Source organism: Fundidesulfovibrio agrisoli (genome assembly GCF_022808715.1).
GTDB classification, from domain to species: domain Bacteria; phylum Desulfobacterota; class Desulfovibrionia; order Desulfovibrionales; family Desulfovibrionaceae; genus Fundidesulfovibrio; species Fundidesulfovibrio agrisoli.
This window is the reverse complement of sequence record NZ_JAKZKX010000031.1, coordinates 1-42,690: the sequence shown is the minus strand read 5'-3', so window position 1 is coordinate 42,690 and position 42,690 is coordinate 1. Positions and strand designations below refer to the sequence as shown.

General features: G+C 66.3%; 35 protein-coding genes. 13 read left to right on the top strand and 22 right to left on the bottom strand.

The window, feature by feature from the left end; all coding sequences use genetic code 11:
* Nucleotides 1-151 precede the first annotated feature (151 nt).
* From MLE27_RS16420 to MLE27_RS16405, 4 genes are all read right to left on the bottom strand, one after another.
* The gene (locus MLE27_RS16420) at nucleotides 152-589 is read right to left on the bottom strand and encodes an NUDIX hydrolase (RefSeq protein WP_243313473.1); all 438 of its coding nucleotides are present in this window, start codon (nucleotides 587-589) and stop codon (nucleotides 152-154) included.
* 6 nt (nucleotides 590-595) lie between these two features.
* Nucleotides 596-1,786 carry a patatin-like phospholipase family protein gene (locus MLE27_RS16415; protein ID WP_243313471.1) on the bottom strand — a complete coding sequence of 397 codons (1,191 nt, stop codon included), beginning with the start codon at nucleotides 1,784-1,786 and terminating at the stop codon, nucleotides 596-598.
* Nucleotides 1,787-2,038: 252 nt separating this feature from the next.
* Entirely contained in the window at nucleotides 2,039-3,115 is a 1,077-nt protein-coding gene (locus tag MLE27_RS16410; RefSeq protein ID WP_243313469.1) for a tartrate dehydrogenase, read from the bottom strand.
* Nucleotides 3,116-3,172: 57 nt separating this feature from the next.
* Complete coding sequence (locus MLE27_RS16405; protein WP_243313467.1) at nucleotides 3,173-4,606, bottom strand: anion permease; 1,434 nt, start codon at nucleotides 4,604-4,606, stop codon at nucleotides 3,173-3,175.
* Nucleotides 4,607-5,098: 492 nt separating this feature from the next.
* Between MLE27_RS16405 and MLE27_RS16400 the strand changes: the two genes are divergently transcribed.
* Entirely contained in the window at nucleotides 5,099-5,992 is an 894-nt protein-coding gene (locus MLE27_RS16400) for a LysR family transcriptional regulator (RefSeq protein ID WP_243313465.1), read from the top strand.
* Between the two features lie 78 nt (nucleotides 5,993-6,070).
* On the opposite strand, the gene MLE27_RS16395 is transcribed toward MLE27_RS16400, so the two are convergent.
* Both MLE27_RS16395 and MLE27_RS16390 read right to left on the bottom strand, forming a co-directional pair.
* Nucleotides 6,071-6,628 (bottom strand): putative zinc-binding protein, encoded by a 558-nt coding sequence (locus MLE27_RS16395; RefSeq protein ID WP_243313463.1) that lies wholly within the window; start codon nucleotides 6,626-6,628, stop codon nucleotides 6,071-6,073.
* A gap of 34 nt (nucleotides 6,629-6,662) precedes the next feature.
* Nucleotides 6,663-7,121 (bottom strand): C-GCAxxG-C-C family protein, encoded by a 459-nt coding sequence (locus MLE27_RS16390; protein ID WP_243313461.1) that lies wholly within the window; start codon nucleotides 7,119-7,121, stop codon nucleotides 6,663-6,665.
* Between the two features lie 147 nt (nucleotides 7,122-7,268).
* On the opposite strand from MLE27_RS16390, the gene MLE27_RS16385 reads away from it, so the two are divergent.
* Nucleotides 7,269-8,318 (top strand): LysR family transcriptional regulator, encoded by a 1,050-nt coding sequence (locus MLE27_RS16385; RefSeq protein WP_243313460.1) that lies wholly within the window; start codon nucleotides 7,269-7,271, stop codon nucleotides 8,316-8,318.
* Here MLE27_RS16385 and MLE27_RS16380 read toward each other — a convergent pair.
* The 14 genes from MLE27_RS16380 to MLE27_RS16315 all read right to left on the bottom strand — a co-directional run bounded on the left by MLE27_RS16380 (nucleotide 8,315) and on the right by MLE27_RS16315 (nucleotide 21,540).
* The gene (locus tag MLE27_RS16380; protein ID WP_243313458.1) at nucleotides 8,315-8,749 is read right to left on the bottom strand and encodes an arsenate reductase ArsC; all 435 of its coding nucleotides are present in this window, start codon (nucleotides 8,747-8,749) and stop codon (nucleotides 8,315-8,317) included. The two genes, MLE27_RS16385 and MLE27_RS16380, sit on opposite strands and share 4 nt — an antisense overlap.
* A gap of 162 nt (nucleotides 8,750-8,911) precedes the next feature.
* The gene (gene arsB / locus MLE27_RS16375) at nucleotides 8,912-10,003 is read right to left on the bottom strand and encodes an ACR3 family arsenite efflux transporter (protein WP_243313456.1); all 1,092 of its coding nucleotides are present in this window, start codon (nucleotides 10,001-10,003) and stop codon (nucleotides 8,912-8,914) included.
* Between the two features lie 60 nt (nucleotides 10,004-10,063).
* The gene (locus MLE27_RS16370; RefSeq protein WP_243313454.1) at nucleotides 10,064-10,771 is read right to left on the bottom strand and encodes a cytochrome c biogenesis CcdA family protein; all 708 of its coding nucleotides are present in this window, start codon (nucleotides 10,769-10,771) and stop codon (nucleotides 10,064-10,066) included.
* A 10-nt stretch (nucleotides 10,772-10,781) separates the two neighbouring features.
* Nucleotides 10,782-11,090, bottom strand: coding sequence for a thioredoxin family protein (locus MLE27_RS16365; RefSeq protein ID WP_243313453.1), 309 nt, complete (start codon nucleotides 11,088-11,090; stop codon nucleotides 10,782-10,784).
* Between the two features lie 77 nt (nucleotides 11,091-11,167).
* The gene (locus MLE27_RS16360) at nucleotides 11,168-11,560 is read right to left on the bottom strand and encodes a putative zinc-binding protein (RefSeq protein WP_243313451.1); all 393 of its coding nucleotides are present in this window, start codon (nucleotides 11,558-11,560) and stop codon (nucleotides 11,168-11,170) included.
* 17 nt (nucleotides 11,561-11,577) lie between these two features.
* A complete protein-coding gene (locus tag MLE27_RS16355) occupies nucleotides 11,578-11,811 on the bottom strand; it encodes a thioredoxin family protein (protein WP_243313448.1) in 234 nt (77 codons plus the stop codon).
* Between the two features lie 15 nt (nucleotides 11,812-11,826).
* A complete protein-coding gene (locus MLE27_RS16350; protein WP_243313477.1) occupies nucleotides 11,827-12,837 on the bottom strand; it encodes a permease in 1,011 nt (336 codons plus the stop codon).
* 139 nt (nucleotides 12,838-12,976) lie between these two features.
* Complete coding sequence (locus MLE27_RS16345; protein WP_243313446.1) at nucleotides 12,977-13,330, bottom strand: ArsR/SmtB family transcription factor; 354 nt, start codon at nucleotides 13,328-13,330, stop codon at nucleotides 12,977-12,979.
* Nucleotides 13,331-13,650: 320 nt separating this feature from the next.
* Nucleotides 13,651-14,406 carry a nickel pincer cofactor biosynthesis protein LarB gene (larB, locus tag MLE27_RS16340; RefSeq protein WP_243313443.1) on the bottom strand — a complete coding sequence of 252 codons (756 nt, stop codon included), beginning with the start codon at nucleotides 14,404-14,406 and terminating at the stop codon, nucleotides 13,651-13,653.
* Between the two features lie 18 nt (nucleotides 14,407-14,424).
* On the bottom strand, nucleotides 14,425-15,237 hold the full coding sequence (gene larE, locus MLE27_RS16335; RefSeq protein WP_243313440.1) for an ATP-dependent sacrificial sulfur transferase LarE: 813 nt from the start codon (nucleotides 15,235-15,237) through the stop codon (nucleotides 14,425-14,427).
* An 11-nt stretch (nucleotides 15,238-15,248) separates the two neighbouring features.
* Nucleotides 15,249-16,613 carry a nickel pincer cofactor biosynthesis protein LarC gene (gene larC / locus MLE27_RS16330; protein WP_243313438.1) on the bottom strand — a complete coding sequence of 455 codons (1,365 nt, stop codon included), beginning with the start codon at nucleotides 16,611-16,613 and terminating at the stop codon, nucleotides 15,249-15,251.
* Between the two features lie 225 nt (nucleotides 16,614-16,838).
* A complete protein-coding gene (locus MLE27_RS16325; RefSeq protein ID WP_243313436.1) occupies nucleotides 16,839-18,041 on the bottom strand; it encodes an aldo/keto reductase in 1,203 nt (400 codons plus the stop codon).
* Between the two features lie 214 nt (nucleotides 18,042-18,255).
* Nucleotides 18,256-19,191 (bottom strand): AraC family transcriptional regulator, encoded by a 936-nt coding sequence (locus MLE27_RS16320; RefSeq protein ID WP_243313433.1) that lies wholly within the window; start codon nucleotides 19,189-19,191, stop codon nucleotides 18,256-18,258.
* A gap of 126 nt (nucleotides 19,192-19,317) precedes the next feature.
* Nucleotides 19,318-21,540, bottom strand: a complete 2,223-nt coding sequence (locus MLE27_RS16315; protein WP_243313432.1) for a hypothetical protein — start codon at nucleotides 21,538-21,540, stop codon at nucleotides 19,318-19,320.
* 951 nt (nucleotides 21,541-22,491) lie between these two features.
* Here MLE27_RS16315 and MLE27_RS16310 point away from each other — a divergent pair.
* Nucleotides 22,492-26,052, top strand: a complete 3,561-nt coding sequence (locus MLE27_RS16310; protein WP_243313430.1) for a cupredoxin domain-containing protein — start codon at nucleotides 22,492-22,494, stop codon at nucleotides 26,050-26,052.
* A 141-nt stretch (nucleotides 26,053-26,193) separates the two neighbouring features.
* On the opposite strand, the gene MLE27_RS16305 is transcribed toward MLE27_RS16310, so the two are convergent.
* The gene (locus MLE27_RS16305) at nucleotides 26,194-26,940 is read right to left on the bottom strand and encodes a 3-oxoacyl-ACP reductase family protein (RefSeq protein WP_243313427.1); all 747 of its coding nucleotides are present in this window, start codon (nucleotides 26,938-26,940) and stop codon (nucleotides 26,194-26,196) included.
* A gap of 245 nt (nucleotides 26,941-27,185) precedes the next feature.
* On the opposite strand from MLE27_RS16305, the gene MLE27_RS16300 reads away from it, so the two are divergent.
* The 10 genes from MLE27_RS16300 to MLE27_RS18065 all read left to right on the top strand — a co-directional run bounded on the left by MLE27_RS16300 (nucleotide 27,186) and on the right by MLE27_RS18065 (nucleotide 41,664).
* Nucleotides 27,186-28,157 (top strand): AraC family transcriptional regulator, encoded by a 972-nt coding sequence (locus MLE27_RS16300; protein WP_243313424.1) that lies wholly within the window; start codon nucleotides 27,186-27,188, stop codon nucleotides 28,155-28,157.
* 288 nt (nucleotides 28,158-28,445) lie between these two features.
* Nucleotides 28,446-30,947 carry an arylsulfatase gene (locus MLE27_RS16295; RefSeq protein WP_243313422.1) on the top strand — a complete coding sequence of 834 codons (2,502 nt, stop codon included), beginning with the start codon at nucleotides 28,446-28,448 and terminating at the stop codon, nucleotides 30,945-30,947.
* Between the two features lie 89 nt (nucleotides 30,948-31,036).
* The gene (locus tag MLE27_RS16290; protein WP_243313421.1) at nucleotides 31,037-31,918 is read left to right on the top strand and encodes a DUF2092 domain-containing protein; all 882 of its coding nucleotides are present in this window, start codon (nucleotides 31,037-31,039) and stop codon (nucleotides 31,916-31,918) included.
* Complete coding sequence (locus tag MLE27_RS16285) at nucleotides 31,915-32,523, top strand: hypothetical protein (protein WP_243313419.1); 609 nt, start codon at nucleotides 31,915-31,917, stop codon at nucleotides 32,521-32,523. Before MLE27_RS16290 ends, MLE27_RS16285 begins: the two co-directional genes overlap by 4 nt.
* A 41-nt stretch (nucleotides 32,524-32,564) precedes the next feature.
* Nucleotides 32,565-33,353, top strand: a complete 789-nt coding sequence (locus MLE27_RS16280) for a hypothetical protein (protein WP_243313417.1) — start codon at nucleotides 32,565-32,567, stop codon at nucleotides 33,351-33,353.
* 174 nt (nucleotides 33,354-33,527) lie between these two features.
* A complete protein-coding gene (locus MLE27_RS16275) occupies nucleotides 33,528-35,138 on the top strand; it encodes a sensor histidine kinase (protein ID WP_243313415.1) in 1,611 nt (536 codons plus the stop codon).
* A gap of 60 nt (nucleotides 35,139-35,198) precedes the next feature.
* Nucleotides 35,199-35,648 (top strand): response regulator, encoded by a 450-nt coding sequence (locus tag MLE27_RS16270; protein WP_243313412.1) that lies wholly within the window; start codon nucleotides 35,199-35,201, stop codon nucleotides 35,646-35,648.
* Between the two features lie 116 nt (nucleotides 35,649-35,764).
* Nucleotides 35,765-37,549, top strand: coding sequence for a sensor histidine kinase (locus tag MLE27_RS16265; protein ID WP_243313410.1), 1,785 nt, complete (start codon nucleotides 35,765-35,767; stop codon nucleotides 37,547-37,549).
* A gap of 10 nt (nucleotides 37,550-37,559) precedes the next feature.
* A complete protein-coding gene (locus tag MLE27_RS16260; RefSeq protein ID WP_243313408.1) occupies nucleotides 37,560-39,200 on the top strand; it encodes a response regulator in 1,641 nt (546 codons plus the stop codon).
* A gap of 106 nt (nucleotides 39,201-39,306) precedes the next feature.
* The gene (locus MLE27_RS18065; protein WP_279355889.1) at nucleotides 39,307-41,664 is read left to right on the top strand and encodes a tetratricopeptide repeat protein; all 2,358 of its coding nucleotides are present in this window, start codon (nucleotides 39,307-39,309) and stop codon (nucleotides 41,662-41,664) included.
* Nucleotides 41,665-41,709: 45 nt separating this feature from the next.
* On the opposite strand, the gene MLE27_RS16245 is transcribed toward MLE27_RS18065, so the two are convergent.
* Nucleotides 41,710-42,249 carry a metal-dependent hydrolase gene (locus MLE27_RS16245; protein ID WP_243313406.1) on the bottom strand — a complete coding sequence of 180 codons (540 nt, stop codon included), beginning with the start codon at nucleotides 42,247-42,249 and terminating at the stop codon, nucleotides 41,710-41,712.
* Nucleotides 42,250-42,690: the final 441 nt, after the last annotated feature.

Sequence of the window (42,690 nt, the reverse complement as noted above, 5' to 3'; positions counted from 1 at the left end):
ACGGCCGTACTGCGGCCGCCAGAAATCACCCAGGCCTATCGCCTCGCCCATGGGGGGTTTTACGGAAGTTTGGCGCTTGAGGGTTCCTTGCTTTCCGGCCTGCCGACCTCGGCGCGACCGTGCGGATGCGGGCGCACGCCCGGCGGCCAAGCTACCGGCCGTGACCGTTCAGCTCGGAAAAAAGCCTGGCAACGGCCTCGCCGTTTCGAAACACGATGTGAAAGCGAGGCAGATCGCCCTCTCCGATCCAGGCGTACTCGGATGATTCTTCATTCAGCCTTGGTTTGCCGATGGCCTGGCAGACGAAATAGAAGTTGATGCAGTGCATGCCGTCCGGGTCCTCGGGCAGGCTGTCCTGGTAGAAAAAGAAGCGTGAAGCGGTCACCTCCAGCGCGGTTTCCTCCAGGACCTCGCGCACCACGGCTTGCTCCACAGTCTGGCCATAGTCCACCTTGCCCCCCGGAAGACACCACGCCCCGGCCCCGCTGCCCGTGTTCGCCCGCTTGAGCAACAGGACCCTGCCCGCGCTGTCGAGCACGAGGGCCCGGACGGCCGGCACAGGGCGTTGAGGGTATTGTTCCATGCTCATTCGACGCTAATCCTCCACTGGAAAATCCTCAAAGAGCCGCGGGGCTACATCGGCTTGCCGCACCCTTTCGCCGATGCGCTTCAGCTCGGCGACGTGGCGGATGGAGTCGAGCTGGCAAAGACGGTTCACGTCCAGGCCAGGTAGACCCAGGCGCTGCAAAGACTTGGCCGACAACTCGACATCCAGCCGACAGTACGTAAACAGCTTCGAAACATTTTCGAGGGAGGGCTCGCCGGAATTCAGGCTCCCGAGTTCCAGGTCGATGGGATCCCCAAACAGGCAGTCGCCAAACACCCTGCACAGCATGTCCTGCTGTTCCTTGATGGCCTGCAACAAGGCCGCCGGCACCTCCCGGGCATGGTCCAGCAGATTCATGCGGTTGACGCGCCGTGAATCGATCTCGCAGGCTTTGCTCCCTGTTCCCACGGACACGAGCAGGAGATTCTTCGCGCCGGTCTTCCAGTTGACGCGGTAGGCCGGATGGGTGGCGGTCAGGAAAGTCTGGAAGGAAGGGTTGTTGTAGGGGGTCAAGCCGCCATCGACAAAGGAGAAGTCGCGCCCTCCGAGGCTGATCGTCTCGGGGCGGAAATAGCCCGGCGCGGCGGTGCTCGCCCGGATCAGCATCCACAACGGGATGTCCAGATTGCACATCTCGTTGGGGGTGCCGTCCTCGTTCACGCGCAGGTTGAACATTGCCCGGGGATTGTTGGTGAGCGGCCAGGGCGACCCCGTGTTGGCGTTGCGGGCGACAACCATGAGGAGGGTCTTGAGGAGCGGATCGCCCAGGGTGGTGTGTTCCCCGAAAATCTCCTTGAGCACCTCCGCAAGGCGCCGTTCGGAGTATTTGGCCCCCAACCGCCTGTACCAGGGGTTCCGGGTGAACATCGCCTCGCCATGGGCGTCGTAAAGGGCGCGGACGTCGCTCGCGCGCATGCCCGTGGCCAGAGCGGCGGCTATTATCGCGCCTGTGCTCGTGCCCGAAAAGAAATCGAAGTAGTCGGCCAAGACGAACGCGTCAGGTCGCGAGCTCCTGCCGCGCAGGACATCCTCGATCCCCGCGATCAGCTCAATGGCGATGTGCCCGCGGATACCCCCGCCATCGATGCACAGCATCTTCTTGGGGCCCGGCCGGTCGATCCGGCCGAGCAACGCGGTGGCCCCCGCATCATCCGGCGTCTGCCGCGCGTGCTCATCCATGAAGCCATTCCGTGATGATAAGTGAACCCGATCGAATCAGCCGGAAGCAGCTTCCACGAGAATCACCTCCGAGGCAAGCGGGCAAGAGCGCCATCTTGCACTTTTCACCCGAGATGCGCGTTTGCAAAGGCGCTTGCGCCGTGCCGCGAACCTCCTTTCCCAGTGCCGATCGGGGTTGAGGCCCGGTGGGGCGTGGCGCGCCGCGCGGCCGCGGGAGGGGCTCCCCCCGCACGGGAGAGCCCCTGTTTTCCGCTAGCGGGCGGCGGCCCTGATTTTGGCGATGATTTCGTCCGTGACCTCGGTGGTCCTGGCTTTTCCGCCCAGGTCCGGCGTGAGCACCCGCCCTTCGGCGGTGACGCCCTTGATGGCCTCCACGATCATGGCCGCCTCCGCCTTGTGGCCCAGGAATTCCAGCATCAGGGCGCCCGTCCAGATCATGGCGATGGGGTCGGCGATGCCCTTGCCGATGATGTCCGGGGCCGAGCCGTGCACCGGCTCGAACATGGAGGGGAACATCCTCTCGGGGTTGATGTTCACGCTGGGGGAGAGGCCCAGGCTGCCGCTGATGGCCCCGCCGATGTCCGTGAGGATGTCGCCGAACATGTTCGAGGCCACGGCCACGTCAACGGACTCGGGCTGGAGCACGAGCCGGGCGGCCATGGCGTCCACGAGCATGCGCTCGGTGCGCACCTCGGGGAATTCCGCCGCCAGGCGCTCGAAGCATTCGTCCCACAGGGTCAGGGTGTGCCGCTGCGCGTTGGACTTGGTCACGCAGATGAGGTGCTTGCGCCGGGTCATGGCCAGCTCGAAGGCGTAGCGGATGATGCGCTCCACCCCGACCCTGGTGAAGACCGAGGTCTCCAGGGCCACCTCGAAGGGCATGCCCGGGTGTGAGCGGCCGCCCGCCCCGGAATACTCGCCCTCGGTGTTCTCGCGGACCACCACCAGGTCGATGTCGCCATGCTTCTTGCCCGCCAGGGGGCTTTTGATGCCAGGCAGCAGCAGGCTCGGCCGGGTGCAGACGTACTGGTCGAAGCCGAGGCGGATCTTGATGAGCAGACCGTGCAGCGAGACGTGGTCCGGCACCTGCTTGGGCAGGCCAACCGCGCCGAAGTAGATGGCGTCGAAGGGCCGCAGGATGTCCAGACCGTCCTCGGGCATCATCGAGCCGTGCTGGAGATAGTAGTCGCACCCCCAGGGGAAATACTCGTAGCTCAGTTTGTAGGCGCCGGTGACCTCGCCCACCGCGTCCAGGACGCGCACGCCCTCGGGCGTCACCTCCTGTCCGATGCCGTCGCCGGGGATGACCGCGATCTTGAATTCCTTCATGGCTTGCCTCTCGCTTGGTGTTTCCGGCCTGCGCCGGGTTGTTTGATGCGCCGCGCTCTAGAATTCGATCATGAGCAGATACGGGTAGCTCACGCCCAACAGCACCGCGATGAAGATCGTGCCGAAGACCAGGCCCAGAACCCAGAACGCCGTCCGGCTGATGTAGCCGCTGCCGTAATAGATGGGGCTCGGCCCGGTGGCGTAGGGAGTGAGGATGCCCATGAGGCCCAGGGTGGCGCACAACAGCAGAGCTATGGTGCGCATGGGCATGCCCGGGATGCCCGAGGCCGTGGCCAGGATCACCGGCAGCAGCGCCGTGGTGTGGGCCGTGAGGCTGGCGAACATGTAGTGCACGTAGAAGAACATGGCGACCAGGGCCAGGATGAGCACCGTTATGGACAGCCCGGACATGGACGTGGCGGCCAGGGTGGCGAACCACTTGAGAAAGCCGACCTTGGCCAGGCCGTCGGCCAGGGCCACCAGGGTGCCGAACCACACCAGCACGTTCCAGGCGTTCTTGTTGCTCGTGACGTCCGTCCAGTTGACCACGTCGAGGATGAGCATCAGGGAAAGGGCCATCAGGGCGACGGTGGTGGCGTTGAAATACTTGCCGCCGAAGATCCACAGAACCAGGGCGAACACCGCCAGCCCGGCCATGGACCACTCCTTGCGCGTCACCGGCCCCATCTTTGCCAATTCGTCGGAGGCCCACTTGGGTGCGTCGTCGCTGCGCTTGGTGGTCGGCGGATAGAGCACGTAGGTCAGCCAGGGCACGGCCAGGAACAGGATGATGCAGGCCGGGGCCAGGGCGGTGAACCACTCTGCCCACTCGAACTTCAGTTTGACCGTCTTCTCCAGCAGGGACATGGCCAGCAGGTTCGGAGCCAGGCCCGTGAGGAACATGGTCGAGGTGACGCAGGTGGTGGCCAGCGCCACCCACATGAGATAGCCGCCGATCTTGCGGGGTTCGTTCTCGGGGGTGGAGCCGTACAGGGGCGGAATGTTCTTGATGATCGGGAAGATCGTGCCGCCGCTGCGGGCGGTGTTGGACGGGGTGAACGGCGCCAGCACCAGGTCGGCCAGAGCGACCGCATAGCCAAGGCCCAGGGTGGAGCGGCCGAGCTTCTTGATGAGCACAAGGGAGATGCGCCGGCCGAGCCCGCTCTTTTCGTAGCCCATGGCGAACATGAAGGCCACGAAGATCAGCCAGACCGTGCCGTCGGAGAAGCCCGAAAGGGCCCAACGCACGGCGTCCGCCGGGACCGGGGCCTTGTCCGGCGCGGCCGGGACGAGGTTCAGGGCCGCGCCGAAGCTGATGCCCATCACGCCGACCGCGGCGGCCGGAAATGGCTCGATGATGAGCGCCGTGATGATGGCGACGAACAGGGCGAAATACTGCCAGGCGTGCGGTGCGAGGCCGTTAGGTGTGGGGAGGAGGAAAATCAGGGCACCCACCGCCAGCGGCAGGATCGCTTTCCAGACGTTCTTCATGGTCGCCTCCTTGGCGTGCTTCGCATCCGCGTATCGTGGCTGGTTGCGCGAACAACTCTGTACGGCTCTTCCGGCACCGTACCGCGCCGCCATTCACCTTTGGCGATGCGGCGATGCTCCATAAAAATACATGGGCATGCCCCCTCCACTGAGAGGGATTTGCGTGAGTTTAAGACATGCGCCCGATTCGGGACAAATTTAAAAATCGCATATTCCGAATAAGCTATCGCGAGTCGGGGGGGCTCACGCCGCCAGGCCGACGCCCATGCTGTGCCCGGAATGCATGAGGGTGGGCGTTCAATCCATGGTGCTGATGCCCCCCCGCGGGCATGCGTGCTCCGTCCGTGTGAAGCGGAAGCCGTCACCGAAAGCGGCAGGAAGCGGGGATTGAAAATTGTGGCGGGGATAAACGCGATGACCTACAATGATTCAACTTTACTGAAAAGCATCCGCCTGAACTGCGCAGAACGATGAAGATCACATGGGACATCCATGAAACTTTCCCACCTCAAAACATTCCTCAAGGTCGCTGAAACCGGAAGCTTCACGAAGGCGGCCCAGGAACTCTACACCACGCAGCCGACGGTGACGCATCACATCCAGGCGCTTGAACAGGCATTGGGATATCAGCTGATCGTGCGCTCAAGCTCCAACACGCGCCTGACCGCGAGCGGGAAACAGCTCCTGCTGAAAGCCGGCGAACTCTTCCGGTTGATCGACGACATCAAGGGCGCGAGCGCGACCCAGGAGCAGGGCGTACAAGGCGCCCTGAACATCGCCGCCTCGTCCGTCATGGGGGCGCATTACCTGCCGCCCGTGCTGAAAGTCATTCTGGACACATACCCCCATATCGACATCCATCTTCACTTCGGCACGGCCTACTCCATCGCGACCTGGGTCCAGGACGGCTTTGTCGACCTGGGGTTCGCGCCCAAGGCCCCCGGGTTTTCCAGGCTCCAATTCACGCCCCTGCTTGCCGAACCGTGCATCCTCGCCATCAGCTCATCCCGTTACGCCGAGCACAGCGCGGCGCTGGAGGGCGGCGACTGTGCGAACCAGCCTTTCATCCTCCGCGAGAAGGGAACCATCGCGCACGAGTACGCCATGCGCTGGCTCAAGAAGCAGCCCTGGTTCATGGACATGCGCGCGCCGACGATCCTCTCCGACATGGAATCCATCAAGAACCTGGTGATGGAACACGCCGGAATGACGATCATCCCGCGTTGCTGCGTGCAGCAGCCCATGGACCAGGGGCTCATACGGGAAGTGAAGTCGGACATCAGCCCCGGCAAGATAAACTACTTCATGATCGAGCGCGCCAACGAACCGGAATGCCGCACCGTCTCCATTCTCAAGCGCTTGTTGACGGAGATCAAAGGCGTGTGACGTGTCCCTCAGGGATGGGGCGGGATGGCGGCGGCCCCGCCGGAACGCGCTGCTCCGGCAGGGCCTCATGAGGAGCCGCTAGCCCGAGCAGGCGCAGCCGGACCCGGCGGGCGCGGCGGCGCGGCTCGGCCCGCCCAGCTTGGCGGCCATCTGCTCGGCGATGTCGAGGGCGTGGCCCATGATCTCGACTTCGGGCATCTCGTCCACGCTGAAGAGGTCCCTGTCGAACTCGATGAGCGAGTCCGCGATGACCACGTCGGGCTCCAGCCCCTCCAGCACGCCCTGCATCATGCGCGTGGCGCACTTGAGGAAGCAGCCCTCCATGGCTACCACCAGGGGGGCGTTGCGCACCAGGGCGCGCTGGCCCGTGTTCTTGGTGAAGGCCCCGCCCAGGCAGACGCGCACGGTCCTCTCCGGCAGGAGCGAATGGCAGAGAATGTTCGAGGCCTGCCGCGCGATCTCGCCCCGCAGGCACGAGCCTTCGCAGCACATGACGGCCACGGGCTTGATGGACTGCCTCTGCGAAAAATCCTCGCAGAGCTGGCACACCCCGGTGGGCTTGCGGATGCTGACGGTTTCGAACTGGCCCCCGTTATCGGGCGCGCAATCGACGGCGGCGTTCTTTTCGCAACTCATGGCGTATTCCTCCGTGTTCCGGTTTTCCGGGCGGTTATCGGCGGCAGCCGCAGGCGGCAGCCGGGGCGCAGGCGGCGGGCTTTTCCAGCAATTCGTGCAGGATGCCCGCCGAGCTGGCCGTCAGGCGCTTGCACTTCTCCATGTTCTCCTGGGGGCCGAGGGCTTCGAGCACCTCCCGGCATTTGGTGTGCCCGGTGATGGCGCGCACCTTCTCGCGGAATTCGGCGGCCCTGGAGGCGATGCCGTCCCAGCACTGGGCTGGGCTGGTGCGCCCCTGCAGCAGGCCCAGCGCCAGGATGCCGCCCGTGATGGCCCCGCAGGTCTCCTCCTTGCAGCGGCCCATGCCGCCGCCGAACCCCGTCGCGGCCTTGAGCGGGATGCCGCCCTCTTCCGCACCGGAGGCTTCGAGCACCGCCGCCAGCACAGATTCCGCACAGTGGAATCCGCCCTGGAACAGCTCGTATGTCCTTTGCTCCACCTGATTCTTGTTCATCTCCGTTCTCCTTGTGTTTCCGGCCGGGATGCTGGCCGGTTGACAACGCCGTTTGATCTGAATAGCTGTTTACAAGCTATCAACGATCAATTCTAACGATTATATTTGATCTGGTTGATCGGAGACACCGAACAATGCGGGGCTGACATGGAACTTCGTGATTTGAGAACATTCATGACCGTGGCCGGGCTGCTCAGCTTCAACCGCGCGGGCGAGGCCCTGCACGCCGCGCAATCGACGGTTTCGGCGCGCATCGCGGCCATCGAGGCCGACCTGGGGGTCAAGCTGTTCGAGCGCCTGGGCAGGCGCGTGGCCCTGACCGAGGCTGGCGAGCGCCTGCTGGACTACGCACGCAAGATCCTCGACCTGGAGGACGAGGCCCGGGCCTGGGTCTCCGGCGAGGCCGAGGCCCGGGGCGCCCTCACGGTGCGGGTGCCCGAATCACTGTGCGCGTACAGGATGGGCGGGGTGATCCGGCCGTTCAGGGAGCGCTTCCCCAACGTGCGCCTGAGCTTCACGGCCTGCACCCTGGAGGGCCTGGAGAAGGACCTGCGCCAGGGCGTGACGGACCTGGCCTTTCTCATGGCGGATTCGGTGCGCGGGGGCGACCTGGTGGTGGAATTGCTGGGGATCGAGCGCCTGGTGCTGGTGGCCGCGCCCGGTCACCGGCTCGCGGGGCGCGGGCCAATCGGGCCGGACGACCTCAAGGGCGAGACCCTGGTGCTCTCCACGGCGGACTGCTCCTACCGCAAGATGTTCGAGGGCCTGCTATCAGGCAGGGGGGTGGAGACTGCGGCCGGGGTGGCCTTCTCCAGCGCCGCGGCACTGCGCGGCTGCGTGATGGACGGGGTGGGCGTGAGCATCCTGCCGGAGCTGGCCGTGCGCGGCGACGTGGCCTCCGGGCGGCTGGCCGTGCTGGACTGGGCCGAGGGGGAGATGGAGACGGCCGTGCTCATGGTGCGCCACAAGGACAAATGGCTCTCCCCGCCTTTGGCCGCGTTCATGGACATGGTGCGCGCCAGGCTCATGGAGGGGGCCAAGGCTCATACCATGGGCGGGACGCGCACCATTCTGGAGAACCTTTTCGCCCCCCCTGACCATGAACCGGGGCCTGGGTCTGGGCCTGGGTCTGGGCCTGGGTCTGGGCCTGGGTCTGGGCCTGGGTCTGGAGCTGGAGCGGGGGGGCGCTGCTGCTAGCTTGCGGCGTTCACGTCGAAGCCTTCCACGAAGGCCTTGATCTCGTCGCGCACCCGCCGGTAGTGGGCCAGGGCTTCCTCTTCGCTGGCGGCGTCCTTGGCCAGGGCCGGGGGGTCGTCGAAGCCCGCGTGGATGCGCCTCGCCTTGCCTGGGAAGTAGGGGCAGTTCTCGTTGGCGTGGCCGCAGAGGGTGACGATCCAGTCGAACTCTTTCCTGGGCAGGTCATCCACGGTCTTGGAGCTCTGGCCGGAGATGTCCACCCCGGCCTCGGCCATGGCCTTCACGGCCAGCGGGTTCATCCCGTGCCGGACCACCCCCGCCGACCAGGCCTCCATGTCGCCGGAGCGCAACGCCCGGGCGAAACCTTCCGCCATCTGGCTGCGGCAGGAGTTGCCCGTGCACAGGAACAGTATCTTCGTCTTGGAAGGCATGACGCACCTCTAACAGTCCGTTGAGAAAATCGTTTATTGTAGCCTGTTCAAAATACCTGCCGGCAAGGCGCGAGAAAAAGCCGAGCCCGATGCGTAGTTATCCTGCGCGAGGGTTCGGCTTTTTCGAAGCGACGCCGCCAGCGGGGATTTTTCAACAGGCTGCTAGGGTTTGCAGGAGACGTGGCACACGCCCAGCGGCGTCTCGACCGCGTGGGGGAACCACCTGCGCCTGATCCACAGGGCCACGTTCACCAGGGCGATGAGCACGGGCACCTCCACCAGGGGCCCGATCACCGCGGCGAAGGCCTGGCCGGAGTCGATGCCGAACACGGCCACGGCCACGGCGATGGCCAGCTCGAAGTTGTTGGAGGCCGCCGTGAAGGAGAGCGTGGCCGACTGCTCGTAGGTGGCCCCGGCCTTCCAGGAGAGCCAGAACGAGGCCGCGAACATGACCAGGAAGTACACGCACAGGGGGATGGCCACCCGCACCACGTCGAAAGGCAGGCGCACGATGTACTCGCCCTTGAGCGAGAACATCACCAGGATGGTGAAGAGCAGCGCCGTGAGCGTGATGGGGCTGATCCTGGGCAGGAAGACCTCCTCGTACCACTGCTGTCCTTTCAGCTTCAAGCCCAAGAACCGCGAGGCCATGCCTGCCAGGAAGGGGATGCCCAGGTAAATGAACACGCTCTGGGCGATCTGCCCCATGGAGATGTCCACCGCCACGCCCTTCAAACCCAGGACGCCGGGCAGATAGGTGATGAACAGCCACGCGTAGACCGAGAAGAACAGCACCTGGAAGATGGAGTTGAAGGCCACCAGCCCCGCGCAGTACTCGCGGTCGCCCGAGGCCAGGTCGTTCCAGACGATGACCATGGCGATGCAGCGGGCCAGCCCGATGAGGATGAGCCCCACCATGTACTCGTGATGGCCGGAGAGGAAGGCGATGGCCAGCAGGAACATGAGCACCGGCCCGATGACCCAGTTCTGCACCAGGGAGAGCCCCAGCACCCGCGCGTTGCCGAACACCTGGCCCAGCTTCTCGTACTTCACCTTGGCCAGGGGCGGATACATCATCAGGATGAGCCCGATGGCGATGGGGATGTTGGTGGTGCCCACCTGGAAGAACTCCACCACGCCGCGCACGCCGGGCATGGCCCAGCCCATGAGCACGCCCGCGAACATGGCCGCGAAGATCCACAGGGTCAGGTAGCGGTCCAGAAAGGAGAGTTTTTTCGTGATGCTTTCCGTCATGTGCGGCCTCCAGGCCTATCGTTGGCTTTCAAGATGCCCTGCAAATCGGCATATCCGGGTTCAGGCCCCAAAAAAAGGCCTGGCGATGAAATAGATGCCCAGCAACGCGATCATGCCGCCCGCGCCCTTGCGGAACCAGTCCCCGCCCTGGCGCACGGCCCTGTTCTCCAGCCAGCGCCGCACCAGGGCCGTGGAGCTGCCCGCCGCCGCTATGGGCGCGCAGTGCCCCACGCCGAACAGCACGATCAGGGCCACACCCGTCATCACCTTCTGCTGGATGGTGATGATGGCCAGGATCGGGGCGATGAAGCCGAACGTGCAGGAGCCCGAAAGCACCCCGTAGGCGAGGCCCAGCAGGAACGCCCCGCCCACGCCCCTGACCTTCATGCGCCCCATCAGCCCCCCGGACATGGAACACCTGGCCACCCCGAGCATGTCCAGGGCGAGCCAGACCAGGGCCGCGCCCACGGCGATGGTCCAGTAGGGGCCGATGTCCCCGAGCATCCGCCCCAGCAGGGAGCAGGCCACGCCGACAACGGCGATGGTCAGGAACAGCCCGGAGGTGAACGCCAGGGCGTATTTGACGGCCTCCCTGCCCCGTATCAACCGCCCCTGCCCCGCCACGTAGCCCACGATGAGCGGGATGGAGGCCAGGTGGCACGGGCTGAAGAGCACGCTCACCACGCCCCAGAGGAAGCAGCCCGCGGCGGCCACGGCGAAGCTGTCCACCATCCAGGCGTTGATCGTCAGGAAGAGCTGGTCGAGCACCGTGGGTTCCCTACTGGGCCAAAAGCCTGTCCAGGATTTCGGTTATGGATTTCTTGTCGAAGAAACCCTCGTGCCGGTACGTCTCCTTGCCGTCCTTGCCGTAGAATATCTGCGTGGGGATGGCCCTGATCCCGAAGGCCTTGCTTTGCTCCGGGTTCTCCCAGACGTCGATGAAGACGATGGCCGCCTTGCCCGCGTAGTCCTTCTCCAGCGCGTCCATCACCGGGATCATCATCTTGCATGGGATGCAGGCCTTGGCCCCCAGGTCCACCATGGTCACCTGTCCCCTGGCGGGCACCTCCGGGATGGGTCCGGCCATGGCCTGTACGGCAAGGCCCTGCGCGGCAAGGCACGCCGCAAACGCCAGGGCGAGCGCCGCGCGAAACACCCCGCCCATTACAGCCCGGCCCCCTCGCCGACGGAGGCCTTCCCGGCCCGCATGACCGTGAGCACGTCCTCACGGTTCAGGGCGAGCTGCCTGTCCTTCACTTTCTCTATGCCCAGGTCGGTTACGATCACGTGATGTTGCAACGGTATCCCCTCGCGCTCCAGAATGGCCTTGGCGCAGCCGACCTGGCAGCCGTCGAGCACCATGACCCGGGGAGTCTCCTTGGCGGACTTGACGAACCCGCCCAGGCCCCCGCCGATTCCGGCCAGGCAGAACATCTTCCCGAAGCCTTCGCGCGTGAGCTCAACGGCGGCCTGGTTCGTCAACTGCCCCACGTTGGAGCCCCCGGAGCAGGCCAGGATCATGACTTCACGGTCTTTCGAGCAGCACGGAGCGTTCATTGCGGCCTCCAGTATCCTTATGCGTTGATCCAGGCGGCGATCTCCGCCTTGGACGGCACCTTGCCGACGCACTTCACCTCGCCGTCGATGGCCACGGCCGGGGTCGAGAACACCCCCATCCGTGCGATTTCCTGAAAGTCAGAGACCTTGGCCACCGTGGCGTCCGCGCCAAGCTCGGCCACGACCTCCCGGACGCGCTTCTCGGCCTCGTGGCATTTGGGGCAGCCCGGCCCCAGCACCTTGATCTCCATGGAATCCTCCCCGCGTTACAGGATGAGGTTGAACAGGTAGCCCACCAGCAGGATGCCCAGAGACACGACGCCCACGAAGGTGAAGAGCAGGCGCGGCTTGAGCACCTTCCGCAGGATGATCGTCTCCGGCAGGGAAAGGGCGATGACGCTCATCATGAAGGCCAGCACCGTGCCCAGGGCCGCCCCCTTCTCCAGGAGCGCGTGCACCACGGGTATGATACCGGCGGCGTTGGAATACATGGGGACGCCGAGGGCCACGGCCGCGAGCACCGACCACCAGGCGTCGCGGCCCATGATGGAGGCCATGAACCCCTCGGGCACGTAGCCGTGGATGCCCGCGCCCACGGCGATGCCCGCCAGCACCCAGGGCCAGGTCCGGCCCACGATGTCCCTGACCGCTTCGAGCCCCGCGCGCACCCGTCCCGGCCAGCCCGGCTCTACCTCGGGCTGGTCCTGCCCGGCGTGGATCAGGCGCACCCACTCCTCCAGGTGGCCCTCCATCTTCAGCCTGCCGATGACCCAGCCGCTGACCATGGCCACCAGCAGGCCCGTGAGCAGGTACAGCCCGGCCACCTTCCAGCCCATGAGCCCGTAGAGCAGCACAAGGGCCACCTCGTTGACCATGGGAGCGCTCACCAGGAAGGAGAAGGTGACGCCCAGGGGCACCCCCGCCGTGACGAAGCCCACGAAGAGCGGCACGGCCGAACAGGAGCAGAAGGGCGTGACGATGCCCAGCAGGGCCGCCAGGACATTGCCCACGGCCTCGCCGCGCCCGGCCAGCAGCCTGCGGGCGCGGGCCGCCGTGAAGAAGGAGCGGATGATCCCGACGCCGAACACCACCAGGGTCAAAAGGAGCAGCACCTTGGGGCCGTCGTACAGGAAGAAGGCCAGGGCCGCGGCGAAGGCCGAGCCCCTCTCCAGCCCGAGCAGGCCGTAGGTCGCGGCGTCGGCCCAGGCCTCCAGGTGCGTGTACACGGCGATCCACAGGGCCAGCGCCGCGATGCCCAGGGCCAGGATTCGCGCCATACCGGCCTGTCCGGCCTCTCCGGCCCCTTTGTCGGGCGCGGGCGGCGCCGGTGTCGCTCCAGGGCCGGGCATGCCGCCTCCCATGGAATCGATGCGAAGTTCCCTCAGGTCGTTCATGTGTTCCTCCCCGCCTTGCCGCCTATTTGGCGGGCTTCACGGAGCAGATGTTCTCGCGCCGGATGTCGTCCAGCCCGGACAGCAGCCGGGCGATCTCGGGGTCGTCCTCCAGCCAGGTCTCCAGGTGCTGAAGGAGCGCGCGCGCGTAGGCGCTCTCCCCTTCGGCCAGCGAATAGTTCACCCACTGGCCCGCCTTGGCGCTCTCGACCAGCCCGGCGTCCTCAAGCACCTTGAGGTGGTTGGAGACCGTGGGCTGCGCCACGCCGAGCGCCGTCTGCAGCTCGCAGACGCACATGGGCCTGCGCTTGAGCATCTTGACGATCTTGACCCGGTTGGCGTCGGACAGGGCCTTCATGAGGCGAAGAAAAGGCTTCATGCGCGTATCTCCATATTTGAATTTGGCTATATGCTCGGTTTTTTCGGACGTCAAGCGCGGACGGGGCAAACTACTTCACCGCGATGAAAATTGCCCTCTTGCCGCCTGGGCCAAGGGTTTGCCAGGCTCAGGGCGGATTGCGGCCGGAGGGGAGGATGGCCCTCCAACGGCAAAAGCCTGGCCCGGCGCGGGACCCCCCCCCGCCGGGCCAGGCTTTCTCTTGCGCCTTGGCAGCGTTGTCATGACAGGCCGCCGGGAGGGACCGCGTTGCCGGGCTCCCGGCCTGCGGCCCGTCCCCTGCGGCTGAAACGCCCGCCCGCTCAGGCCGGGAAGAGGTTGTTGATCTTGCAGGCCGCGCAGGCCGCGCCGAAGCCGTTGTCGATGTTCACCACGGTCACGCCGCTGGCGCAGGAGGTGAGCATGCCGAGGAGCGCCGAGAGCCCGCCCAGGGCCGCGCCGTAACCCACGGAGGTCGGCACCGCCACGATGGGCTGCTGCACCAGCCCGCCCACCACGCTGGCCAGGGCCCCCTCCATGCCCGCAACCACGATGATGACCCGGGCCTTGCGGATGTGCCCCAGGCGGTCCAGCAGGCGGTGGATGCCCGCCACGCCCACGTCCGAGATCACGGTGGCGTGGCTGCCGAGCATCTCGCAGGTCTCCCTGGCCTCTTCGGCCACGGGCAGGTCCGAGGTGCCGGCGGTGACGATGGCCACCTCGCCTTCCTTGTAATGGATCTCGCCCCGCACCAAAGTCAGGGTCCGGCCCAGGGGGTTGTAGCGAACCTCGGGGCAGACGGAGCGCACGTGCTCCGCCATTTCAGGCGAAACCCGCGTGGCCAGCACGTTGGCGTGCTCGCCCATGCGCTTGAATATTTCGCCCACCTGCTGCGGGGTCTTGCCCTCGCCGTAGATCACCTCGGGGAAGCCGTTGCGCAGGGCGCGGTGCAGGTCGATCTTGGTGTGGCCCATGTCCAGGAAGGGCAGGTCGCGCAGGCGCTCCAGGCCCTGCTCCACGTCCAGGCTGCCGTCCTTGATGCCGGCCAGCAGCTTCCTCAGATTCTCGTGCTTGTCCATGTGCGATGTATTTCCAGCCTACGGCGTTTGTTCGTTGAGGCTGCCCATGCGGTAGCCGCCCAGGTCCACGGCCACGTGGCGGTAGCCCAGGGTCTTGAGCCGGGCGTCGATGCCGTGGCGCCTGTCGGCCTCCACCAACTCGCCCACCAGCTCACGCGGCACCTCGATGCGGGCCAGGTCCCCGTGGCTGCGCAGGCGCACGGCCGCGAAGCCGATTTCCTTCAGAAAAGATTCGGCCTGGTCGATGCGCTTGAGCTCCGCGTCCTCCACCACGACACCGTGGGGGATGCGCGAAAGCAGGCAGGCCCCGGCGGGCTTGTCCCACGCGGGCAGGCCCCGTTCGCGCGAGAGCTCGCGGATGTCGCGCTTGGTCAGGCCCTCGGCCAGCAGCGGGCTTTCGATGCCAAGCTCCCCCAGGGCCTTCATGCCCGGGCGGTAGTCGTCCAGGTCGTCCAGGTTGGTGCCGTCCAGCACGTGGGCGACGCCCTCGGCGGCGGCCGCCTCCCGGAGCAGGCCGAAAAGGGTGCGCTTGCAGAGGTAGCAGCGCTCCGGCGGGTTGTGGCGCAGGATTTCCGGGAAGGGAACCTCCAGCAGCAGGTGGCGCGCGCCCATTTCCTTGGCCGCCCGTATTGCGTCCTCGCGTTCGGCCTCGGGCATGTAGGCCGTGACGATGGTCGCGGCCAGCGCGCCGTCGCCCAGCGCCTCCCGGGCGGCGTGCAGCAGGAAGGTGCTGTCCAGCCCGCCGGAGAAGGCCACCAGCGCCTTGCCCATGCCCCCAAGGGAGCGGAGCAGGTTGCGGAGCTTCTCCTCTTTCGGGATGGCGTGCGTCATTGCCTCCCCGCTCATTTCCGGCACCCGGCGATGGCCGCGTAGACCTCGCCCAGGGTCAGGCCGTGGCGGCGGGCCAGCTCCCGGCAGTCCTCCAGTTCGGGCTTGGAGCGCAGCACTTTGCCATCCCGCAGGGCGTTCTTGATGGTCACCGGCCCCAGCGGAGTCTCCAGGCGCTCGAAGCCGACGTCCAACACGGTCTTTTCCAGCGGGAAGCTCTTCACCCCCAGGGTGGTGGTGTGGCGGAAGAGCAGCTCCTTGAAGCGTTCCTCGTCCTTGGCGGAGCACAGCAGGGAGACGCAGGTGGCGGGCCGGTTCTTCTTCATCTGGATGGGCGTGAAGTGCACGTCCATGGCCCCGGCCTCCATGAGCAGGTCCATGGCCACGCCCAGAGCCTCGCCGGTCATGTCGTCGATGTTGCATTGCAGCAGGCGCGCCTCCTGGACGCGGCCCGCCTTTTGCGGGGCCTCGGCGCGGGCCAGCTGCACGCGCAGCACGTTGGGGATCTCCGCCTCGCGGTGGCCGATGCCGTAGGCCGTCTTCTCCACGACGAGCGCTGGCGTGGCGGTGAATTCGTCCGCCAGCGCGGCGACGATGGCCGCGCCCGTGGGGGTGGTGGCCTCGTGCCGGGCGGCACCGCGCGTGGTGGGCGCGCCCTGGAGGATCTCCGCCGTGGCCGGGGCCGGAACGGGGATCAGCCCGTGGGCGCAGCGCACGAAGCCGCCGCCCAGCTCCACCGGGGAGGACCACACCGCGTCCACGCCCAGGCTGTGCAGGCAGACGGCCGCGCCCACGATGTCCACGATGGAGTCCGTGGCCCCGACCTCGTGGAAGTGCACCTCGGCGATGGGCTTGCCGTGGACCTTGGCCTCGGCCTCTGCCACCTTGCGGAAGATGGCCAGGCTGGTGCGCTTCACCGCCTCGGAGAGGCCGCTGCCCGTGATGATGGCCTCGATGTCCGCCAGGTTGCGGTTGTGGGCGTGATGGTGGTGATGGTGATGGTGGTCGTGGCCGTGCTCGTGCCCGTGCCCATGTTCGTGCTCGTGGGCATGGCTGTGGCCGTGCTCGTGCGAATGGCCGTGATGGTGCGCGTGCCCCCCGTGCTCATGGGGATGGTCGCGCCCATGCCCGGATTCTTCGCCGTGCCCGTGCTCATGGTGATGCTCGTGCCCGCCCTGGTTCTTGAGGGCCACGTCCACCCGGACGCCGTGGATGCCGCTGCGCGCACCCTTGGAGACAACCAGCTCGAACTCGTGATCCAGCCCCAGCCTGGAGAGCTCGCCCCGCAGGTAATCCGGGTCCACGCCCAGGCCGATCATGGCGGCCAGGTTCATGTCCCCGCTGATTCCGGCGAAACAGTCGTAATACAGTATCTTCATGGTTTCCTGCGCCTTCGCGCGGGTTTCCGGCCCGTGCGCCGGGCCTCGCGGGGAGGCCCGGCGTCCCGGGGCGTTTCAGCCCCCAGCTCGAATCCATTCATGCGGCCTGTTCAAAAAACCCGCCGGCGAGGGGCAAGAAAAAGTCAAGGCCGGAGCGTATTCGGCATACGCGAGGGTTTGACCTTTTTGAAGCGGCGCAGCCAGCGGCGATTTCAGGGCGGGCTGCTAGAGCCCGCTCTTGAAGTGGCCTTTGATGGCTTCCACCCGTTGCTGGAAGTCCGACCCCTCCATCCCGGCGGCCACGCGGACCAGCTCGTCCGGGATGGCGATGTGCTGCGGGCATTTCTCCAGGCACTCACCGCAGGCCACGCACTGGGAGGCGAACCCGGGCTGGCCGGTGCCGGTCATGCCGCTGCCGAAGGCGGCGTACATGAACCTGGCCTCTTCCTCGTTCCCGAACATGTGCATCTTGTTGAAGAAGTCGAAGCACTTGGGAATCTGGACGCCCGCCGGGCAGGGCATGCAGTAGCCGCAGCCCGTGCAGCCCACCTGCATGAGCTCCTTGTAAGTGCGGCCCGCCCGGTCCACAAGGTCCATTTCCTGCGCCGTGAGGGAGCCGGGGTGCGCTTCGCCCGCAATGGCCAGGTTCTGTTCGATGTGGGCCTCCTCGTTCATGCCCGAGAGCAGCACGATGACGCCGGGGTGGTTCCAGACCCACCGCAGCGCCCACTCCACCGGGGTGCGCTTCACCTGGGCCTCGTTCCAGATGGCGGCCACGGCAGGGGGCGGAGTGGGCAGGCCCAGGTTGCCGCCGCGCAGGGGCTCCATGACGACCACGCCGAGCCCCTTGGATGCAGCGTACTCCAGCCCCTCCAGGCCCGCCTGGAACTGCTTATCCAGGTAGTTGTACTGGATCTGGCAGAACTCCCAGGGGTAGCCGTCCACGATTCGGGCGAAGTCCTCCCCCAACCCGTGGAAGGAGAACCCGGCGTTGACGATGCGCCCATCGCGCTTGGCCTGGTCCAGGAATTCGCCCACGCCCAGGGCCGCCATCCTGTCCCAGGAGACGCCTTCCAGGGCGTGCACCAGGTAGTAGTCGATATGATCCGTCCCAAGCCTTTCCAGCTGGGCGTTCAGGTAGCGGTCCATGTCCTGCCGGGTGTCGATGAGCCAGGTGGGCAGCTTGGTGGCCACCTTGACCTTCTCCCGGTAGCCGTCCTTCAGGGCCTTGCCCAGCAGGGGTTCGCTCTCCCCGCCGTGGTAGGGCCAGGCGGTGTCCATGTAGTTGACGCCCCTGTCGATGGCCCCCCTGATCTGGGCGATGGCCCGGGCTTCGTCGATCTTGCCGTCGGCCATGGGCAGGCGCATGCACCCGAAGCCGAGAATGGAGAGCTCGTCCCCGGTCTTGGGCATCTTTCTGTAGAGCATCGAAAGCCTCCTCGTCCTTGCGGACACGCTTTTCGTTGGATGATCCGGCCGCACCTGTGCGGCGGTTCACTCAATACGCGCGGCGCCGGCGGGGTTGAACGCCCATTCCTGCCCGATTCTTGCCCGATCCTGCCGGGGCTGAAACGAACGCGCAGGATGCGAGGGGTTATCGAGGAACGCGTTGCAAAAGGCGGGGGCGCGGCGGGCCGAACCGCTAGCGTTCGGCCATGCTGCGCAGGCTCTTGATGTCGCGCAGGGGGGGCGCGCCAAACATGCGGCTGTACTCGCGGTTGAACTGGGAGTGGCTCTCGTACCCAACCTGGAAGGCCGCGCTGGAGGCGTCCATGCGGTCCGTGAGCATCATCCGCCGGGCCTCGTGCAGCCGCAGCCACTTCTGGAACTGCAGCGGGCTCATGGCGGTGAGCGCCCGGAAATGGCGGTGGAAGGTGGAGGGGCTCATGCTGGCCTGGGCCGCCAGGTCCTCCACGCGCAGGTGCCGGGCGTAGTTGTCACGGAGCCAGTCGATGGCCTGGGCGATCTGGTGGCTCTGGGTCCCGGCGGCGGCGATCTGCCTAAGCCGAGGCCCCTGGTCGCCCACGAGCAGCCGGTAGAGGATCTCCTTCTGGATGATGGGGGCCATAATGGGGATGGCCTCCGGCTCGGCCAGCAGGTCCAGCAGGCGGTTGATGGCCCCGAGCAGGGGCGCGTTCACCACGCCCACGGCCATGCCCCGGCCCGCGGGCTGGGTGCGCGGCGCGGGGAGGTCGCTGTCCACCATCATCTGGGTGATGGCGCGCTGGTCCAGCCGGAGCACCAGGCCCAGGTAGGGCTTCTCCCTGCTGGCCTGGGTGACCTGGGCCACAACCGGCAGGTTGACCGAGGTGATGAGGAAATGCTGCGCGTCGTAGGTGTAGAGCTCCTTGCCGAGCAGCACGCGCTTGGAGCCCTGGGCGATGAGGCAGAGGCTGGGCTCGTGCATGTAGCCGGTCTGCTCGGTGGGGCTCTCCCGCCGGACCAGGGTCAGGGCGGAGATGGGCGTATCCAGCCGCTCCGCCTGCGCGGTCCATCGGGCAATTCCTTCGGCCAGGGCCTCGGAGGCGGCCCTGAGCCCGTCGGCTTCGTTCTCTTGATTAAGCTTTTGATTAAACATGGGAATGCCTCACGATGGCGAATACCGGATAATACCCATTCCATACCGGCGCGCAACACGCCAGCGCCACCCTCGGGAGGATCAGGCAAAAATCAGGCAGAATCGTTCAACAGGGTCCGGCGGGGGCTACTTCCCCCTGGCCACGCAGCGGTCCGTCGCGATGTTGTCCAGGATGCGCTCGTGCAGCTCGTGCGCGGGCTGGCGCAGCCCCTTCTCGTAGAAGGCCCGGTACTGCTCCAGGAAGGCCGGGTCCAGCCCGCCGGAGGGGTTGGCCTTCCCGAACGTGAGCATGTATTTGAGCCCGCCCAGGCTCACCGCGCCGGAGCAGTACGCCGCGATCGCGTCCGGGTGGAACGGCGAGAGGAAGGCGTACCAGGCGGCCTGGTCGTCGAAATCCACGATCACGCGGCCCACCCCGTGGCGCAGCAGGATCTCCGCCGCCTCGTCCGGGGCGTCCTGGGCCAGGGGCCTGCCGTCGCGCCCGAAGAAGCTCGTCACCTGGTCCACGACCTGCTCCCCGGTGTAGGGCGAACAGGGCGAGAAAGGCGACAGCGGCAGGACCTTGTGTTCGCGCCCGGCCAGGGCCGCGATTTTGTCGCACGTGGGCAGCTCGGGGTAATACCCGGCGTACACGTTATGGTAGGATTTGAGGCCCCGGAGGAACTCGACGCGCTCGCGCACGTCGTCCGCCAGGTTGTGGGGCAGGCCGTACAACGCCAGGCCAAGCGCCAGGGCCGCGGCCGCCGCGCCCAGGGGCTTCTCGAGGCCCGCCCGCCCCCCGGCCAGGGTCCGGGCGGCCAGATGCAGGCCCACGGCGTAGAGCGCCGCCGCGAACACCATGCCGAACAGGAAGGTGCTGTGCGCCATGATGGCCCGCGAGGTGAGCACCCCGCACAGGCCCACCTGGGTGAGCAGCAGGGCCGCCGCGCCCCAGGCGGGTGCGGCCTCGCGCCGCAGCCGGGGGATCATGGCCCCGGCAGCGAGGCCGAAGGCGGCCACGGCCCAGAGCCAGGGCGAGGAGGCGTTCTGCCGGGCGATGTCCTGCAGCAGGAGCTGGCCCAGGTTCCCGGCGTAGGCGGCCAAGCTGCCGACCAGGGCGAAGGTTCCGGCGAAGAAATTCAGGAAGAACACGCAGGCGCTGTCCGGCAGGTAGGCGGATGTCGCGGGGAGGACGCCGTAGCGCACCTGCTTGTCCATCAGCCCGATATCCGCCACGCCCAGGATGTGGAAGTTCACCGCCGCCACGGCCCCGTAGGCCGCCAGGCAGGCCAGGGCCGCGCCCAGGGCGGTGCGCCAGGGCCTGCGCCGGATAACGGCCAGGGTGGCGGCCATGAACCCGTAGAGCACGGCGAAGCCCACCACGATTGTGGTGGCCAGGGACACCGCCACGGCCTGGACGTGCAGCGCCACCCGGTACGCCCGGGAGCCGGGCTGGGTAGAATGCCTCCAGAGCAGATAGGCGAAGCAGGCCACCGAGGCCGAGGCCGGGAAGTTGGCCTTGCTGAAGTTGTTGGTGAACACCAAGAGCGGCGCGCCCGCCAGGAAGGCGCTTTGGGCCGCCAGGGCCAGGAGCGCGCTGCCCGTGCAGGCCAGCACGAAGTCGCACAGGCACACCAGCAGCACCAGGGTGTAGATCACCGTGCCCAGGGCCGCGTAGGACGGGTCGAACACGATGTTCAGCAGGTAGTGGATGCCGGAGAACTTGGTCGGGAAGTAGACCAGCTGGTCGTACCGGGCCGGGAAGATGCTCCCGCCGCGCGCGCAGTCGGCCAGATACTTGAAGTAGTAGAACACGTCCCCGCCGAAGTCCGGGTAGACCCCCTTGGCGAACAGGACGTACAGGGCCAGGGCGGCGGCCACCGGGGAAAGCAGCCACAGCGCCGGAGTCCAGTCCGCGCCGCGAGGGCCACCGCGCCTGAACACGGCCGCAAGGCCCGCGCCCAGGCAGCGCAGGACCCATGCCGCCTGCCCGCGCAGCAGCCAGGAGCCAATCAGCAGGGCCGGGCCGTACATCCAGGCCGAATACAGCCCCAGCGCCCCCAGGGTGAAGTTCGCAAGCGACACGAGCCCCAGCCCGCAGATGCCGCTGGCGGCCAGCATGCCCGCATCCGGCGCGCCGTCCCCGCCCGCCCCGGCGGTTTCAAGGAAGGCCGCGCCCAACGCGCACACCCACACGAACCCGGCCGCCACGACGCACAGCTTGAGCGCCCCGGACAGGACCACCGGCGCGCCGAGGTTGGAAAACCCCGCGCCCCAGATGTCGAGCTTCGCGGCGCAGGCCATGGCCACGGCCCAGAAGACCGGCAGCGCCAGGCCCGCCGCGACGCGGCCTACAGATCGTTCGGACATGCTCGGAACCGTTCCTTCTCCATTGCCACGGCCGTCGCCGGACGGATTCCGCTCGGTCGCGGGCGCCGGGCTTCGGTCAAGTGGCTGGCGGGACGGTGATTGTCCTCGGGGAGGAAGTCAAGCGCGAGAACGGATTCCGACGTTTGCCCTCTCGGGCGCGCGTCTCCTCCCGGGCCTGCATGGGCACCTCCCCGGATTCAGGGCCGGGCACGGTGTCGCCAGGCAGAGCATGCAGTACGTAAAACATTATTATAACGATGAAATCATACGACAGCCCACTCTCCCCGCGCCTGTTGGGCCAAGCCTGGTGCTCTGAACGTGGCGCCCGGACCCGCCCTGGAGGCCACTTGATGAGGAGAGAAGCGTGTTTTTTCAAACTTTAAATCCTTATTATTTCGCCAGGTAAACTAATTTGACTTGCACATTTTGATCCATAAGAACCCGGTTTTTTAAGAAAACAATTGCCTAAAAACTTCTTAATAATTATTTGTAGGTGCAGTGACTAAAAAATTGGAGGAGAACGCCCTTTTTTCAACATTCGCGTTGTCACAAGACTAGAACTGAGCTAAGAGTCTGACAAAATACTCCATCGATTTTCAGAGTTGCTGGGCATTGACCTGATATAATTGTAGAAAATGTGATGCAAACCAAACCCTGCCCTAAAGCCCCAGAATCGGACCCGGCGGGAGTTGATATCGATTGCCAGGTGGGCTTTGTGAAGATGCCGCCTCAAAGGAACCTTGTACGGCAATGCGAATTCACATTCGCGAATTAGCATAAAACGCGTCAGGAATTTAAGAAACGATAAGGGAGGCTCGGAACATGTACCACGGCAAGCGGATTTCAACAGTGCTATGCGGCTTGGCATGCTGCTCGGCCATACTGTTCGCCGCATTCTCCGCGACCGCGGCGATGGACGACGGGGGTATGCCGCCAGAAAAAATGCGGCAGATGGGTAAAACCACTACGGAGCAACGCAGGGCTGCAGCCCTGGAAAAGGCCCGCCAGCAGGCCAGCACTCCCAGCGCCGCCGCCCTCGCCACCGGCGCGAAAAGTGCGGCGGCCCCGGCAGCGGTCGTCCCGCAGCCCCTTGGCCAGGCCGACCTGTTCGGGGCCTACCCCAACTGGTCGTGGAGCCCCCTGCCGGAGTTCACGCAGGGCAACTTCGCCGGCACCTACGTGCCGGGCACCGGCATCAAGAAATTCGTGAACCAGCTGCCCACATTGTTCGCCGCCACCACCGACGGCATGAACAAAAAGCTGGCCATGGGCGTGCCTGACACCATCACCTACCCAGGCACCGACTACTACGAAATCTCCCTGGAGGAGGTGAACTACACCTTCCACCAGGATCTGCCCCCGACCAAACTCCGCAGCTACCGCCAGACCAACAACGGCACCAACTCCCAGACCGGGCAGAACACCGTTGCCCCCCCCGCGTACAGCTACGGCGGCCCGATCATCGTCGCCCAGAAAGACCGCCCCGTGCGCGTCAAGCTGACCAACAACCTGCCCGTGACCGCCAGCGGCGGCAACCTGTTCATCCCCACGGACACAACGATGATGGGCGCAGGCATGGGGCCCAACGGGGTCAACTCCTACCCGCAGAACCGTGGCGAGCTCCACCTGCACGGCGGCATGAACCCCTGGATCAGCGACGGCACGCCGCACCAGTGGACCGCGCCCGCAGCCGAGCCCGGCCCCTACACCTGGGGCGCTTCGGCCCAGAACGTGCCCGACATGCCCCCCCCGGGTGGTGGCAGCATCACCTATTACTACACCAACCAGCAGAGCGCCCGGCTCATGTTCTACCACGACCACGCCCTGGGCATCACGCGCCTGAACGTGTACGTGGGTGAGGCCGCCGGCTACGTGGTGCGCGACGGCACCGAATTCGCCCTGGAGAACGCCGGCATCATCCCGCCGCTGACCGACAACATTCCCCTGATCATTCAGGACCGCACCTTCGTGGATAGCGCCCAGTCCAAGCCCGTGTACAGCATCGCTGCGATCTCAGGCGGCTCGGGCTACTCAGGACCCGTGGTCACCGTTACCGATTCCGGCGGCTCCGGCAGCGGCGCCTCGGTTGGCGTCACCGTCGTCGGCGGCGTCATCACCGGTCTGACCATCAATTCCGGCGGCTCCAACTACGTCTCTCCCGTGGTGAACATCAGCGGCGGGGGCGGGGCCGGAGCCACCGCCACCGCCACCGCCACCTTTGGCGCCATCACCAGCCTGAGCGTCACAGCCGGGGGCAGCGGCTACGCCTCACCCACGGTAGCCATCGCAGCGCCTACCTCCGGCACCACAGCCACGGCGGCGGCCACCGTGACAAGCGGCGTGATCACCGGCCTCCGGTTGACCAACAAGGGCAGCGGCTACACCTTCCCGCCCGCGGTGACCATCACCGACACCACCGGCTCCGGTGCCGCGGCCTACGCCTTCGTCAACACTATTCTGGCCACCGACCCCACCTGGAGCACCGCGACCTGGGGCACCACCGGCGGTCTGTGGTACCCCCACGTGTACATGCCCAACCAGACCGGCAGCGCGGTGGGCCTTGGCGCCAACGCCATGGGCCGCTGGGACTACGCCTTGTGGTTCTGGCCCCCCTACACCGGCATTCTCGCCCACGGCGCGGTGCCCAACCCCTACTTCGACCCGGTCAACGCTCCCTGGGAGCCCGCGCAGATTCCAGGCATCCCCAACCCTTCGACCACGCCCGAGGCTTTCCACGACACCCCCATTGTCAACGGTGTGGCCTACCCTTACATGAACGTGGAGCCCAGGGCGTACCGCTTCCGCATCCTCAACGCCTGCAACGACCGCATGCTGAACCTCCAGCTTTACAAGGCTGACCCTGCGGTCACCACCGTCGACAACCGCACCAACACGGAAGTCAAGATGATCCCGGTGCCGCAGGGCCAGTCCATCTACGGCAAGCCCAGCGGCATCCCCGACCCGACCATGAAGGGTCCCGACATGATCCAGATCGGCAACGAGGGCGGCTTCCTGCCCGCGCCGGTGGTGCTGACCAACACGCCCATCGGCTTCGAGACGAACCCCAAGAACATCGTCGTGGGCAACGTCCTGGAAAAGAACCTGTTCATGGGCCCGGCCGAGCGCGCCGACGTCATCATCGACTTCTCCGCCTTCGCTGGCCAGACAGTGATTCTTTACCAGGACTCCCCGGCCCCGGTGCCGGCGTTCGAGACCCGCGTGGACTACTACACCGGCAACCCGGACCAGACCGCAGTCGGCGGCTCGCCTTCGACCATCGCCGGCTTCGGCCCCAACACCCGCACCATCATGCAGTTCCGCGTGGGCGCACAGGCAAGCCCCGGCTCCTACACAACCTTCAACCTGGGCAACCTGCAGAACGCCTTCAAGTCCACCGCACAGGCCCTGGGCGTCTTCGCCGCCAGCCAGCATCCGCCGCTTGTGCCGCAGGCCGAGTACGGTTCCGCGTACAACACCACCTTCCCGAGCACCAACGTTGTGCCCATCCAGGCCAACTCCCTGACCTTCACCCCCTTGGGCGCGCTCGCTCCGCTGACCATCAACTTCACGCCCAAGGCCATTCAGGAGCTCTTCGAGACCAACTACGGCCGCCTCAACGCCCTGCTCGGCGTGGAGCTGCCCTTCACCAACGGCACGAACCAGACCACCATCCCCATCGGCTACGCCGAGCCCACGCCCGACAGCTATGTCGACTCCGTGAACTTCGGCGTGCCCACTGCCGGCGACGGAACGCAGATCTGGAAGATCACGCACAACGGCGTGGACACCCACCCGGTGCACTTCCACCTCTACGACGTGCAGGTCCTCAACCGTGTGGGTTGGGACGGCGCGATCAGGCTCGCCGACCCCAACGAACTGGGCTGGAAGGAAACCGTGCGCATGAACCCCCTGGAGGACTGCATCGTGGCCCTGCGCCCGGTGGCGCCCAAGCTGCCCTTCGGCGTGCCCAAGAGCAACAGGCTGATCGACCCGACACAGCCCCAGGGAGCGCCGATCTCCACCATCGACCCGTTGACCAATGCCGCCGTGACCGTTCCCAACAACCCGACCGACTACGACTGGGAATACGTGTGGCACTGTCACATCCTCAGCCATGAGGAGAACGACATGATGCACGCGGCCATCCTGCACGTGACGACCACCTTGCCGGCCAAGCCAATACTTACAACCACCAAGGCCAGCAACGGTATGCAACTGAAGTGGACCGACGGCACCCGCCCGGTGATCAGCGATCTAACAACCCTGGGCAACCCCGCCAACGAGATCGGTTTCAAGATCATGCGCGCCACTGTGGCCGGGAACGGCTCCGCGGGTGCCTACTCCCAGGTCGCCACGGCATTGGCCAACCAGACCAGCTACCTTGACACCACGGCCTCGGCAAACACGACCTACAAGTACAAGATCATCGCCTACAACGCCTCAGGTGAGTCCGTTTCCATCAACGGCCCCGTGTTCGCTCCCGAGTATCTGTTGCTGCTGCTCAACAACTAGGCAGCACCCAGCCAACGCCAAAACAAAGGCCGCCCCTCGGGGCGGCCTTTTATTTATCCATGCGGGGAGGTGCGCGCTCTCCGCTCCGCGCGGCTGGCTACATGTTCCCGGCCTGTCGCGCGTCGCTGCCCGGGGCAGCACTCAGGACGTGAACCCGCCATCGATGGCCAGGCTGGCCCCGGTGACGTAGCCGGCTTCAGGCCCCGCCAGATAGGCCACCATGCCAGCAATCTCGTCGGCGTCGGCGTAGCGCTTCAGGGCCAGAAACCGGTCCTTGAGCATGGAGGCGAAGGCGCTCCCGTCGGGATTGAGGTCGGTGTTCACGGGGCCGGGAGCCACATTGTTCACGGTGATGCCGCGCGGGGCCAGATCGCGGGAGAGGCCCTTGACCAGCCCCACCAGTGCGGCCTTGCTCATGGCGTACACGCTGCCCCCCACAAAGGGCACGCGCTCCGCGTTGCAGCTGCCGACGTTGACGATGCGCCCGCCCTGGCCCATGTGTCTGGCCGCCGCCTGGCTGGCCAAGAAAACCGCGCGCACGTTCACGGCCAGGGTGCGGTCCAGATCCTCCAGCCGGAACTCCTCCAGGGGGGCTATCACGGCCAGGCCCGCGCTGTTCACCAGGATGTCCAGGCCGCCCAGTTCCGCGGCCGCACCGTCAACCGCGGCCACGAGCGCCCCCGCGTCCGCGCTGTCGGCCTGGATCGCCAGCACCTTCGATTTGGATTTGCGGGCTTCCTTGGCGCTCTTCTCGGCCTGCTCCCGGTTGCCGGCGAAGGTGAAGGCGACATCGGCCCCCTCGCCGGCCAGACGCCGGACGATGGCCGCGCCGATCCCCCTGCTGCCCCCGGTCACCAACGCATTTTTTCCCGTCAGGGTACGCCTCATACGCACCTCCTTTTCCCCGCGCGATAGCACGCCCCGGACGCCCTGGCACCACATTTCCGATTTTGGATACGAACATGGCTTGCGATGCGGGCCCACCGTGACGTTGTTTCGCCAATACGCGTTGTCCCTTGACCAAAGAGAAGCAAGGCTGTTACCAATTATCGTAATTCCACGTTGTTCAGGAAGGCTGGGCGGCAACACCGGGCACCGTCGTCCAGACGCACCACAGCGTGAGGATCCGAGCCATGCCTACCGCCCCCCTGAGCGCCTTCCCCATATTCGACACCAGAAAACCGCAGGATTTCGTGGACGCCGTGAACGCCAACTTCCATCATGGCGACATCGACGTCCACAGCGGCCCCTCCTTCCGGGCCGTATACAACGCCGTCGACCTCGGACGGGTCTCCCTGCATGGGGCCTCCCTCACGAACGGCGTCAACATTGCTTCCGCATCCAACAACGGCAGCTTCGTGCTCATCCTCATGTGCGCGGGCGAAATGCGCATCCGCTCAGGCCGCGCCGAGGTCCGCTGCCGTCCGGGCGGCCCCCTGGCGCTGCTCGATTTCTCGCGCCCGACCACCATCCGGCAGACGTCCGGATTCGTGAACTACACCCTGCGCTTCACCCGGCAGGGCCTGGAGGACTCCCTGGCCGCGCTGTGCGGCCGCCCCGCGGGCATGCCGCTGGTATTCAGCCCTCCCGACCCCTCGCGGGCGGGGACGCAGCGCATGGCCCGCATCGCCTGGCAGGTGGCCGAGGCGTTCGGGTGCGACCCGGGGCTGGGCGAGTCGGAACTGCTCACAGCCCGCTACGAGGAGCTGCTGCTCTCGGCCATGCTCACCTGCATGGAGCACAACCACTCCCATCTGCTCGCCAAGGAGCCCAAAGCCGCCGAGCCCCGCGCCGTGAAGCTGGCCGAGGCATACATCCAGGCCAACTCCCACAAGCCCATCCGCATGGCCGACCTGGCCGCCGTAACCGGCACGGGCTGCCGCTCGCTCCAGTTGGCTTTCCAGAAAAGCAGGGGCTATTCGCCCTCGCGCTTCCTTCAGGAGTGCAGGCTGGCCAAGGCCCGCGAGATGCTCGTTCAGGCGGGGCCGGGCGTCAGCGTGCTCGCGGTGGCCTCGGCCTGCGGATTCGCCTCGCAGAGTTTCTTCGCCAGGCTCTACAGGCAGCGATTCGGCGAAAAACCATCAGAAACGCTGAGGATGGCATGATGCCGGACTTTTCCACATCGCACCCGGCCGTGCGCCCCCCCCGAAGCACGATGCCCGAGGGGAGATGATGCCGCTTTCGTCCGGGGCTGCAACCCTCGGCGCATGGCGGGAGTGTGATTCGCAATCCTGCCAAAGTCTTCGCATTCGCGGGAGACGCGGACCAGTCGGCGGGGCTATCCTGCCCATGCTTGGTTCACCAGCTTTGTCGGAGCGGTGAGGCGAGCCGTCTACAACCGGTAAACTAGCTCTCCTGCCGTCGTATCCGGGAAAGCGCCATAGGAGGACACCATGCATCCACTCGTGGCAACTATTCTGGCCCTGGCCCTCACCGTGCTGACGGCTGCGGGAACAGCCCAGGCCCAGACGATCACCGGCACGCCCGGTTCGCCCTCGGCCACCCGAACAATCGACGGCAAATCCCTGCCGCCAGCGCCCTTGCCTTTCGGGGGGGTCATCAAGGACAACGCCTACCAGTCCAAACCCTTCTGGCAGCCCCGGGTGGTGCCGCCCAAGGACGCACCCAACGTGCTGCTGATCATCACGGACGACTGCGGGTTCGGCGCGCCGAGCACATTCGGCGGCGTCATCCCCACCCCGGCGCTGGACCGCATCGCCAACTCGGGCCTGCGCTACACGCAGTTCCACTCCACGGCCCTGTGCTCGCCCACGCGCGCGGCGCTCATCACCGGGCGCAACCACCACGCCGTGGGCTTCGGCCAGGTTTCAGAGGCTTCCACCGGCTACCCGGGATACGACAGCGTGATCGAGCCCGATTCCGCCACCATCGGCCGCATCCTGCGCGACAACGGCTACGCCACTTCCTGGTTCGGCAAGGACCACAACACCCCGGCCTATGAGGCCAGCCAGGCAGGGCCCTTCACCCGCTGGCCCATCGGCCTGGGCTTCGAATACTTCTACGGCTTCGTGGGCGGCGACACCAGCCAGTGGCAGCCCAACCTGTTCAGGCAGACCACGCCCATCTACCCCTATGTGGGCAACCCCAAGTGGAACCTAACCACGGCCATGGCCGACGACGCCATCGAGCACATGAAGATGCTCAACGAGGTCGATCCTTCCAAGCGGTTCTTCGTCAAGTACGCCCCCGGCGGCACCCACGCGCCGCACCATGCGCCGCCCGAGTGGATCGAGAAGTTCAAGGGCAAGTTCGACATGGGCTGGAACAAGCTGCGCGAGCAGATCTTCGCCAACCAGAAGAAGCTCGGCGTGATCCCCAAGGACGCGGAGCTGACCCCCTGGCCCAAGGACCTGCTGGCCGACTGGGATACGCTCACCCCGGACGAGAAGAAGCTGTTCACCCGCCAGGTCGAGGTCTACGCGGCCTATCTGGCCTACACCGACCACGAAATTGGCCGGGTGATTCAGGCCGTGCAGGATATGGGCAAGCTCGAAGACACGCTCATCATCTACATAAGCGGCGACAACGGCTCCAGCGCCGAGGGCAACCCCAACGGCACCCCCAACGAGGTGGCGCAGTTCAACAGCGTGGAAGTGCCCGTGGAGGCCCAGCTCAAGTACTTCTACGACGTCTGGGGCAGCGACAAGACCTACAACCACATGGCCGTGGGCTGGACCTGGGCCTTCGACACCCCCTACAAGTGGACCAAGCAGGTGGCCTCCCACTTCGGCGGCACCCGTCAGGGCATGGCCATCTCCTGGCCCAAGGTCATCAAGGACAAGGGCGGCATCCGCAACCAGTTCCACCACGTCATCGACATCGTGCCCACCATCCTGGAAGTCGCGGGCATCCAGGCGCCCGAGACCGTGGACGGCATCAAGCAGAAGCCCATCGAAGGCGTGAGCCTGGCCTACACCTTCGACAAGGCCAACGCCAAGGAACCCTCCAGGCACAAGACCCAGTACTTCGAGATCTTCGGCAACCGGGGCATCTACAACGACGGCTGGTACGCCAACACGACGCCCATCTCCCCGCCGTGGAAGCTCGGGGCCACCCCCAACCCTGACGTGGAGCACGCCTACAAGTGGGAGCTCTACGACCTGACCAAGGACTGGACCCAGAACCGCGACGTGGCCGCCGCCAACCCGGAAAAGCTCAAGCAGATGCAGGCCCTCTTCATGGATGAGGCCAAGAAGTACCAGGTGCTGCCCCTGGACAACTCCCTGGCCGCGCGCATGGTCACGCCGCGCCCCAGCGTCACCGCCGGGCGCAACCTGTTCACCTACTCCGGCACGCTCACCGGCATCCCCATGGGCGACGCCCCCAGCCTGATCGCAGCGTCCTACACCATCACCGCCGAGGTGGAGGTGCCCCAGGGCGGCGGCGAGGGCATCCTGGCCACCCAGGGCGGCCGCTTCGCCGGCTGGGGCTTCTACCTGTTGCAGGGCAAGCCCGTGTTCACCTGGAACCTGGTGGACCTGGAGCGCGTGCGCTGGGAGGGCAAGGACGCCCTGACCCCCGGCAAGCACACGCTGACCTTCGACTTCAAGTACGACGGTCTGGGCTTCGCCACCCTGGCCTTCAACGACATGAGCGGCCTCGGCCGCAGCGGCACGGGCACGCTCAAGGTGGACGGCAAGGTGGTGGCCAGCCAGAAGATGGAACGCACCATCCCTGTCATCCTCCAGTGGGACGAGACCTTCGACATCGGCTCCGACACCGGCACTCCGGTGGACGACAAGGACTACCAGGTGCCCTTCGCCTTCACCGGCAAGATCAAGAAGCTGACCGTGAAGATCGACCGGCCCAAGCTCACTCCCGCCGACGAAAAGCGGCTGATGGAGGCCCAGCGCAACAACAAGATGAGCGAATAGCGATGTCGAGGCCCGCCGCGTCACCTGTTGGACCGGTGACGCGGCGGGCTTTTTAGGAGTATGCGCATGAAAAAAGAAGGGAAACAACGATGACCCCGCGCCAACGTTCACATCAGGCCCCCGCCCTGCTGCTCCTGGCGGTTCTTCTGGCCGCCGCGGGGGCGACAGGCTGCGTCGCGGCCAGGCAGGCCCAGCCCGCGCCGCCCCCGGCCCTGTCGGCCTGGCAGGACGCCCCGGTGGAGCCCAAGGCCCTGGAGCTGCTCAAACAGACCTCCGACCGGCTGGCCGCGGCCAGAAGCATGTCCTTCACGGCGGTGGCCAGCTACGAGCACCCCAGCAGGCTCGGGCCGCCCATAGTCTACGCCGTGCGCTACGACGTCTCCCTGCGCAGGCCGGACAGGCTCAAGGTGGTCATACCGGGCGACGGGCCAACCTCCGAATTCACCTACGACGGCAAGGAAATGGCCGCGTACATCCCCGGCGACAACCTGTTGGCCGTGGCCCCCGCCCCGCCCGACATGGACGCCGCCCTCAAGGCCGCCTTCGAGACGGCCGCCATCGGCTTCCCCTTCACGGACCTGATCCTCACCGACCCGTACGCGGCCCTGGCCGAGGGGGCCAAGATGGCCTTCGTCATGGGCAAGTCCGAGGTGATCGGCGGGGTGAGCACCGACGTGGTGGTCTGGGCCGACGACGACGTGTTCCTGCAGATATGGATCGGCGCGAAGGACAAGCTGCCCAGGCGCTTCCGGGCCATCTACCGCGAAGACCCGCTGCGCCTGCGCCACGACCTGGAGCTCTCCGCCTGGAAGATCGACCAGCCCTGGCCGCGCGGCGAATGGCGCGCCAAGCCCGTCGCCCCCCGCAGCATCGAGTTCGACAAGCCGGCCCTCCCGCCCGGGATGGGCATGAACCCAGGCCCGGGGCTGCCCGGCGGCCAGCCGCAGCCGACGCAAGGAGGCGCGCCATGAAACCCTTCACCCTGGCGCTCGCCTGCCTGCTGGCCCTGCTCGCCTGGACGCAGCCCGGCCACGCCTGGCGCAGCATGAACCGTTTCGGGGGCGAAACGGCGCATTTCGCCGGAGTCGGCACCGCCCACGTCAACGCCTTCGGGGGCTCCACCGTGCACGCCTGGGGCGGGGGAACGATGCACACCAATGCCTACGGCGGCAGAACCTACGGCGCCTACGGCGAGGGCGTCGCGCACACGTATCCCGGCGGAGCCACGGCCTACCATCCGCCGGGCTATCCCGTGCCGGTTCCCTACGGGGTCTATCATCCGCCTGTGGCGGTGCCCTACTACGCCGGAGGCTGCGCCGGGTGCGCGGTGGCGGCCGGAGCCATCGCGGGCACCGCTATCGCGGGTGCGGCCATCGCGGGAGCGGCGGCGGCCAACCCCAGCGTGGCAGTGGCCGCCGCGCCAGCCTACGCCATGGGCGCAAGCTACGCCCAGCTGCCTTCGGGGTGCATCCTCCCCGAGGTCGGCGGGAGAACCTATTACCTGTGCGGCAACACCTGGTTCAAGCCGGTCTACGGGGCGAACGGGGTCTACTACGTGGTGATCCCCACGCCATGAGCGCCGCGAAGCAACGAACCCTCGTTATCAAGGAGACACCCATGTCAGTAAAGGCTGTAAGATCCATAATCGCTCTGGCCGCACTCTTCGTGATCCTGGCTGCCCCGGCGGCCCGGGCCCAGACCGCGGACAGCGACCTCAAGGTCACCCTGGCGCCCTACGCTTGGCTCACCGGCTTCAACGGCACCATCGGCGTGCGCGGAGCACAGGCCACCGTGAACGCCAGCTTCGCGGACCTCTCGAAATACCTCAACATCGGGGCCATGCTCCACGCGGACATGCTCTACAAGGACACCTTCGGCCTGCTCGGGGAGATCAACTACGCCCAGCTTGGCGACCAGGCATCTGGCAAGCGGGTCAGCCTCGACGGACAGATGGGCTTGTTCCTCTCCGACATCGCGGCCTTCTACCGCATCGGGACCATGCCCCTGGGCAAGGACGGCTCCTGCCCCACCAGCCTGGACATCCTGGCCGGAGCGCGCATCTGGAGCCTGGGCCTGAATCTGAACACCCAGAACGCCCTCGGCGGGAGCCATACGGTGTCCAAGCAGAAGAGCTGGGTGGACCCGGTGGTCGGCGCCAGGGCGCAGTTCCGGATCACCGACAAGTGGGGTATCGACCTGCGCGGCGGCGTGGGCGGCTTCGGCATAAGCTCGGCCTTCACCTGGGACGCCATGGCCATGCTGGGCTACACCTTCTGGGATCACGGAACCTTCCTCGTGGGCTACAGGGCCGTGGGCGTGAACCACACCGAAGGCAGCGGCAAGGACTACTTCAAGTTCGACGCCACCCTGAACGGACCGGTCGTGGCGCTGGCCTTCACCTTCTAGGCCGCACCCGCGGCCGCGCTTCGATCAACAGGCCCGGCCCTCTTTCGGAGGGCCGGGCCTTTGCGCCCCCGCATTGACCGGCTCCCACCAAAGCTGTAGTGATTTCGTGCCCGTGGGCTCGTCCCGGCCGCAGGCGGAGGATTCACGGCCGTCTTCTCCGACTCAGGAACCAGCATGGTTGAGGCGCACATGCAGGCATCCGGCACTTCCCACCCCATCGATCCGCAGAAGCCCGCGAACTCCCGTCCGGGCTCCCCCGAAGGCCAACTCAGGCCCGACGCCCTCCCCGGGGTCGAGCGCCTGGCCCAAACCGAAGGGCTGCTGCTCACCTTCATGCAGTACGCCCCGGCCTCCGTGGCCATGTTCGACAGGGACATGCGCTACCTCGCCGTGAGCAACCGCTGGCTTTCCGACTTCGGCCTCTCCGGGCGCAATCTCACAGGGCTCTGCCATTACGACGTCTTCCCCGATATTCCCGAACGCTGGAAGGCCATCCACCGCAAATGCCTTGCCGGCGAGGTCGAAAAGGCCGACGAGGACCGCTTCGAGCGGGCCGACGGGAGCACCCATTGGCTGCGCTGGGAGGTGCGCCCCTGGTACGCCCGGTCGGGCGAGGTGGGCGGCATCGTCATCTTCTCGGAGGACATCACCGCACGCAAGAAGGCCGAAGAGGCCCTGGAGGAGAGCGAGGAGCGCTTCCGCACCCTGGCCGACGCCATCCCGCAGCTCTGCTGGATGGCCGACGCCCAGGGCTGGATTTTCTGGTACAACAAGCGCTGGTACGACTACACCGGCGCCAACCCCAAGGACATGGAGGGCTGGGGCTGGCAATCCGTGCACAAACCGGAGGCGCTGCCCCGGGTGATCGAGAGCTGGAAGGCCTCCCTGGCCACGGGCGAACCTTTCGAGATGGTCTTCCCCCTGCGCGGCAGCGACGGCGTTTTCCGCCCCTTCCTGACCCGCGTGCTGCCCCTGCGCGACCATGACGGCAAAGTGGTGCGCTGGTGCGGCACCAATACAGACATCAGCGAGCACACCCGCCTGGAGGAGCGCCTTCAGCGCATGGTGCAGGAAAGAACCACCGAACTTGAGCTCAGGAACAAGGACCTCCGGGACTTCACCTATGTGGCCTCCCACGACCTGCAGGAGCCCCTGCGCAAGATCCGGGCCTTCGGCGACCGGCTGCGGGTGGAGAGCGGGAGCTGCCTGAACGCGAAGGGGCTCGACAGCCTGACCAGGATGGAGAACGCCGCCGAGCGCATGCAGGACCTCATCGACGCCCTGCTGGTTTATTCCGGGCTCTCCGCCGGGTTGGAGACCTTCCAGCCGGTGGACCTCAACCAGACCATGGCGGACGTTTTGGAGGACATCGAACTGCGCATCGAAAGCACCCAAGCCCGCTTCGAGGTGGGCGAGCTGCCCACCATCGAGGCCGACGCCATCCAGATGCGCCAGCTCTTCGAGAACCTGTTCACCAACGCCCTGAAATATCACCGCGAGGGCGTGCCCCCCGTGGTGCGGGTGATCGCCTCCCCCCCGGGCGAGTCCTCCAGCACCTGCACCATCACCGTGGAGGACAACGGCATCGGCTTCGACGAGCGTTTTCTGGGCAAGATCTTCATCCCCTTCCAGCGGTTGCACGGCAAGAAGCAGTTCCAGGGCACTGGCATCGGCCTGACCATCGTGCGCAGCATCGTGGAGCGCCACAAGGGCTTCATCGCCGCCAGGAGCCAGCCCGGGGAGGGGTCCGTATTCTCGGTCACGCTGCCGCTCAGGCACGTGTGACCGCCAATGGCGCGGAGTTCGGCAACGTGCCGGTAACGGTCAAGACAAATGGAGTACACGATGTGCGGCGTATCGAAACCGGTGGTCATACTTCTGGCTGAGGACGACGAGGACGACGTGGTCCTCATTCAGGACTCGTTCCGCAAGACCAAGCTGATGAACGACCTGCGCGTGGTCAACGACGGGATTGAGCTCATGGACTATCTCAAGGGCCGGGGCCGCTTCAGCGACCCCTCCCTCTCGCCCAGGCCCGACATCATCCTGCTGGACCTGAACATGCCCAGGATGGACGGCCGCGAGGCCCTACGGGAAATCAAGGCCGACCCCATCTTCAAGGACATCCCCATCATCATCCTGACCACCTCCAAGACCCATGAGGACATCTACACCAGCTATCTCGAAGGGGCCAACTGCTTCATCACCAAGCCCGTCACCTTCCAGAGCATGTGCGAGGTGGTGGCCAAGCTCGGGGAGTACTGGTTCCAGATAGTCAAACTTCCAAACTGCTGATATAAGAGCCTTACTCAAGAGCAGCGGACTTAAAAATAAAACGGTCCGTGTAGGATTGTAAGTTGCACGAGGGGATATTCAAGGCTGTAGCTTCGCACCCCTAACCACAGGAAGACATGAACTTCTCCCTGTTGTGGGACAACTTGCGCCGCACCATCCGCTACAGGCTCATCTGGCTGGTGCTGGCCTGCGTGCTGCCCGTATGGCTGGCGGCGGGATTTCTCGTCGCCTTTGTTTACCAGGAAAAAAAGGGCGCCATCGAGGCGAACATGCTCGCCACGGCCCGCGGCATGGTCCAGGTGGCGGACAGGGAGCTGGACAACGCCACGGCCTCCCTCGTGGCGCTGGCGACCTCCCCCGCGCTGGACCAGCGCGACTTCCCGGCCTTTCACCGGCAGGCCAAGGAGTTGCTGCGCTCCTACGAAGGGGCGGACATCGTCCTGGCGGACTCCACGGGCCAGCAGTTGGTGAACACATACCGCGCCCCCGGAACCCCACTGCCCAAGCGCGCCATATCAAGCGCCGTGCGCCGCATCTTCGAGGAGGGCAAGCCCGGAGTCTCAGGCCTGTTCAAGGGCGCCCTCACCGGGCGGCACCTCATCGGCGTGGATGTGCCGGTGACCAGGGGAGGCGCGGTGCTCTTCGACCTGGCCATGACCATGCCCGTCGACCGCATCGCCGCAATCCTCCAGGCCCAGCCCCTCCCCGCCGGCTGGGTGGGCCTCATCATGGACGACAGCCGCACCGTCGTGAGCCGCACGCTCTATCCCGAGCGCCACGTGGGCACGCGGATCCCCCCGCTCATGGGCCTCGCCCCCGGCCAGATGGAGCGCACCCGCGAGTTCGTCAGCCTCGACAACGTGCGGGCCCTGGCAGCCATAAGCAAATCCCCGTTTTCGGGCTGGGCCGTGGTCATCCACGTTCCCCTGGGCATCGTCCAAGCCGAGCTCGAGAACTGGGTGCGCTGGGTCACAGCGGGCACGCTGCTGCTCTCGCTTCTGGGCGTCGCCCTGGCGCTGGGGATCGGGCGCGGCATCGGCAGCGCCGTGCAGTCGCTGATTCCGCCCGCGCTCGATCTGGCCGAAGGCAAGCTGGTCTCCCCCCCGAAGTCGGGCCTCAAGGAGATAGACTCCGTGGCCGAAGCCCTGGGCGCCGCCTCGGGGCTGCTCAAGGACATGACGGACGACCTCCGCCGCAGCAACCGCGAGCTGGAGGAGTTCGCGGCCGTTGCCTCCCACGACCTGCAGGAGCCCCTGCGCAAGATCAGCGCCTTCGGCGAGCGTCTGCGCGAAAACCACGCCCAAGCCCTGGACGAGCAGGGGCTGGACTTCCTGCGCCGCATGGAGAGCGCCACGGAGCGCATGCAGCACCTCATCCAGGACCTGCTGGAATACTCCAGGGTGACCACGCGCCCGAACCCCTTCGTCCGAACGGACCTGGGGGAGCTGGTCCGCGACGTCCTGGCCGACCTGGAGGGCGCGGTAGCCGAGACCGGGGCCGAGGTCACCGTCGGGGAGCTGCCCCAGGCGGAAGTCGACGCCTCCCAGATGCGCCGGGTGTTCCAGAACCTGCTCTCCAACGCCTTGAAATACCGCAGGCCCTCCATCCCGCCGCAAGTCGGCGTGACCGGCCGGGTCGTTCTGGAGGACGGAACAGAGCTGGCGGAAATCACCGTGTCGGATAACGGCATCGGCTTCGAAGATCAGTTCGCGGAGAAGATTTTCCAGCCCTTTCAGCGCCTGCACGGCCGGAACAAGTACCCGGGGACGGGCATCGGCCTGGCCATCGTCAGGAAAAGCGTCGAGCGCCACGGCGGCACCGTCTCCGCCCGGAGCGCCCCCGGGGAGGGCTCCTTCTTCATCATCAGCATCCCCCTGAAACAGCTTCAGGCCTCAGCATAGGGAAACGCACATGGGCACGCCGATCAAGGTGTTGGTGGTTGACGACGACGAGGACGACTTCATCATCCTCTCCGGACTGCTGGGCAGGATAAATTCCCAGCAGTACGAGGCGCACTGGGCCGAGGACGGCGAACAGGCCCTGAAGGCCCTGGAGTCCGGCGGCTTCGACGTCTGCTTCATCGACTACCACCTGGGCGCGCACTCCGGGCTCGAGCTCCTTGCGGAGTTCACCCGCCGGGGCCTGGTCATGCCCACTATCTTTTTGACCGGCCAGGGCGACTACCGGGTGGACATGCAGGCCATGGAGGCGGGCGCGGCCGACTTCCTGGCCAAGGGGCAGCTCACCCCCACCCTGCTGGAGCGCTCCATCCGCTATTCCATCCGCAACAAGCGGGCCGAGGCGGAACTGGAGCGCCGCGTGCAGGAGCGCACCGCCATGCTGCAGAAGGCCACGGAGGAGGCCGAAGCCGCCAACCGCGCCAAAAGCGCCTTCCTGGCGAACATGAGCCACGAGCTACGCACCCCCATGAACGGCATCCTCGGCATGGCCGAACTGGCGCTCATGTCCACCAGCGAACCCGGCGTTCTGGAATACATCCAGCTCCTCAAGGAGTCGGCCAAGTCCCTGCTGCACATCATCAACGACATCCTGGACCTCTCCAAGATCGAGGCGGGCAAGGCGGAGCTGGAGTGCGCGCCTTTCAGGCTTCGGGCCTTGCTGACCGCGGCGCTCAAACCCCTGGAGCTGACGGCCCAGGTCAAGGGGCTGCGCCTGCTCACCGGGATCGGGGCGGACGTGCCGGACAACCTCCTTGGCGACCAGGGGCGGTTGCGGCAGATACTGGTCAACCTCGTGGGCAACGCGGCCAAGTTCACCGACAGCGGCTCGATCTCCGTCAGCGTCAGCGTCGCGGAGGGGGGCTCCTCTCTTCCCGGGGTTCTCCCCCTGCTCTTCCAGGTGCGCGACACAGGCCTCGGCATCCCGGAATCCAAGCTCGGCAAGCTGTTCGAAAGCTTCACCATCGGCCTGAGCTCCAACCACCCCAAGTATGGCGGGACCGGGCTGGGGCTTGCCATCTCCAAGAAACTCGTGGAGATGATGGATGGAAGGATCTGGGCGGAGAGCTCCGAGGGCGAGGGCAGCGTCTTCTCGTTCATTGTAGCCTTCCGGCTGGACAACTCCGCCCCGCTTCTTGGGGGAAAAGCCGCCTCCCACGGGGCGGAAGGGAATGGCAAGCTGAAGATCCTCCTCGTCGAGGACGACGGGGTGAACCGGCTCATGGCCTCCACCCTGCTGCGCAAGAAGGGGCACGAGGTCGATACCGCTGCCAACGGGCGCACGGCCCTGGCGGCCCTGGCCAAGGCGGATTACGACCTTGTCATGATGGACATCCGCATGCCGGAGATGGACGGCGAGGAAGCCACCCGCCGCATCAGGTCCGGCAAGGAGCAGGGCATCGATCCCGCCGTGCCCATCGTGGCCCTGACGGCCTACGCGCTCAAGGGCGACAAGGAACGCTTCCTCATGGCCGGGATGAACGGCTACATAGCCAAACCGCTGGACATTTCCGAGTTGGACGCCGTTCTCAACTCCATCCGGCCCCGGCGGACCTCAAACAACGGCGCGCGCCCTCCCGAGGGCGGGCGCTGAAAGGCCAGGCGCAAGCCCGGTAACATCGGGGCTCGTCCCACACGCGACGCCCCTTGCTCGACGGTGTAGCCACAGCGCTGCCCCGTCCGCCCGCAGGAGGCCCAGGATGCTTTTCAGGACGTTCGCCCTCGTGGTTCTCATCGTCTCCCTTTGCCAGCCCTGCTGGGCAAAAAAAGCCGCCCCAGCCACCGTCAAGCCCGGCGCCCAGGCCGGGGGCTATGCAGGCTCCCAGAGTTGCAGGCAATGCCACGAGAAATTCTATTCCCTGTGGTCCACATCCAGGCACGGCCTGGCAATGCAGCCCTACACGGCGGAGTTCGCCCAGGCCAACCTGCTCCCCCAGCAGGAGGACGTGGTCATCGGCGGTTCGGCCTACCGGGCCGACCTGGCGAAGGGTGCTGTGATCGAGACCACCGGCGGGGCAACCGCCAGCTACCCCATCGCGCACGTGCTCGGCGGCAAGAACGTCTACTACTTCCTGACCCCCCTGTCGGGCGGCCGCCTGCAGACCCTGCCCGTGGCCTACGACGTGCAGAAGAAGGCATGGTTCGACACCGCGGCCAGCGGCGTGCGCCACGCCCCCGGCGCCGGGCCGGACCAGCCCGTGCATTGGAAGGACCCGGCCTACACCTTCAACACGTCCTGCCATAGCTGCCACGTGAGCCAGCTCAACACCAACTACGACCTCAAGACCGGCACCTACGAGACCACCTGGGCCGAGCCGGGCATCAACTGCGAGACCTGCCACGGCCCCAGCGCGGAGCACAACGCCGTGATGCTGCGCACCCCCAAGGGCAAGACGCCCTCGGACATGAAGATCATCCTCGTCTCCAAGTTCACCCCGGAGCAGCACAACGCCACCTGCTCCGGCTGCCACGCCAAGGCCATGCCCATCACCGCCGGATACACCCCCGGCGACCGCTTCTTCGACCACTTCGGCCTGGCCACCCTGGAAGACCCTGACTACTACCCCGACGGCCGCGACCTGGGCGAGAACTACACCTACACCTCCTGGCTCATGAGCCCCTGCGCCAAGGCCGGGAAGTTGCACTGCGTCACCTGCCACACCTCCAGCGGTCGCTACCGGTTCAAGGCCCCGGAGAAGGCCAACGAGGCCTGCATGCCCTGCCATCAGGACCACGTTCAGAACGCCCCGGAGCACACCCGGCACAAGGCCGACGGCCCCGCCGGGAAGTGCGTCTCCTGCCATATGCCCATGACCAGCTTCGCCAGGATGAACCGCTCGGACCACTCCATGCTGCCGCCCTCCCCGGCGGCCACCATTGCCTTCGGCTCCCCCAACGCCTGCAACGGCTGTCACGCCGACAAGGACGCGGCCTGGGCCGACGCCCAGGTGCGCCAGTGGCGCACCCGCGACTACCAGGCCCCCGTCCTGTCGCGCGGCAAACTGGTGGAGCAGGCGCGCAAGCGAGACTGGAGTGAACTCCACGCCATGCTGGCCTACATTGCCGATCCCGGCCGCGACGAGGTGTTCGCCGCCTCCCTGGTCAAGCTGATCCAGAGTTGCCCAGATTCGTCCGTGGCCCAGGCCCTTCTGAAGGCCGCCAAGGACCCCTCTCCCCTGGTGCGCGCCGCGGCGATGGAAGCCTTGCAGCAGTTTCCCTCCGACGAGACGGGCCGGGCCCTCGTGGCCGCCGCTTCCGACGAGTACCGCCTGGTGAGGGTGCGCGCCGCCGCCACCCTGGCCGGATACGGAAACCTGAACCTCGACGGGCCTCAGAAAACCACCGTGGACAAGGCCGAGAAGGAGTACCTGGCATCGCTTCTGGCCCGGCCGGACCAGTGGTCCTCCCATTACAACCTGGGCAACTACATGCTGCAGCGCGGCGAGACCGAAAAGGCCATCGCCTCATACGACACGGCGCTGCACCTGGAACCGCGTTCCGTGCTCGTGATGATAAACGAGTCCATGGCCCTGGCCCGGATCGGCAAGCAGGACCAGGCCATGCAACTGCTGGAGAAGGCCCTGGCCCTGGCCCCGGACAATGCGCCCGCCAACTTCAACATGGGCCTGCTGCGCGCCGAGCGCAATGACCGCGCCGGGGCCGAGGCCAACCTCAAGAAGGCCCTGCAGGCCGACCCGCAGTTGGCACCCGCGGCCTACAACCTGTGCGCCCTCCTGGCCCCCGACCGCCTGCAGGAGGCATCCACGTATTGCAAGATGGCCGCTGACCTCAGACCCCAGGAGCCGAAATTCGCCTACACGTTGGCCTACATCCAGTTCAAGCTGGGTAATGAAAACGCCGCCGTGGCCACGCTGGAAAATCTGGTGGCCTCGCAACCACTCTATCCCGACTCCTACATCCTGCTCGGCGGCATCTACCGCAAGCAGGGGCGCACGGCCGAGGCTGGCAAGCTCTACGCCTCCGCGCTGGCCAACGAAGCCATGCCCGAAGCAGCCAAGAGCCGCATCGCGGCTCAACTGATGGGGGTGAAGCAATAGGGGGCGAGAGGTCCGGATCGGCCTGGACGGGCTGTGCGCGTTGGCTCAGGCTCGGCTGCGGCTGCGCCAGGGGCGTATGGCCGCGCTGAGCGCGGCTGCGCCGAACAGAGGCAGCCACACCCAGAGCAGCTCGGACCCAAGTACGGACGCGCCCCTTGGCGACAGGAAGCGGGCCAGGCTCAGGGGAGCGGCATCGATTGGCGTCATGGGAAAGAAGTACCTCTGGCCGGACCAGGGCCAGAAGAACGCCACCCCGAGGCCGCCGTTGGTGAAGGCGTCCAGCAGGCCGTGTGAAGCCGCGCAAGCCAGCAGAAAAAGGAACACGCGCCTGAACGAGGTGCGCATCAGCTTGCTGAAGCAGGCCCCGACGAGGGCCGCGCAGACGGCGAATATGAGGGAGTGGCTGAACCCGCGATGCCCCAGCTCCGAGGCGTAGGGCACCCCGATCCTGAAGGCGATCACGTCCAGATCCGGCAGGATGGAAGCCGCGATCCCGGCCAGCAGCAATGGGCGCGTTATGGCCCCCGGGCCAAGGGCGAAGGTGACGGCCAGAGGCACGGCCGGATGGGTCAGGATGGTCGGCACGGCTGCTCCTTGGTGCTGGCGGTTGCCCTCTTCGTCCGTTCCGGTTGGATGTTCTGCCGCGGTTCCCTGGAAGTACCGCCTAGTAGCGGTCGATCCGGCGTAATTTTCCACACTCCCCCGCGGAAGAAAAGCCTTCAATCAGCGCGCAACCAAACGGCAAGTTACGGCAGCGCAGGCCACCGACAGGGCAAATCAACGAACGTCGGCAAGATACCTAGTTGCCCGGCCCAACGACGCCCTGCCGTTTGTCCAACCGGCATGAGCGTTCCGGCCGCCTGGGGCCTTCACCGCGCCCGCGCCTTCATTTTGCCGCCCCAACGCAGAAAGGCCCGTCTTTCGACGGGCCTTTCTGTTTGGGAAAAGGATCCTGGCAGCGACCTACTTTCCCACCAGCGGTCCTGGCAGTATCATCGGCGAAGGAGGGCTTAACTTCCGAGTTCG

Coding starts and splice junctions, on each gene's coding strand:
- MLE27_RS16420 (WP_243313473.1), bottom strand. CDS start 589: ATGAGCATGGAACAATACCCTCAACGCCCTGTGCCGGCCGTCCGGGCC.
- MLE27_RS16415 (WP_243313471.1), bottom strand. CDS start 1,786: ATGGATGAGCACGCGCGGCAGACGCCGGATGATGCGGGGGCCACCGCG.
- MLE27_RS16410 (WP_243313469.1), bottom strand. CDS start 3,115: ATGAAGGAATTCAAGATCGCGGTCATCCCCGGCGACGGCATCGGACAG.
- MLE27_RS16405 (WP_243313467.1), bottom strand. CDS start 4,606: ATGAAGAACGTCTGGAAAGCGATCCTGCCGCTGGCGGTGGGTGCCCTG.
- MLE27_RS16400 (WP_243313465.1), top strand. CDS start 5,099: ATGAAACTTTCCCACCTCAAAACATTCCTCAAGGTCGCTGAAACCGGA.
- MLE27_RS16395 (WP_243313463.1), bottom strand. CDS start 6,628: ATGAGTTGCGAAAAGAACGCCGCCGTCGATTGCGCGCCCGATAACGGG.
- MLE27_RS16390 (WP_243313461.1), bottom strand. CDS start 7,121: ATGAACAAGAATCAGGTGGAGCAAAGGACATACGAGCTGTTCCAGGGC.
- MLE27_RS16385 (WP_243313460.1), top strand. CDS start 7,269: ATGGAACTTCGTGATTTGAGAACATTCATGACCGTGGCCGGGCTGCTC.
- MLE27_RS16380 (WP_243313458.1), bottom strand. CDS start 8,749: ATGCCTTCCAAGACGAAGATACTGTTCCTGTGCACGGGCAACTCCTGC.
- arsB (WP_243313456.1), bottom strand. CDS start 10,003: ATGACGGAAAGCATCACGAAAAAACTCTCCTTTCTGGACCGCTACCTG.
- MLE27_RS16365 (WP_243313453.1), bottom strand. CDS start 11,090: ATGGCCGGACCCATCCCGGAGGTGCCCGCCAGGGGACAGGTGACCATG.
- MLE27_RS16360 (WP_243313451.1), bottom strand. CDS start 11,560: ATGAACGCTCCGTGCTGCTCGAAAGACCGTGAAGTCATGATCCTGGCC.
- MLE27_RS16355 (WP_243313448.1), bottom strand. CDS start 11,811: ATGGAGATCAAGGTGCTGGGGCCGGGCTGCCCCAAATGCCACGAGGCC.
- MLE27_RS16350 (WP_243313477.1), bottom strand. CDS start 12,837: ATGGCGCGAATCCTGGCCCTGGGCATCGCGGCGCTGGCCCTGTGGATC.
- MLE27_RS16345 (WP_243313446.1), bottom strand. CDS start 13,330: ATGAAGCCTTTTCTTCGCCTCATGAAGGCCCTGTCCGACGCCAACCGG.
- larB (WP_243313443.1), bottom strand. CDS start 14,406: ATGGACAAGCACGAGAATCTGAGGAAGCTGCTGGCCGGCATCAAGGAC.
- larE (WP_243313440.1), bottom strand. CDS start 15,237: ATGACGCACGCCATCCCGAAAGAGGAGAAGCTCCGCAACCTGCTCCGC.
- larC (WP_243313438.1), bottom strand. CDS start 16,613: ATGAAGATACTGTATTACGACTGTTTCGCCGGAATCAGCGGGGACATG.
- MLE27_RS16325 (WP_243313436.1), bottom strand. CDS start 18,041: ATGCTCTACAGAAAGATGCCCAAGACCGGGGACGAGCTCTCCATTCTC.
- MLE27_RS16320 (WP_243313433.1), bottom strand. CDS start 19,191: ATGTTTAATCAAAAGCTTAATCAAGAGAACGAAGCCGACGGGCTCAGG.
- MLE27_RS16315 (WP_243313432.1), bottom strand. CDS start 21,540: ATGTCCGAACGATCTGTAGGCCGCGTCGCGGCGGGCCTGGCGCTGCCG.
- MLE27_RS16310 (WP_243313430.1), top strand. CDS start 22,492: ATGGGTAAAACCACTACGGAGCAACGCAGGGCTGCAGCCCTGGAAAAG.
- MLE27_RS16305 (WP_243313427.1), bottom strand. CDS start 26,940: ATGAGGCGTACCCTGACGGGAAAAAATGCGTTGGTGACCGGGGGCAGC.
- MLE27_RS16300 (WP_243313424.1), top strand. CDS start 27,186: ATGCCTACCGCCCCCCTGAGCGCCTTCCCCATATTCGACACCAGAAAA.
- MLE27_RS16295 (WP_243313422.1), top strand. CDS start 28,446: ATGCATCCACTCGTGGCAACTATTCTGGCCCTGGCCCTCACCGTGCTG.
- MLE27_RS16290 (WP_243313421.1), top strand. CDS start 31,037: ATGACCCCGCGCCAACGTTCACATCAGGCCCCCGCCCTGCTGCTCCTG.
- MLE27_RS16285 (WP_243313419.1), top strand. CDS start 31,915: ATGAAACCCTTCACCCTGGCGCTCGCCTGCCTGCTGGCCCTGCTCGCC.
- MLE27_RS16280 (WP_243313417.1), top strand. CDS start 32,565: ATGTCAGTAAAGGCTGTAAGATCCATAATCGCTCTGGCCGCACTCTTC.
- MLE27_RS16275 (WP_243313415.1), top strand. CDS start 33,528: ATGGTTGAGGCGCACATGCAGGCATCCGGCACTTCCCACCCCATCGAT.
- MLE27_RS16270 (WP_243313412.1), top strand. CDS start 35,199: ATGTGCGGCGTATCGAAACCGGTGGTCATACTTCTGGCTGAGGACGAC.
- MLE27_RS16265 (WP_243313410.1), top strand. CDS start 35,765: ATGAACTTCTCCCTGTTGTGGGACAACTTGCGCCGCACCATCCGCTAC.
- MLE27_RS16260 (WP_243313408.1), top strand. CDS start 37,560: ATGGGCACGCCGATCAAGGTGTTGGTGGTTGACGACGACGAGGACGAC.
- MLE27_RS18065 (WP_279355889.1), top strand. CDS start 39,307: ATGCTTTTCAGGACGTTCGCCCTCGTGGTTCTCATCGTCTCCCTTTGC.